The organism is Alkalibacterium sp., from assembly GCF_046484155.1.
In the GTDB taxonomy this organism is placed as follows: Bacteria; Bacillota; Bacilli; order Lactobacillales; family Carnobacteriaceae_A; genus Alkalibacterium.
On sequence record NZ_JAWOBT010000036.1, the window covers coordinates 1 to 57,671 of the forward strand.

General features: G+C 41.2%; 64 protein-coding genes, 1 tRNA gene and 1 other annotated feature (1 of these 66 running past the window's edge). Of the genes, 57 read left to right on the forward strand and 8 right to left on the reverse strand.

Annotation, left to right across the window (positions count from 1 at the left end; genetic code table 11):
* The first annotated feature begins 98 nt into the window (after nt 1–98).
* Nucleotides 99–171 (forward strand) — tRNA-Asn (locus R6U02_RS02595).
* 80 nt (nt 172–251) lie between these two features.
* Here the strand turns inward: R6U02_RS02595 and R6U02_RS02600 are convergent.
* The 3 genes from R6U02_RS02600 to R6U02_RS02610 form a co-directional block, all read right to left on the reverse strand.
* Nucleotides 252–551 (reverse strand): HesB/YadR/YfhF family protein, encoded by a 300-nt coding sequence (locus R6U02_RS02600; protein ID WP_410262079.1) that lies wholly within the window; start codon nt 549–551, stop codon nt 252–254.
* 75 nt (nt 552–626) lie between these two features.
* Nucleotides 627–1,742, reverse strand: a complete 1,116-nt coding sequence (locus R6U02_RS02605) for an NADH-dependent flavin oxidoreductase (protein ID WP_410262080.1) — start codon at nt 1,740–1,742, stop codon at nt 627–629.
* 244 nt (nt 1,743–1,986) lie between these two features.
* Nucleotides 1,987–2,727 carry an SDR family NAD(P)-dependent oxidoreductase gene (locus R6U02_RS02610; RefSeq protein WP_410262081.1) on the reverse strand — a complete coding sequence of 247 codons (741 nt, stop codon included), beginning with the start codon at nt 2,725–2,727 and terminating at the stop codon, nt 1,987–1,989.
* A gap of 344 nt (nt 2,728–3,071) precedes the next feature.
* On the opposite strand from R6U02_RS02610, the gene R6U02_RS02615 reads away from it, so the two are divergent.
* The 11 genes from R6U02_RS02615 to R6U02_RS02665 all read left to right on the forward strand — a co-directional run bounded on the left by R6U02_RS02615 (nt 3,072) and on the right by R6U02_RS02665 (nt 14,129).
* Nucleotides 3,072–4,178 (forward strand): ABC transporter ATP-binding protein, encoded by a 1,107-nt coding sequence (locus R6U02_RS02615; RefSeq protein ID WP_410262082.1) that lies wholly within the window; start codon nt 3,072–3,074, stop codon nt 4,176–4,178.
* Between the two features lie 188 nt (nt 4,179–4,366).
* Complete coding sequence (gene dut / locus R6U02_RS02620) at nt 4,367–4,864, forward strand: dUTP diphosphatase (RefSeq protein WP_410262083.1); 498 nt, start codon at nt 4,367–4,369, stop codon at nt 4,862–4,864.
* A 173-nt stretch (nt 4,865–5,037) separates the two neighbouring features.
* Entirely contained in the window at nt 5,038–6,411 is a 1,374-nt protein-coding gene (radA, locus tag R6U02_RS02625) for a DNA repair protein RadA (RefSeq protein ID WP_410262084.1), read from the forward strand.
* A 94-nt stretch (nt 6,412–6,505) separates the two neighbouring features.
* Nucleotides 6,506–7,621, forward strand: coding sequence for a PIN/TRAM domain-containing protein (locus R6U02_RS02630; RefSeq protein ID WP_410262085.1), 1,116 nt, complete (start codon nt 6,506–6,508; stop codon nt 7,619–7,621).
* Nucleotides 7,614–8,315 carry a 2-C-methyl-D-erythritol 4-phosphate cytidylyltransferase gene (locus R6U02_RS02635; RefSeq protein ID WP_410262086.1) on the forward strand — a complete coding sequence of 234 codons (702 nt, stop codon included), beginning with the start codon at nt 7,614–7,616 and terminating at the stop codon, nt 8,313–8,315. Before R6U02_RS02630 ends, R6U02_RS02635 begins: the two co-directional genes overlap by 8 nt.
* 125 nt (nt 8,316–8,440) lie before the next feature.
* Nucleotides 8,441–9,919: a glutamate--tRNA ligase gene (gene gltX / locus R6U02_RS02640; protein WP_410262087.1), complete on the forward strand. Its 1,479-nt coding sequence runs from the start codon at nt 8,441–8,443 to the stop codon at nt 9,917–9,919.
* 154 nt (nt 9,920–10,073) lie between these two features.
* Nucleotides 10,074–11,483: a cysteine--tRNA ligase gene (cysS, locus tag R6U02_RS02645; RefSeq protein ID WP_410262088.1), complete on the forward strand. Its 1,410-nt coding sequence runs from the start codon at nt 10,074–10,076 to the stop codon at nt 11,481–11,483.
* A 1-nt stretch (nt 11,484) separates the two neighbouring features.
* Nucleotides 11,485–11,883: a Mini-ribonuclease 3 gene (locus R6U02_RS02650; protein ID WP_410262089.1), complete on the forward strand. Its 399-nt coding sequence runs from the start codon at nt 11,485–11,487 to the stop codon at nt 11,881–11,883.
* A gap of 19 nt (nt 11,884–11,902) precedes the next feature.
* Nucleotides 11,903–12,709 (forward strand): 23S rRNA (guanosine(2251)-2'-O)-methyltransferase RlmB, encoded by an 807-nt coding sequence (gene rlmB, locus R6U02_RS02655; RefSeq protein WP_410262090.1) that lies wholly within the window; start codon nt 11,903–11,905, stop codon nt 12,707–12,709.
* 36 nt (nt 12,710–12,745) lie between these two features.
* Entirely contained in the window at nt 12,746–13,282 is a 537-nt protein-coding gene (locus R6U02_RS02660; RefSeq protein WP_410262091.1) for an NYN domain-containing protein, read from the forward strand.
* A 223-nt stretch (nt 13,283–13,505) separates the two neighbouring features.
* On the forward strand, nt 13,506–14,129 hold the full coding sequence (locus R6U02_RS02665) for a sigma-70 family RNA polymerase sigma factor (protein ID WP_410262092.1): 624 nt from the start codon (nt 13,506–13,508) through the stop codon (nt 14,127–14,129).
* Between the two features lie 98 nt (nt 14,130–14,227).
* Here R6U02_RS02665 and R6U02_RS02670 read toward each other — a convergent pair whose 3' ends face one another.
* Complete coding sequence (locus R6U02_RS02670; protein ID WP_410262093.1) at nt 14,228–14,779, reverse strand: Gx transporter family protein; 552 nt, start codon at nt 14,777–14,779, stop codon at nt 14,228–14,230.
* 176 nt (nt 14,780–14,955) lie between these two features.
* Between R6U02_RS02670 and R6U02_RS02675 the strand changes: the two genes are divergently transcribed.
* The 11 genes from R6U02_RS02675 (at nt 14,956) to R6U02_RS02725 (ending at nt 22,926) form a co-directional block, all read left to right on the forward strand.
* Nucleotides 14,956–16,014 carry an FAD:protein FMN transferase gene (locus R6U02_RS02675; RefSeq protein ID WP_410262094.1) on the forward strand — a complete coding sequence of 353 codons (1,059 nt, stop codon included), beginning with the start codon at nt 14,956–14,958 and terminating at the stop codon, nt 16,012–16,014.
* An 89-nt stretch (nt 16,015–16,103) separates the two neighbouring features.
* Nucleotides 16,104–16,253, forward strand: a complete 150-nt coding sequence (rpmG, locus tag R6U02_RS02680) for a 50S ribosomal protein L33 (protein ID WP_410262095.1) — start codon at nt 16,104–16,106, stop codon at nt 16,251–16,253.
* A 33-nt stretch (nt 16,254–16,286) separates the two neighbouring features.
* A complete protein-coding gene (gene secE / locus R6U02_RS02685; protein WP_410262096.1) occupies nt 16,287–16,463 on the forward strand; it encodes a preprotein translocase subunit SecE in 177 nt (58 codons plus the stop codon).
* Nucleotides 16,464–16,609: 146 nt separating this feature from the next.
* Nucleotides 16,610–17,161: a transcription termination/antitermination protein NusG gene (gene nusG, locus R6U02_RS02690; RefSeq protein ID WP_410262149.1), complete on the forward strand. Its 552-nt coding sequence runs from the start codon at nt 16,610–16,612 to the stop codon at nt 17,159–17,161.
* A gap of 149 nt (nt 17,162–17,310) precedes the next feature.
* A complete protein-coding gene (gene rplK / locus R6U02_RS02695; protein WP_410262097.1) occupies nt 17,311–17,736 on the forward strand; it encodes a 50S ribosomal protein L11 in 426 nt (141 codons plus the stop codon).
* A 150-nt stretch (nt 17,737–17,886) separates the two neighbouring features.
* Nucleotides 17,887–18,582 carry a 50S ribosomal protein L1 gene (rplA, locus tag R6U02_RS02700; RefSeq protein WP_410262098.1) on the forward strand — a complete coding sequence of 232 codons (696 nt, stop codon included), beginning with the start codon at nt 17,887–17,889 and terminating at the stop codon, nt 18,580–18,582.
* 104 nt (nt 18,583–18,686) lie between these two features.
* Nucleotides 18,687–18,818, forward strand: a sequence feature (ribosomal protein L10 leader region).
* Between the two features lie 63 nt (nt 18,819–18,881).
* Nucleotides 18,882–19,391 (forward strand): 50S ribosomal protein L10, encoded by a 510-nt coding sequence (gene rplJ / locus R6U02_RS02705; RefSeq protein WP_410262099.1) that lies wholly within the window; start codon nt 18,882–18,884, stop codon nt 19,389–19,391.
* Nucleotides 19,392–19,477: 86 nt separating this feature from the next.
* Nucleotides 19,478–19,840: a 50S ribosomal protein L7/L12 gene (rplL, locus tag R6U02_RS02710; RefSeq protein ID WP_410262100.1), complete on the forward strand. Its 363-nt coding sequence runs from the start codon at nt 19,478–19,480 to the stop codon at nt 19,838–19,840.
* A 200-nt stretch (nt 19,841–20,040) separates the two neighbouring features.
* Nucleotides 20,041–21,237: an FtsW/RodA/SpoVE family cell cycle protein gene (locus tag R6U02_RS02715; RefSeq protein WP_410262101.1), complete on the forward strand. Its 1,197-nt coding sequence runs from the start codon at nt 20,041–20,043 to the stop codon at nt 21,235–21,237.
* 24 nt (nt 21,238–21,261) lie between these two features.
* Nucleotides 21,262–22,428 (forward strand): FtsW/RodA/SpoVE family cell cycle protein, encoded by a 1,167-nt coding sequence (locus tag R6U02_RS02720; RefSeq protein ID WP_410262102.1) that lies wholly within the window; start codon nt 21,262–21,264, stop codon nt 22,426–22,428.
* A gap of 9 nt (nt 22,429–22,437) precedes the next feature.
* Nucleotides 22,438–22,926: an LURP-one-related/scramblase family protein gene (locus R6U02_RS02725; RefSeq protein WP_410262103.1), complete on the forward strand. Its 489-nt coding sequence runs from the start codon at nt 22,438–22,440 to the stop codon at nt 22,924–22,926.
* Nucleotides 22,927–23,358: 432 nt separating this feature from the next.
* Here the strand turns inward: R6U02_RS02725 and R6U02_RS02730 are convergent, their stop codons facing one another.
* Complete coding sequence (locus R6U02_RS02730) at nt 23,359–24,588, reverse strand: MFS transporter (protein ID WP_410262104.1); 1,230 nt, start codon at nt 24,586–24,588, stop codon at nt 23,359–23,361.
* A 352-nt stretch (nt 24,589–24,940) separates the two neighbouring features.
* On the opposite strand from R6U02_RS02730, the gene R6U02_RS02735 reads away from it, so the two are divergent.
* The 8 genes from R6U02_RS02735 (at nt 24,941) to tuf (ending at nt 39,569) form a co-directional block, all read left to right on the forward strand.
* Entirely contained in the window at nt 24,941–26,227 is a 1,287-nt protein-coding gene (locus R6U02_RS02735) for a uracil-xanthine permease family protein (protein WP_410262105.1), read from the forward strand.
* A gap of 102 nt (nt 26,228–26,329) precedes the next feature.
* Nucleotides 26,330–26,932 (forward strand): class I SAM-dependent methyltransferase, encoded by a 603-nt coding sequence (locus R6U02_RS02740; RefSeq protein ID WP_410262106.1) that lies wholly within the window; start codon nt 26,330–26,332, stop codon nt 26,930–26,932.
* 382 nt (nt 26,933–27,314) lie between these two features.
* Nucleotides 27,315–30,920, forward strand: a complete 3,606-nt coding sequence (gene rpoB / locus R6U02_RS02745; protein WP_410262107.1) for a DNA-directed RNA polymerase subunit beta — start codon at nt 27,315–27,317, stop codon at nt 30,918–30,920.
* Between the two features lie 124 nt (nt 30,921–31,044).
* The gene (gene rpoC / locus R6U02_RS02750) at nt 31,045–34,680 is read left to right on the forward strand and encodes a DNA-directed RNA polymerase subunit beta' (protein WP_410262108.1); all 3,636 of its coding nucleotides are present in this window, start codon (nt 31,045–31,047) and stop codon (nt 34,678–34,680) included.
* A gap of 339 nt (nt 34,681–35,019) precedes the next feature.
* Complete coding sequence (gene rpsL, locus R6U02_RS02755) at nt 35,020–35,430, forward strand: 30S ribosomal protein S12 (protein WP_410262150.1); 411 nt, start codon at nt 35,020–35,022, stop codon at nt 35,428–35,430.
* A 97-nt stretch (nt 35,431–35,527) separates the two neighbouring features.
* Nucleotides 35,528–35,998, forward strand: coding sequence for a 30S ribosomal protein S7 (rpsG, locus tag R6U02_RS02760; RefSeq protein WP_410262109.1), 471 nt, complete (start codon nt 35,528–35,530; stop codon nt 35,996–35,998).
* Nucleotides 35,999–36,115: 117 nt separating this feature from the next.
* On the forward strand, nt 36,116–38,203 hold the full coding sequence (gene fusA, locus R6U02_RS02765) for an elongation factor G (RefSeq protein WP_410262110.1): 2,088 nt from the start codon (nt 36,116–36,118) through the stop codon (nt 38,201–38,203).
* A gap of 181 nt (nt 38,204–38,384) precedes the next feature.
* Entirely contained in the window at nt 38,385–39,569 is a 1,185-nt protein-coding gene (gene tuf / locus R6U02_RS02770; RefSeq protein ID WP_410262111.1) for an elongation factor Tu, read from the forward strand.
* Between the two features lie 839 nt (nt 39,570–40,408).
* Here the strand turns inward: tuf and R6U02_RS02775 are convergent.
* The 3 genes from R6U02_RS02775 to R6U02_RS02785 are packed head-to-tail and all read right to left on the reverse strand — an operon-like array spanning nt 40,409 to nt 44,803.
* A complete protein-coding gene (locus tag R6U02_RS02775) occupies nt 40,409–42,808 on the reverse strand; it encodes a transglutaminase domain-containing protein (RefSeq protein WP_410262112.1) in 2,400 nt (799 codons plus the stop codon).
* Complete coding sequence (locus tag R6U02_RS02780) at nt 42,777–43,841, reverse strand: DUF58 domain-containing protein (RefSeq protein WP_410262113.1); 1,065 nt, start codon at nt 43,839–43,841, stop codon at nt 42,777–42,779. The genes R6U02_RS02775 and R6U02_RS02780 overlap by 32 nt, the downstream gene beginning before the upstream one ends.
* Complete coding sequence (locus R6U02_RS02785) at nt 43,838–44,803, reverse strand: AAA family ATPase (RefSeq protein WP_410262114.1); 966 nt, start codon at nt 44,801–44,803, stop codon at nt 43,838–43,840. The genes R6U02_RS02780 and R6U02_RS02785 overlap by 4 nt, the downstream gene beginning before the upstream one ends.
* A 601-nt stretch (nt 44,804–45,404) precedes the next feature.
* On the opposite strand from R6U02_RS02785, the gene rpsJ reads away from it, so the two are divergent.
* From rpsJ to rpsM, 26 genes are all read left to right on the forward strand, one after another.
* Nucleotides 45,405–45,713, forward strand: a complete 309-nt coding sequence (rpsJ, locus tag R6U02_RS02790; protein WP_071849275.1) for a 30S ribosomal protein S10 — start codon at nt 45,405–45,407, stop codon at nt 45,711–45,713.
* Nucleotides 45,714–45,746: 33 nt separating this feature from the next.
* Nucleotides 45,747–46,379: a 50S ribosomal protein L3 gene (rplC, locus tag R6U02_RS02795; RefSeq protein WP_410262115.1), complete on the forward strand. Its 633-nt coding sequence runs from the start codon at nt 45,747–45,749 to the stop codon at nt 46,377–46,379.
* 24 nt (nt 46,380–46,403) lie between these two features.
* A complete protein-coding gene (rplD, locus tag R6U02_RS02800; protein WP_410262116.1) occupies nt 46,404–47,027 on the forward strand; it encodes a 50S ribosomal protein L4 in 624 nt (207 codons plus the stop codon).
* Nucleotides 47,027–47,317 (forward strand): 50S ribosomal protein L23, encoded by a 291-nt coding sequence (gene rplW / locus R6U02_RS02805; RefSeq protein ID WP_410262117.1) that lies wholly within the window; start codon nt 47,027–47,029, stop codon nt 47,315–47,317. The genes rplD and rplW overlap by 1 nt, the downstream gene beginning before the upstream one ends.
* 63 nt (nt 47,318–47,380) lie before the next feature.
* On the forward strand, nt 47,381–48,220 hold the full coding sequence (gene rplB / locus R6U02_RS02810) for a 50S ribosomal protein L2 (RefSeq protein WP_410262118.1): 840 nt from the start codon (nt 47,381–47,383) through the stop codon (nt 48,218–48,220).
* 62 nt (nt 48,221–48,282) lie between these two features.
* A complete protein-coding gene (gene rpsS, locus R6U02_RS02815) occupies nt 48,283–48,558 on the forward strand; it encodes a 30S ribosomal protein S19 (protein ID WP_410262119.1) in 276 nt (91 codons plus the stop codon).
* Nucleotides 48,559–48,579: 21 nt separating this feature from the next.
* Nucleotides 48,580–48,936, forward strand: a complete 357-nt coding sequence (gene rplV, locus R6U02_RS02820) for a 50S ribosomal protein L22 (protein WP_410262120.1) — start codon at nt 48,580–48,582, stop codon at nt 48,934–48,936.
* Between the two features lie 3 nt (nt 48,937–48,939).
* Entirely contained in the window at nt 48,940–49,596 is a 657-nt protein-coding gene (gene rpsC, locus R6U02_RS02825; RefSeq protein WP_410262121.1) for a 30S ribosomal protein S3, read from the forward strand.
* 3 nt (nt 49,597–49,599) lie between these two features.
* Nucleotides 49,600–50,031, forward strand: a complete 432-nt coding sequence (gene rplP, locus R6U02_RS02830; RefSeq protein ID WP_410262122.1) for a 50S ribosomal protein L16 — start codon at nt 49,600–49,602, stop codon at nt 50,029–50,031.
* Nucleotides 50,021–50,212 carry a 50S ribosomal protein L29 gene (rpmC, locus tag R6U02_RS02835; protein WP_410262123.1) on the forward strand — a complete coding sequence of 64 codons (192 nt, stop codon included), beginning with the start codon at nt 50,021–50,023 and terminating at the stop codon, nt 50,210–50,212. The genes rplP and rpmC overlap by 11 nt, the downstream gene beginning before the upstream one ends.
* Before the next feature lie 41 nt (nt 50,213–50,253).
* Nucleotides 50,254–50,517 (forward strand): 30S ribosomal protein S17, encoded by a 264-nt coding sequence (gene rpsQ, locus R6U02_RS02840; RefSeq protein ID WP_410262124.1) that lies wholly within the window; start codon nt 50,254–50,256, stop codon nt 50,515–50,517.
* Nucleotides 50,518–50,594: 77 nt separating this feature from the next.
* A complete protein-coding gene (rplN, locus tag R6U02_RS02845) occupies nt 50,595–50,963 on the forward strand; it encodes a 50S ribosomal protein L14 (RefSeq protein WP_410262125.1) in 369 nt (122 codons plus the stop codon).
* 34 nt (nt 50,964–50,997) lie between these two features.
* Nucleotides 50,998–51,303 (forward strand): 50S ribosomal protein L24, encoded by a 306-nt coding sequence (rplX, locus tag R6U02_RS02850; protein WP_410262126.1) that lies wholly within the window; start codon nt 50,998–51,000, stop codon nt 51,301–51,303.
* A gap of 29 nt (nt 51,304–51,332) precedes the next feature.
* Nucleotides 51,333–51,872 (forward strand): 50S ribosomal protein L5, encoded by a 540-nt coding sequence (gene rplE / locus R6U02_RS02855; protein WP_410262127.1) that lies wholly within the window; start codon nt 51,333–51,335, stop codon nt 51,870–51,872.
* A 33-nt stretch (nt 51,873–51,905) separates the two neighbouring features.
* Nucleotides 51,906–52,091: a type Z 30S ribosomal protein S14 gene (locus R6U02_RS02860; protein WP_410262128.1), complete on the forward strand. Its 186-nt coding sequence runs from the start codon at nt 51,906–51,908 to the stop codon at nt 52,089–52,091.
* Between the two features lie 57 nt (nt 52,092–52,148).
* Complete coding sequence (gene rpsH, locus R6U02_RS02865) at nt 52,149–52,547, forward strand: 30S ribosomal protein S8 (protein WP_410262129.1); 399 nt, start codon at nt 52,149–52,151, stop codon at nt 52,545–52,547.
* 32 nt (nt 52,548–52,579) lie between these two features.
* The gene (gene rplF / locus R6U02_RS02870) at nt 52,580–53,116 is read left to right on the forward strand and encodes a 50S ribosomal protein L6 (protein WP_410262130.1); all 537 of its coding nucleotides are present in this window, start codon (nt 52,580–52,582) and stop codon (nt 53,114–53,116) included.
* Between the two features lie 102 nt (nt 53,117–53,218).
* The gene (gene rplR, locus R6U02_RS02875; protein ID WP_410262151.1) at nt 53,219–53,584 is read left to right on the forward strand and encodes a 50S ribosomal protein L18; all 366 of its coding nucleotides are present in this window, start codon (nt 53,219–53,221) and stop codon (nt 53,582–53,584) included.
* Nucleotides 53,585–53,606: 22 nt separating this feature from the next.
* A complete protein-coding gene (gene rpsE, locus R6U02_RS02880) occupies nt 53,607–54,110 on the forward strand; it encodes a 30S ribosomal protein S5 (protein ID WP_410262131.1) in 504 nt (167 codons plus the stop codon).
* Nucleotides 54,111–54,124: 14 nt separating this feature from the next.
* A complete protein-coding gene (gene rpmD, locus R6U02_RS02885; RefSeq protein ID WP_410262132.1) occupies nt 54,125–54,307 on the forward strand; it encodes a 50S ribosomal protein L30 in 183 nt (60 codons plus the stop codon).
* 34 nt (nt 54,308–54,341) lie between these two features.
* Nucleotides 54,342–54,782 (forward strand): 50S ribosomal protein L15, encoded by a 441-nt coding sequence (gene rplO, locus R6U02_RS02890; protein WP_410262133.1) that lies wholly within the window; start codon nt 54,342–54,344, stop codon nt 54,780–54,782.
* A gap of 2 nt (nt 54,783–54,784) precedes the next feature.
* Nucleotides 54,785–56,083, forward strand: a complete 1,299-nt coding sequence (gene secY, locus R6U02_RS02895) for a preprotein translocase subunit SecY (protein WP_410262134.1) — start codon at nt 54,785–54,787, stop codon at nt 56,081–56,083.
* Between the two features lie 119 nt (nt 56,084–56,202).
* Nucleotides 56,203–56,847 (forward strand): adenylate kinase, encoded by a 645-nt coding sequence (locus tag R6U02_RS02900; RefSeq protein WP_410262135.1) that lies wholly within the window; start codon nt 56,203–56,205, stop codon nt 56,845–56,847.
* Between the two features lie 174 nt (nt 56,848–57,021).
* The gene (gene infA, locus R6U02_RS02905) at nt 57,022–57,240 is read left to right on the forward strand and encodes a translation initiation factor IF-1 (protein WP_071849297.1); all 219 of its coding nucleotides are present in this window, start codon (nt 57,022–57,024) and stop codon (nt 57,238–57,240) included.
* Between the two features lie 36 nt (nt 57,241–57,276).
* Nucleotides 57,277–57,390, forward strand: a complete 114-nt coding sequence (gene rpmJ, locus R6U02_RS02910) for a 50S ribosomal protein L36 (RefSeq protein ID WP_034299928.1) — start codon at nt 57,277–57,279, stop codon at nt 57,388–57,390.
* Nucleotides 57,391–57,414: 24 nt separating this feature from the next.
* Nucleotides 57,415–57,671, forward strand: the 5' portion of a protein-coding gene (rpsM, locus tag R6U02_RS02915) for a 30S ribosomal protein S13 (RefSeq protein WP_410262136.1). It continues 109 nt past the right edge of the window; the window shows 257 of its 366 coding nt (coding positions 1–257); its start codon is at nt 57,415–57,417; its stop codon lies beyond the right edge, outside the window.

The window sequence follows — 57,671 nt, forward strand, 5'->3', positions numbered from 1 at the left end:
TAAGCTTCCCAGCGCCGAGGATAGTGAAGGGTTTCCCTTTGTGAAAGCAGGACGTTGCCGTGCAGCTCTTTTTTTTATCTAAAAAAATACCAGATTATTCCGCAATAGCTCAGTTGGTAGAGCGCATGACTGTTAATCATGATGTCGCAGGTTCGAGCCCTGCTTGCGGAGTTTTTTTGTGCTCAAAATTAAATAATCAACGAGTAAATAAAAATAGAGCGATTGGGTTTAACAACTCAATCGCTCTATTTTTATTCATTGCTATTAAAGTGATAAATGGGTTCGTCCTTTTTTTTATCGTAATCGATAACTAAATCATATCTACTGAAAAACCAATCATCCTCTGCACCAGCATAATAAGTGATACCATTTAGTACTTTTTTTCCTAAAATATCATTATCCGGTTGCTCTACGCTTATGCCCACTGAAAAGCCTTCGTGTACTTCGGTTTTTCCATACGTTTTACCAAAGAAACGAATAGCATCGCCAGATTCCAGCGTTAATTCATCTTCAAACCATTTAATGGCTCTGTCTGTAAGTGATATTTCCATTATGATAAATTCCTTTCTTCGGTCTTTCTATAGTAAGCATACCATGAATTAACATCACAGTATGTATATTGATTCTTATTCGCGTATAGGTATCCATTTAGGGATAGACACTAAAGTATTCCAAAGAGAATCTGGAATGTGGTAGGCTGACTTTTGTGATTTGATTAAAAATGTTTGAATAGTTTCCTCCGCATTATTCTCGATTTTTTGGACCCATTTTGGATCAATAATGAGTGGTTTCCCTAAAGCGATTAATTGAGAATAGCTTAATGCCTTTTCTGCATCAGCAGAGGTTTTAATCGAGCCAACACTTACAAGGGGGACCCTATTATTGATATGGTTCCCGATTTTATGAGGAATCTGATTTTTATATTCACGAAATCTAATTAAGGAAGGTTGATAGTAGTAGTTCACAGAAAGATGTAAATAGTCAATTTGTTGATCAATTAATGCATCAACTAGATACAAGGTGTCCTCTAATCTAATGCCTGGTGTTTCAATTTCCTCAGGTGAAAAACGGTATCCTAATAAAAAGGCTTCTTGTGCATATTCTTTGATTATAGATTGGCAATGTTTGACAACCTCAAGTGGAAAGGTCAATCTTTTTTCAATAGATCCTCCCCATTTATCTGTTCGCTGATTAGAGTGTGGCGAAAAAAATTGTTGAATAAGATAAGTGTTAGCGCCATGTAGTTCGACACCGTCAAAACCGGCTTCAATGGCACGTCTAACCGCTGTGCCAAATTGATGAATAAGAATATTTATTCCACCATCTGTTAATTCCTTGGGCGTATCTGCCCACTTTCTTTCCGCACGAATAGATGAAGGGGAAACAGGTTGCCTGCCTCCATTATATTGTCGCTGGCTCATTCTACCCCCATGGTAGATTTGAAGGATGGCTTTGGCACCTTGTAACTTTATTACTTTAGCAAGCTTACTCAGTCCATCTATATGATTATCTCTGGCAACACTCATTCCATTTGGAAAGGCTTGTCCCTCCGATGAAATGTAAGCACAGGCCGTGATGACAGCGCCTGGTCCGCTCGATCGCACAAGATAATAGATGAGTTCATCTTCAGTTACTTCACCCTCGGCTGTACTTGAGCTGGTTGTCATCGGAGCCATAAGCACTCTATTTCTTAAAGTTGATCCTTCTTTGATAGTATAAGGGTTTAAGAATGTATAAGTCATTTGATCCCTCCCTCTTTAACTAATGGTTATGATTCATATGAATAGTTAAGAAACAATAGTACGCTGATTTTGCTGTGTAAAAGTAAGTTATAGTCATCATTTTATAGAGAATAGCGGAGGATGTCAAAGATGTTAGGCAGTGATAATTCACAAAAAAGAGCAGTCATAATACATAGAGGAAAGATTATTCCTTTCCCCAATATGTATTTTGACTGCTCCGTAAATTTCTATTTACAGATATGAATTACTGGGAAGTATAGCCGCCATCAACAGGGATGGTGATTCCTGTTAGGAATTCATTTTCAGCAATGAAGACCACGGCATGAGCAATCTCTTCAGGTTGTCCCAGTCTGCCGACTGGATGTTTATCTACCAAATTATCGTAGTATTCACCTAAAGCTTCTCTATTTACCATTCCGGTTTCTACATAACCGGGAGCGACAGCTGCACAGCGAATATTATCTTTTGCGTACTGCAAGGCAAGTGATTTAGTCATCAAGACCACGGCACCTTTAGAGGCATTATAGGCAAAGGCAGTTGGTTCACCGACCAACCCTAATATGGAGGCACAGTTTACGACAACACCGCCGCCATTTTTACGCATTTCTCTGACAGCGTACTTGCTACCAAAGAAAACACCATCCTGATTGATCTTAATAACCTTAGAATAATCTTCATAAGTTAAATCATGTGTTTCTCCCTGCGCACCGATACCAGCATTATTAAAAATAACATCGACTGAGCCAAATTTTTCAACCGTTTGTTCGATCATTGATTTGACTTCATCTTCTTTGGAGACATCTGCTTTAATGAAAACAACTTCGCCTTTATCTTTCAAACGATCGACTTGCTTTTCACCAGATTCAACATCGTAGTCACTTAAGACAACTTTGCAGCCTTTGGCCAAGAAAGCTTCAACAGTTGCCAGCCCTATCCCTGAAGCTCCTCCAGTAATGACAGCGACTTTACCTTTTAGTTCATTCATCTTATGCACTCCTTTACCTATTTTATGTCATAATGTCATAATTTCATTATACAATGAAATCATATCTATACAAAGAAAAGCCCTTTCATTGTTTTTTTTGAATAATTTATTACCAAAAAATCAAGTTGCTTTCTCCATGAAATAGTACTGAAAAAGAAAGTTTGAAGCTAGTTAAGATAACAATTATTTGCTCTTCGGCAAACTGCACAAAACGCTGACAACTTTTTTGTGCACGTTTACATAGGAATGGAAAAACGTTTTCAATATAATAGGAATTGTCAACTAAACAATGTTTGATTCAAACTCAAATTATAAAAATTGAAATTAGAAGGGTGTTTTTACTAATGGTAGAAATTGCAATGAAAAATATTTATAAAAGTTATGACAATTCAGATGAATTTGCTGTATCCGATTTTGATATGCGTGTTAAAGATCGCGAATTCATCGTTTTTGTTGGACCATCAGGATGTGGTAAATCAACAACGCTCCGCATGATCGCTGGTCTTGAAGAAATTACTGATGGTGAATTATGGATCGGTGACACAATGATGAACGATGTAGCACCTAAAGACCGTGATATCGCAATGGTTTTCCAAAACTATGCATTGTACCCACATATGACCGTATACGACAACATGGCTTTCGGATTGAAATTACGTAAATACAAAAAAGATGAGATCAAAAAACGTGTTGAAAATGCTGCTGATATCTTAGGATTAACGCCTTTACTGGACCGTAAACCAGCTGCCTTATCTGGTGGACAACGTCAACGTGTGGCTTTAGGTCGTGCAATCGTTCGTGATGCTAAAGTTTTCTTAATGGATGAGCCTCTTTCTAACTTGGATGCTAAATTACGTGTGGCCATGCGTGCGGAAATCGCTAAATTGCACCGACGCTTAAATACAACATCTATCTATGTTACCCATGACCAAACAGAAGCGATGACAATGGCTGACCGTATCGTTATCTTGAAAGACGGATTCATCCAGCAAATCGGTACTCCAAAAGAAGTTTATGATACCCCGGTTAATATCTTCGTTGGTGGATTTATCGGTTCGCCTGCTATGAACTTTTTCGATGTGACCCTTCAAGGTAACCGTATTTCAAACAATGATGGTTTAGACATTGAAGTGCCAGAAGGTAAAATGAAATTATTACGCGATAAAGGATACGAAGATGGAGTGAAATTAGTCTTTGGTATCCGTCCTGAAGATATCAAGAGTGAGCAAATCGCTTTAGATACTTCTCCAAAATCGGTAGTAAGATCTAAAGTTACGGTTTCTGAGCTTTTAGGTGCTGAAACCATGCTTTATTCAGAATTAGGAAGCATCGAATTCATCGCACGTGTTGACGCTCGTGACTATTATAAACCAGATACAGAAATCGATTTAGCCTTTGATATGGGTAAATCACATTTCTTCGATCCAGAAACAACTAATGTTATCCGTTAATTTGAGATAATGTAAGTTGGAATACAATTGCCCCCTTTTTTCCTCTCTGAGTATACAGTGTATACTCAGAGAGGTTTTTTGTTTTATCCATTTATGTCCAGTCTGTTTTAGTGTAAAATGGGAGTATTGGATAGTGTTTTGAAAGGGGAGTTGAATTTGCACTATTTCTACTTAGTGCAGATAAAATTATGAAAAAAGTCAGAGGTTTTGAAATCGTATCGAAATATGTAAATGAAGAACTGTCGTTACCCAAGAGAGCAACGAAAGGCTCAGCTGGTTATGACTTAACAGCTGCGGTGGATATCGTTGTCCCATCAGCATTTAAAGCTCTAAAAAAAGAAAATGAAAGTGGGACGAATCCGATGAGCTCTACGCTTGTGCCTACAGGTATCAAAGTTTATATGCCTGACAATGAATACTTGCTTTTAGCTAATCGTTCAAGTAACCCAATGAAAAAACAATTAGCGGTTCCTAACGGTATCGGCGTCATAGATGCGGATTATTATGGCAACGAAGGCAACGAAGGCGAAATATTTGTTCAAGTCATTAATTACGGCTTAGAGGATGTTGAAATTTCTAAAGGCGAAAGAATTGCTCAAGGCATTTTTTCAAGATACGAAGTGGTTGATGATGAAGTACAGTCCTTCGATAAACGCACGGGCGGATTTGGATCGTCAGGAAGATAAGACAAAAAAGCAGAGCAAGCCATACTGCACAGTTGCTGCGAGATTTCTTGCTTTAGCTGATTAGTCTAATGGTATACTCTACGGTCGAATGATATGTGCCAGCTGGGTTACTAGAAAATACTGAGTACATCCAAATATTACTGCATTTATAGAAAATAAAGGGAGTCATCAATTTGGCGAAAAAGAAAGCAACTGTATTTGTTTGTCAAAACTGTGGGTATGAATTACCCAAGTATTTAGGTAAATGTCCGAGTTGTAATGCCTGGAATCAGATGGTTGAAGAAAAATTGCCGGACAAAACAGATAGTCGAAGTCGCGTGACCATGTCAGGTAAAAAATCTAAGGCAGTACCGATAACAAGCGTTACAATAGAAAATGAAGAGCGCGTTAAAACCCAAATGGTGGAGTTTAACCGTGTTTTAGGTGGCGGGGTCGTGCCTGGGTCGCTTGTTCTGATTGGTGGCGATCCCGGTATAGGGAAATCGACGCTCCTTCTCCAAGTGTCTGCTCAACTCAATCAACAAGGGGGAAAAGTCCTCTATGTTTCCGGTGAAGAAAGCACGTCTCAAATTAAAATGAGAGCTGAGCGCTTAGAGTTAAGAGGATCTGATTTTTATATCTATACTGAAACGGAAGTAAGTGCCATTGCTGAAACGATTGAAACATTAAAACCAGATTATGTCATTATTGACTCGATCCAAACGATGCATCATGTGAATATCGATAGTGCTTCTGGAAGTGTCTCTCAGGTGAGAGAATCAACATCTACATTTATGCAGATAGCGAAGATGAACGGAATAGCTATTTTCATTGTGGGTCATGTAACCAAAGAAGGTTCCATTGCCGGTCCGAAAATGCTGGAGCACATGGTTGACACGGTGCTTTACTTTGAAGGCGAGCAGCATCATACCTTTAGGATTCTTAGGGCTGTCAAAAACCGGTTTGGTTCAACCAATGAGATCGGCATCTTTGAAATGCGAAACGGTGGGCTGGAAGAGGTCTTGAATCCCTCTCAGCTCTTCTTGGAGGAACGATTAGCGGGAGCGACCGGTTCTGCTGTCGTGGCAGCGATGGAAGGGACACGACCTATTCTGGTCGAAATACAGTCACTTATTGCACCTACCGTTTTTGGAAATGCCAAACGAACCGCGAGCGGATTGGATCACTCGCGAGTGTCACTCATTTTGGCTGTATTAGAAAAAAGGACCGGTCTGCTTTTACAGAATCAAGATGCCTATCTGAAAGCGGCAGGTGGTGTCCGTCTGGATGAACCAGCCATCGATCTAGCCATTGCCATCAGCATAGCTTCCAGTTACAAGGAAAAAGAAACACGGCCAACGGACTGTTTTATCGGCGAAATTGGCTTGACTGGTGAAATACGAAGCATTTCTAAAATCGAACAGCGCGTCAAAGAAGCAGCAAAACTCGGGTTTAAACGTGTGATCATCCCTAAAAACAATATAGATGATGGTTGGGACATGCCTAAAAACATAGAAATCATCGGATGCACGACCTTGTCAGAAGCGATAAAACGCGCGTTTTCTTAACCTTAAAAAGGTCGATTTATTCGTATTTTTGAGTAGGCTTGGTATACTGATAGAATAGATAATAATGAAAAAATAAACGAAGAGGAGGGAGTAAATGGTAGCGAAATTAATACTACTCACTTTCGTATTGGTTGGTGGCAGCCTAGGGTATAACGTTTTTCCGGATTTGATCACGAACTGGAATGAAGCGCCCCTTTGGCTGATGCATCCAGTTGTCGGAATGGTATTAGGAGCAGGCATTTTTTATTTGGTGTCTTTTCAGGCCATTAAACCTATTGAAAAAGGCATTGCTAAAGTTGAACAAATGTTTAGTGAATTGAGTATAGCTTATCTCATGTTTGGAAGCATCGGTGCGATCGTCGGACTTATTATAGCTTTATTATTTAGTTTTGGTTTGAATGCGCTGAATATACTCATTATAAGTGACGTGATTCCGTTCATATTAACGGTGGCTTTAGCTTATATCGGCTTTCAACTGGGAACATCTCGGAGGGAAGAAATCAGGCGCCTGTTTTCACCAAAAACAGCTAAACAGGAAAATAGTGATATTTTAGATAGAAAAGAAGGCGAATCTTTCCGAAAGTATAAGGTGTTGGATACGAGTACAATTATTGATGGTCGGATCCTGGACGTTGTAAGAACAGGATTCTTAGAAGGCGTGTTAGTTATTTCACACTATGTACTCAAAGAATTACAGTATATCGCTGATTCGTCGGACAGCTTGAAACGGGTCAGAGGACGCCGAGGTTTAGATATATTGAACGCCTTGCAAAAGGAAAAAGGGATCACTATAGAAATGGACGACAGCGATATCCCGGAATCTGAAGATGTGGATCTGAAACTTGTCCATCTGGCTAAAAGGTTAGACGGCATGGTGATTACCAATGATTTCAATCTGAATAAAGTTGCCGAGTTTCAAAATGTTTCGGTTTTAAATATCAATGAACTGGCCAATGCGGTGAAACCAGTGGTCATCCCCGGGGAAGAAATGCGGGTCATGGTCGTTAAAAATGGAACAGAACGCAGTCAGGGCGTCGCCTATTTGGATGATGGCACCATGGTGGTTGTTGAAGAAGGCAAAAATCATATGAACGAAATGTTGGACGTCGTGGTTACAAGTTCGCTTCAGACCAATGCCGGACGCATGATTTTTGCTAAGTTGAAAACAGATCAGAAGTCACTTGATAACAGGAAAGATCGAGATGGATAACCAGTATGAAGCGATACTTTTAGCCGCTGGTTCAGCCGAGCGATTCAAGCATCCCGCTCAGTTGAATAAAATACTGATGCCGTTAAACCAACGACCCGTATTTGATTATTCTCTTAAATTATTACTCGATGATGAAAAATGTTTAAAGATATGGTTCGTCATAAATTCCGAGGATCAGGCAATGATAAAAGACTTTGTCAAAGAATTATATGAAGAAGTGCCAGCCAAGATAAACTGGGTCCCCGGAGGTAAAGAAAGACAAGACAGCGTTTCGCGGGCCTTAAAGCAAGTATCCTGCAGCGATACTAGTAAAGTGCTCATCCATGATGCCGCGCGCCCTTTTTTAACAGTGGAATTACTTGATAAATTAATCGATAAAGGAAAAGATTCAGTGGCAGTAACACTAGGGATCCCGGCTAAGGATTCAATCAAACTTGTCAAAGATAGGCTGGTCTACCAGTCACTTTATCGACCGGAAGCGTGGCATATTCAAACACCTCAACTTTTTGATTGTCAGGTTTTAACTGAAGCCGTGAAAATGGCAGAAAAAGAGGGGTTTTATGGCAATGAGGAAGCTGAACTTGTTGAGCGACTGGGGCATCCTGTCGAGATCATTGAAGGATCCGATTATAACTTTAAATTGACCACAGCGTTTGATTACCGAGTGGCGAAAATGCTTAAAGAAAACAAGTGAAAAAGGACATGACAAGCTGAGCGTTTAAGGTTTTTTGTGGAAGAATGAACCAAATAATGGTATGTTAGTAGTGCTACGACTTTGAATAAAATAACACTAATCGATAATATGGGGAGCGTTTTATTATGACAGAAAAAATCCGTGTACGTTACGCACCGAGTCCAACAGGACATCTACACATCGGAAATGCACGTACGGCATTATTCAATTATTTGTTTGCCCGTCATCATGGTGGAGATTTCATTATTCGTATTGAGGACACCGATCAAAAAAGACAGATCGAAACTGGCGAACAGAGTCAGTTGGACAATTTGAAATGGTTAGGAATCGATTGGGATGAAAGTCCAGCCGTTGGGGGACCTTATGGCCCTTACCGTCAGTCGGAACGTAAAGATATCTATGATCCACTGATCGATCAATTGATGGTGAGCAACCGTGCCTATAACTGTTACTGTACGAGTGAAGAGCTGGAAACTGAACGTGAAGCGCAACGTGCGCGTGGCGAGATGCCCCATTACAGTGGGAAATGTGCGCATCTATCTGCTGCTGAACAGAAAGCGAAAGAAGAAGAAGGCATAACGCCGGTCATTCGCTTACGCGTTCCTAAGGGAAAAACGTTCACCTTTGATGATATGGTCAAAGGGGATATTACTTTTGAATCGGATTCTGTTGGTGGCGATTGGATCATCCGTAAACGGGACGGCATGCCGACCTACAACTTTGCTGTGACCGTCGATGATCATTACATGAAAATCTCGCATGTCCTCAGAGGCGACGATCATATCGCCAATACGCCTAAACAAATGATGGTATATGATGCCTTTGAATGGAAAGCACCGCGCTTTGGGCATATGACGTTGATCATTAATGCTGAAACGGGTAAAAAATTAAGCAAACGTGATGAAACGATATTACAATTTATCGAACAGTACCGTGAACTGGGTTACATGCCCGAAGCGCTGTTCAACTTCATTACCCTGCTCGGATGGTCTCCTGTAGGTGAAGATGAATTGTTCTCTAAAGAAGAATTCGTGGAAATGTTCGATTACAAACGTTTAGGAACATCTCCAGCAGCGTTTGATGCGAACAAATTAGAATGGATCAGTAATCAGTACATGAAGGACATGGACACAGACGAATTAACGCTGAAAGCCATTCCGCATTTAGTTGAAGCCGGTTATATTGAAGCCGATCCTTCAGAAGAAAAAAGCGAATGGGTTAAAAAATTAATCAGTCTTTACCAGGAACAAATGAGCTATGCTGCTGAAATCACGAAGCTTGCCAGTATATTCTTTGAAGATTCTCTAGACTGGTCAGACGAGTCTAGAGAAGTTCTTGAAGGTGAAACCGTACCGACTGTTCTAGAAGCCTTCACTGAACAACTTAAAACGGTTGAACCTTTTGAAGCGGATGCTATCAAAAAAGCGATCAAAGCTGTTCAAAAAGAAACAGGTATCAAAGGCAAAGATCTCTTCATGCCTATTCGCGTGGCCGTTTCAGGACATCAGCATGGCCCGCAGTTAAATGACACCATCGAATTGTTGGGCAGAGAAAAAGCGATCGCCAACATCAAAAAAACACAAGATTTAATCAAATCCTTTTAAAGCATAAACTGTTAAGAAAGGCTATGAAGCCATGCAACCAGGACTTTCTTTCAACCGGTTGCGTGGCTTTTCTTTTTGACGTTTACAGGTATGCAGAAAACGTTCCATTTTTTATACTTAATACAATCACAGCAGAGGGGAGTCTCCTATTAAGATGATACACATTTACAATACACTGACACGCAAAAAAGAACCGTTTGTCCCTCTTGAAGAAGGGAAAGTAAAGATGTACGTTTGCGGACCCACGGTGTATAGTTACATCCATATCGGGAATGCCAGAAGCGCCGTAGCCTTTGATACCGTCCGCCGATATTTCACCTACAGAGGATACGACGTCAAGTATGTTTCAAACTTCACTGACGTTGACGACAAAATCATTCGGGCAGCCAAAGAATTAGGACAAACAGCGCCAGAAGTGGCAGACAAATTCATCGAAGCTTTTTATGCAGACACAGAAGCTTTAGAAGTGGAGAAACCAACACATGCTCCGCGGGTGATGGAGAATATTCCAGACATCATAGCCTTTGTCGAAGCGCTGATCGAAAATGGGTATGCCTATGAATCTGATGGGGATGTCTACTACCGCACGCGTCGGTTCAAGAAGTACGGCGAACTCAGTCGCATGTCTATAGACGATTTAGAGCTTGGTGCGAGCAACCGGGTGGGTGATGAAACAGATAAAAAAGAAGACCCGATCGACTTCGCTTTATGGAAAGCAGCCAAAGAAGGCGAAATCAGCTGGGATTCTCCTTGGGGTAAGGGCAGACCCGGCTGGCATATCGAGTGTTCTGTTATGGCCACAAAATACCTAGGTGACACGATAGATATACATGCTGGCGGTCAAGACTTGGCTTTTCCACATCACGAAAATGAAATCGCCCAGTCAGAGGCGAAAACGCATCAAACGTTCGCAAATTATTGGATGCATAATGGCTTCGTAACGATGAATGATGAAAAAATGAGCAAGTCCATTGGGAATGTGGTATTGATCAAAGACTTGCGTGAAAGACATGATCCAAAAGCCCTGCGTTTCTTTATGGCGACAGCTCATTATCGTCGTCCGATCAATTATTCCATTGATGCGATAGAAGAAGCCAAGACTAACTTGAACCGCATCGAGACCGCTTATTTCAATGCCTCTCACCGTTTGGACCAGGCGCAAGCAACACGCGATACAGACTCCGGTGACTTGCAGCAGCTCGAAGCGTATAGAGCGGATTTCATCAAACATATGGATGATGATTTCCAGGCAGAAAATGGGATCACGGTAGTTTATGACCTTATCCGTTTCATTAACCGTTATATGGAGGCAGCGGATGTCTCCAGAAAAGTTCTTGAACGCGCCTTGGAGCTTATCGAAGAGTTCATGTATGTCTTTGGCATAACCTTAAAGATCTCTGAAGAGCTGCTTGATGACGATGTTGAAAAACTGATCGAAGAAAGAGAAACAGCTCGCAAAGAACGCAACTTCCAGCGAGCAGATGAGATTCGTGATCTCCTGAAAGAACAAAATATCCTACTGGAAGACACCCCTCAAGGCATACGCTGGAAACGAGGAGGATAGGATGAGTAAATCTGTGGATCCTAAACTGTTAAACGGTTTGGCACTGGCTTACATGGGTGATGCTGTGTATGAACAAGCGGTAAGGGAGCACCTTATCTATACAGGCAAAACCAACCCCAACCGGCTGCATGTTTCTGCCACGTCCTATGTTTCAGCAAATGCTCAAGCTTACCTTGTGGGAAAGATGATGGAACAGCATGTGCTCACCGAAGAAGAACTGAATTATTATAAACGAGGTCGCAATGCAAAGAGTTATTCAAAAGCGAAAAATACAGACTCCACGACCTACAGTCGGTCGACTGGGTTTGAGGCGCTGATCGGCTTTTTATTTTTAACAGATCAGACCGAAAGACTGCGTGAGCTGATGACGTGGTGCATCAAAGAAATTGAAAAGATTTAAAGAGAAAGGAGCTTGAAACATGGCGATAAAAAAACGAGAAAACTACAACGAAAAAGAGGAAACTGATAAACAGCTGGAGACGTCTATTGCAGACGATGAAATGGTATATGGAAGAAACCCGGTGCTGGAAACCTTGAAGTCTGAACGTGATGTGAATAAATTGTTCGTTCAGGACGGTTTGACAGATAATAAAATCACTAAAGTACTCAATGAAGCGAAAAAGAGAAAAGTACAGCTGTCTTTTGTTCCCAAGTCCAAACTGGACCACTTGTCTGATGGTGGGAATCACCAGGGATTGGTACTGGCCGCAAGTCCAGTCAATTACGCCACTTTAGATGATCTGTTCGAAAAAGCCAAGGCGAAAAATGAAGAACCTTTCTTCATACTCCTGGACGGCATTGAAGATCCGCATAATCTGGGGTCTATTTTGAGGACAGCTGATGCAAGCGGGGTACATGGCGTCATCATTCCCAAGCGCAGGGCAGTCGGGTTGACCTCTACAGTAGCTAAAGCTTCAGCAGGAGCGATCGAACATGTCCTTGTCGCTCGCGTGACAAACATGGCACAAACGATAGATGAACTCAAAGACCGTGGTTTATGGATATTCGGTACAGATATGAAAGGGAAAGACTACCGGTATTGGGAAGTCTCTTCACCGATCGGACTCGTCATTGGGAGTGAAGGGAAAGGGATTTCCCGCTTAGTGAAAGAGAAGGTGGATGAAACCTTATCTATCCCAATGGTTGGCGACGTTCAAAGTTTAAATGCGGGTGTGGCATCGAGTTTGTTGATGTACGAAGTGTTTAGAAAACGAAATGCACTGTAACCCTTTTATGAAAACAACTGAGAGGAGGGGAGTTAAGTGAAAAAAGAACTGCTGTATGTGGACGGGTACAACATGATCGGCGCCTGGCCTGAATTAGTGAAATTGAAACACCAGGATAAAATGGCAGATGCCAGGGATCTGCTATTACATGAACTGAGTAACTATGCCAAGTACGAAGGCATAGAGATCCGTATCGTCTTTGATGCGCAGCTGGTTCCCGGTATTACGCAGCGTTATGACAAATTCGATGTCGCTGTGATTTTTACAAAAGAAGGTGAGACTGCCGACAGTTTTATCGAAAAAGCAGTCGGCGATGAAAATCTGCTCATCACGCAGGTACAGGTCGCGACCTCGGACCTGGCGGAGCAGTGGATCATATTTCAAAAAGGCGCCACCCGTAAATCTGCGAATGAGCTGTATAAGGACATCAAACAGGCAAAAAAGAACATCGCCATCGACAGCGCCGTGTACCGCATGCAGACGAAGACGCGCAACTCCCCTCTGAAAGAGGAAGACCGCAAGAGACTCGAAGCGTTATATTTTGATATGGTAAAAAAAACACGTAATAAATAAGTACTAATTTAATCAAGCCGACTCAATTATGACTAATTATGTCATTTTGGTCGGTTTTTTTCGTTTTTAATTAGAATTTACTCATAATGGCAAAAAAATTAATGACTTAAAGATTAAAAAGTAAGTATAATAAAATGAAACGCTTTCAAAGAATGCAAAATGACTGCCTTAAATGTGCTGTTCTGTTATTGCTAAAAAACAATAATCAGAGGGAGAAGAGAGGATGCAACTTTATACAGAAAAAGAAGAGCCACAGACAAAGAAAACATACAAAGATATCAGTGATCCAGTAGTGGATGCATTGATTCTGCAAATTCGATCAGGAAATGATTCAGTTTTTCCAGAACTTTTAGAACGGTGTGAATCCTTATTGAGAAAGTCGACATATCGACGGTTCATCAAAGGATATGAACGCGAAGACTTGTATCAGGAAGCGTGCCTGGTTCTAGTGGAGTCCATTGAAAAATATGAACTTGACAGAGGAATGAGCTTTAATCAATATGTTTGTTTGTCTCTAGACAATCATTTTAATCGATTGATCAGGTGGAGCAATGCAATAAAAAGAAAATCATTTAAAGACTCTTTATCTTTGGAGGGAGTCTTGGAAGAAAACGGCTATCAACTGGTGGGTCCTTCTAAAGCTCTCCAACCGGAAGATAAACCAATTGTTAATGAGACAATGGAAGAATACATAAAATATTTGTCTTCTTTCGAGAAAGAGGTATGTCTTAACTGCTTTTTGGGATATTCCTGTGATGAAATCGCAGAAGACTTAAATTGTTCTAGGGAAAAAGTTTTGAATGCCAAGCACCGGTGTACTGAGAAGTACCGTAAGCATTTTATATAATGGAACAAAAATAGAGCAAACGTTTATAATGATCCTGTATTCATTGAATAGTTTCTAGTCAAAATAAAAAAGCCTCTCGGGCTTTTTTTATTTTGGTGCTATCTCTGCTGATTCAGTTCTTTTTCCCCCTCATGCATTTCTCTGAAGCGCTGGATGGTCGACACATGCTCCATCAGGAAGTTAGCTGCGATCCCGATAGCTATCCCCGACAGGATGCCTACCGAAGACAGGACGGGAAGGTATAAGAGGACGGTCCACGTTTGGGCGATACTACTCGCAACGAGCAGCTGCCCCAGGTTATGCAGGATGCCGCCCGTGGCACTCACGCCGATAATGCTGACGTGTTTTCCTCCAAAGAACTTGACGAACAGCATCCCGAAATAACTAAGGAGTGCCCCGGCAGCACTGTAAAGAAAGGTTGAAAGAGTGCCTCCGAGTAACGTCGTCATTAAGAGCCGCATCCAAACCACTGTAAAACTATCTTTAAAAGGAAGCGTATAGATGGCGATGATGATTATTAGATTAGCTATTCCCAACTTTGCACCGGGTGCAAAGGCGAAAGGGAAAGGAATGCTGCGTTCGATCAAACCCAAGATAACAGCTTGGGCGGAAAGCAGCGAAATATAGATCATTTTTTGGGTGCGATTCATAAAAATCCCTTCTTTTCCACACATACTTGTAATAGCTATAGTTTGCCACAAATAGAGCCAAGTTACTACGGTCACTAAAAAAATATTAAACCAGATCCAATCTTGTGAAAACGTAGACATAATAGTGCTTTTCGGGTAATATATACAGAGAAAATGAATGGGAAGGATAATGGATAATGAAAAAGCGCAATAACATGGCTTTTGCCTTGATAGGGCTACCTCTTTTCACGTTATTTTTAAGTGCTTGTGAAGAACAGGACCCAAGAGGACTGGCTGAGAGACCCATTGAACGCACGGAATTTTTACTTGGAACAGTTGCAAGCATTAAAGTATACAATGAAGGGCAAGAAGGGGCCTTGGATCTGGCTTTTGAACGTGTCACAGAACTTGATGAGTGGTTTGCGATGCAGAAAGAAGATTCCGAAATTTCAGAAGTGAACCGTCAAGCAGGAATAGCGCCGGTAGAAGTGTCTGAAGAAGTCTTTCACGTGATGGAGCGCGCTCTTTATTATGCGGAAGAATCCGATGGGAAATTTGACCCGACCATTGGAGCAGTGACGAGTTTATGGAATATCGGACAGGAAGACGCAGCTGTCCCTGACCAGGATGAATTAGATGCCATATTAGATGTCGTTGACTACAACTTAGTTGAGTTAAACGAAGAAGACCAGACCATTTTTCTTCAAGAAGAAGGAATGAAAATTGACTTGGGCGCGATTGCCAAAGGTTATATTACCGATGAGGCTGCACGGGTGCTGAAAGCAGAAGACGTGAATACCGCGATCATCGATTTAGGCGGGGATATCGTAGTCGTGGGTAACAGTACGCGAGGTGAAGATGAACCTTGGCGTGTGGGGATTCAAGATCCTTATGGTGAACGTGGCGCCATACTCGGAATGATCGATCTTGCAGACAGCGCGATTGTAACGTCAGGCATCTATGAACGCAATATCGAAGTGGATGGAAAGTCTTATCACCACTTAATGAACCCGGCAACAGGTTTTCCTGTCGAAAACAATATATCCGGTATCAGCATCATTGCAGACAATGCGATGGATGCAGATGCGATAGCGAACATTGCTTTTTCGAAGGGAGTGGAAGAGGGACTTGTCTATATTAATGAGATGCCGGGTGTAGACGTCATCTATGTAACGAAAGATAAAGAAGTGTACGCTTCAGATAATGTCTTTGACCGAGTGGAAATTACAGATGAATCTTTTGAGAAAGTAGAATAGACTGAATTGACAGTCTTTCATATAGATGTTAAAGTGTAAAGGATACCGGATAAATTTAGATATGTAATGCGAAAAGCGAGGATAAACCAATGAAAAAAAAATTAGCATTAGCCTGTACGGAATGTGGATCACGAAACTACTCTAAAGAAGTAGGCGATAAAACTCGTACAGAGCGTTTAGAAATAAAAAAATACTGTCGTTATTGTAAAAAACACACATTGCACAGAGAAACAAAATAAAGGCGAGTGAAATGAAAGCGGAAGGAGAAATACATGAATAAAGTCAAAACGTTTTTAGGTGAAGTTAAGCATGAATTAAAAGAAACAACCTGGCCTACAAAAGGAGCCATGAAAAAAAATACATTAACTGTATTTGGTGTCATGATATTCTTTGGCATTTTCTTCTATGCTGTTGACTCTGTCATTACTTTTTCGTTGAATTTAATGTGACAAAAGCTAAAATAAGTAGAATTCATTAAGGCTTCGTGCTATACTACATTACGAGAACCGATAAAAACCTTCTCTTTCGCAGCACGCGAAGAAGGTTTTTTTAATACAAAAAAACAGGAAAAAAGGAGTCAAAAATGAATTCGAACATGGAAGAATTAGAAACTTCAAAAGCGTGGTATGTCTTACAGGCGTATTCAGGTTATGAAAATAAAGTGAAACAAAACTTGGAATCTCGGGCGCAAAGCATGAATATGGAACATAATATCCTGCAAGTGTTGATACCTGAAGAAGAAAAAACCCAAGAAAAAGATGGCAAAACAAAAACGGAAATGGAAAAAACGTTCCCTGGTTATGTATTAGTTGAAATGATCATGTCAGATGAAGCCTGGTATATCGTGAGAAATACACCGGGAGTAACAGGCTTTGTAGGGTCACACGGCGCAGGGAGCAAGCCCGCACCTTTGTTACCTGAAGAGATGGATCAAATTCTCCGTAGTATGGGTATTAATCCGCGTAAAGTGGAAATGGACCTGGAAATCGGCGAACGTATCAAAATCAATGACGGGGCCTTTGCTGGCATGGAAGGAAATGTAACAGCGCTCGAAACTGAAAAAGGTAAAATTAAAGCATCGATAGAAATGTTCGGTAGAGAAACGAATACAGAACTGGATTACAATCAAATCTCAAAAATAGATTAAGCAATATTGCTTAATCTATTAAAGTATGGTAATATTTACAAGTGCGCTTTATACACTTTTTCAGTGTAAAGGGGTAGAAACATAGTGGGAGAGGAAAATTGAAACCTCATTTAACCACTCACGGACACAAAATCAAGGAGGTATGTCTCGTGGCAAAAAAAGTAGTCAAGATCGTAAAATTACAAATACCCGCAGGGAAAGCTAATCCAGCACCCCCAGTAGGTCCGGCATTAGGACAAGCTCAAGTAAACATTATGGGATTCTGTAAGGAGTTTAACGCTCGTACAGCTGACCAGGCAGGTATGATCATTCCTGTAGTTATTTCTGTTTATGAAGATCGTTCATTCACATTTATCACTAAAACACCACCTGCAGCAGTATTACTTAAAAAAGCAGCTGGCGTTGAGTCTGGTTCTGGCGAACCAAACACTAAAAAAGTGGCATCTGTTACAAGCGATCAAGTTAGAGAAATTGCTGAAACAAAAATGGAAGACCTAAACGCAGCTAGTGTTGAAGCAGCAATGCGCATGGTTGAAGGTACAGCACGTAGCATGGGATTCACTGTCAAAGGTTAATTAGACAATCTCATTGCTTGCTGACTCCGCATCCAATCATTTAGAGATGACTTTAAATGGAACTGAAGGTATCGGCTTAGTCAATACCTTCAAGTGCGGAGATCAAGTGGGAGGTCAAACCGTTAATACCACAATAAGGAGGAAAAAATTATGGCGAAAAAAAGCAAAAAATTCTTAGCTGCTTTAGAAAAAGTAGACAGAGAAAATAAATATGATGCAACTGAAGCTTTAAAATTAGTTAAAGAACTAGACTACTCTAACTTCGACGCTAGTATTGAAGTGGCTTACAGATTAGGTGTAGATCCTAAACAAGCGGATCAACAGATTCGTGGCGCAATGGTATTACCACACGGAACAGGTAAAACTCAAACGGTTATTGTTTTCGCAAAAGGCGATGCTGCTAAAGCTGCTGAAGAAGCAGGCGCAGATTACGTTGGCGACAGCGACCTAGTAGAAAAAGTTCAAGGTGGATGGTTAGACTTTGACGTAGTTGTTGCAGCTCCAGATATGATGGCTGAAGTAGGGAAATTGGGTCGTGTGTTAGGACCTAAAGGATTAATGCCTAACCCTAAAACAGGAACAGTTACACCAGATGTAGCAAAAGCTGTTAATGACATCAAAGCTGGTCAAGTCACATACCGTGTCGACCGTCAGTCAAATGTACACGTACCGATCGGTAAAGTATCATTTGATCTTGAAAAATTACAAGAAAACTTAGCTGCATTGCATGATGTTATTGTAAAAGCTAAACCTGCAAGTTCTAAAGGTGTTTACATTAAAAACATGGCAATAGCAAGCACGTTTGGTCCTGGCGTAAAAGTAGACCCAAGTTCAGTTCTTAAATAAAAAAGTTTAATTTCTCTTGACCTGCATAAGATAGCTTGCTATACTTACTCAGGTCAAGGAAATAACTTTAATTAAATATGCATTGATAAATGAAGGTAGTGGGTTACTATTACCGGATAATACCGAAGACAGTATGTGGCTCAGGCCTTAATACCATACCGAGGACACATGTGATTACATTAATCAACTATGATCCCTCTATGTCTACGGTGACATGGGGTTTTTTTGTGCGATAAATTCTTTTTGGAATGTAAGTGAAATCAGACCCTCATATCAATCGATCAGGAGGTGAAATATCAATGAGTAAAGCAAATGTCATTGCAAAAAAAGAAGAGGTCGTCAATGATATTACGAAAAAATTTCAAGACGCTGAAGCTGTCATAGTTTTTGACTATCGTGGTTTAACAGTGGAACAAATGACTGAGTTACGTAAACAATTGCGTGAATCAGGAATTGAAATCCGTGTATTGAAAAACACTATGCTTCGTCGTGCTGCAGAAGCTGCTGAATTGTCAGAGTTAGTAGATATCTTTAAAGGACCTACAGCTGTAGCATTCAGTAACGAAGAAGTGGTTGCCCCTGCAAAGATCATCGCAGAATTTGCTAAAACAGCAGAAGCTTTAGAAATTAAAGGTGGCGTATTAGAAGGTAAAGTGGCAAGTGTTGACCAAATCAACAAAATTGCTAAACTACCAAGCAGAGACGGGTTACTTTCTATGCTATTATCTGTACTTCAAGCACCTATTCGAAACACAGCCTTGGCAATCAAAGCTGTTGCAGAGAAGAAAGAAGAAGAAGAAGCTGCATAAAGCAGTCTATTCGACTGATTTACAGCTATGCTTTTGTATAGCCGGTTAAAAAAACTAATTTAAACTACAAATGGAGGAAAACAAAAATGGCATTAGATATTGAAAAGATCATTGCTGACTTGAAAGAGTCAACTGTCGTAGAATTAAACGACTTAGTAAGTGCAATTGAAGAAGAATTCGGCGTTGAAGCAGCAGCACCAGTTGCAGCAGCAGGAGCAGCAGCTGCAGAAGAAGAACAAACAGAATTCACTGTTGAATTAACAAGTGTAGGTTCAGCAAAAATTAAAGTTATCAAAGCAGTTCGTGAAGTTACTGGCTTAGGCTTGAAAGAAGCTAAAGCATTAGTAGATGGCGCACCTGCCGCAATTAAAGAAAGTATTTCTAAAGAAGATGCAGAAGAAATGAAAGCTAAATTAGAAGAAGCTGGCGCTTCTGTAGAAGTTAAATAATTCCATTTAACCTAAACACATTGAATCCCTTTGCTATAAGGAGTACCTTTATAGCAAAGGGGTTTTTTTGTTCTACACTTTTGTGTCATTTCCGTTATAAAGTAGGAATCAGACCGAATATCTGATAGAATGTGTCATTGAATAGGGTTTTCCCTAAGGCTTACCAGAATCGATCGTTTCACTAAGAAAGGAAGAAGAAAATGAATGACAATAAATACCCGCAACGTATTGATTACGGCATAATTCTATCAGTCATGTTGTTAGCTATCATAAGTATCGTTTCCATATATTCTACGACGGTAATGATTCAAGGTGCCCCAATAAGTATGACGTTGCGTCAAATCTTGTGGTACGGATTAGGAACGATAGCCGCTCTTGTGCTCATGCAGTTTGATTCAGAACAATTATGGAAGATGACGAGTTATTTATATATCATGGGGATTGTCGCGCTGGTCTTGACACTCATACTTTATGACCGAAATATGGCGATGAGTACTGGAGGGAAATCCTGGGTGCGCATTGGCCCGTTAGGCACCCTTCAACCTTCAGAATTTGTAAAAATCCCCTACATTCTGATGCTGGCCAAAACAGTGACGAAACATAACAGTACCTATCAAGTGCGAGACTATTCCAGTGATTTTCTCTTAATGGGGAAATTGTTTTTATATTCTTCATTACCACTCATTTTGGTCTTCATGCAAAATGACTTGGGAACAGGTTTGGTATATATGGCGATCCTCGTTGGTGTCGTGCTGCTATCGGGAATAAAATGGCAAATCCTGTTACCCATTTTCCTGGTTATTTCTACAATAGGGCTAACGCTCATAGTGTTAGCCGTCTACAACCGTGACCTGTTACTTGCTACAGGTTTGTTCAAACCTTATCAATTTGCACGGATCGATACTTGGTTGAATCCGCATCAGGGCTCAACAGATGCGACCTATCAAGTGACGCAGGCATTTAAGTCTATCGGTTCGGGGGGCGTATTTGGTAAAGGGTTTGGTGTGAGTGAGGTCTATGTTCCTGTCCGAGAGTCAGATATGATTTTTACGACCATCGGTGAAAATTTCGGTTTCGCAGGTGGGTCATTCCTTATTTTCATTTACTTTGTCCTTGTGTATCATATGATTAAAGTGGTCTACGATACGAGAAATGAATTTTACGCTTACATCGCCACGGGGGTCATTATGATGATCGCTTTTCACGTGCTGGAGAATATCGGAATGAATATCGGCTTACTGCCAGTCACGGGTATTCCTTTGCCGTTTGTTTCTCAAGGAGGGTCATCTCTGCTTGGAAATATGATGGGAATAGGCTTGATCATGTCCATGCGTTATCATCATAAATCTTACTTCTTCTCGGGCGAAGGTGAAGATTTTTATCCGGGAACCTCGTAAGATACGAAGGAAAGGAGTGACTTTATGTTAAAAAATAGGATAAAATATGTTGATAAATATCTAGTGCTACCCTATCTTGCTCTGACGCTATTCAGCATTATCATGATTTATAGTGCGAGTAGCTACAGTGCATTAAACATGTATGATAATCCGCATCATTATTTACCTAGACAAGCCATCTTTGTTGGTATGTCTTATGTGCTGTTCACGATAGCATTGTTTTTTCCTCTTGAAATAATGAGAAAGAAGAAGTTTGTAATGTTTGGAACAGCCTTAACCTTTGTTTCGCTTGTTTTTCTTCTTATTTTCGGAAGAGAGATATACGGAGCAAAGCGCTGGATCGAAACCCCGTTTATCAACATTCAGCCTGCTGAATTCACGAAGTTCATGGTTATCTGGTATTTAGCCTATATTCTTTCGAAAAAGCAGAAGCTGATCAATGAAGATTTCTTTAAGGCGATTGTTGCGCCTTTGATATTAGTAGTGGGGATCGTTTTTTCCATATACATTCAGCCTGACACGGGATCTTCATTCATTATTGTTATAATTGCCGCTATCATGATTTTTGCAAGCGGTGTGTCACCTAAGCTGGGATTTGGATTCGGATTCTTTGGAGTGAGTAGTCTTTTCGGCCTCACACAACTGATCAGAACGTTCGGAACCGATCTGTTCTTTCTTGACGAGTACCGGTATAAACGCTTCTTAGGATTCTGGGATCCGTTTGAACTAGCGGAAGGGGCTGGCTTGCAGCTGGTAAACTCCTATTATGCCTTAAGTCAAGGCGGGCTGTTTGGCGTGGGATTTGGTAACAGTATCCAAAAGACTGGGTACCTACCTTTCCCTTATACAGACTTTATCGTGGCGATCATCGGAGAAGAATTTGGTTTGCTTGGTATTTTTATTCTCTTATCCCTGTTTTCGCTGATGGTTTCACGTATGATTCTGACAGCTATTCGGTCGAAGAGTGCATTTAACTCGTTATTGAGTATCGGTATCGCATCCATGTTCCTTATTCAATCGCTCATTAATCTCATGGGTGTCGTTGGTTTAATGCCGATCACCGGTGTGACTTTTCCGTTCGTCAGTTACGGAGGATCCAGTCTAATGGTACTATCTGTTTCATTAGGTCTAGTTGCCAATGTCTCAGCTCGGGTCAACTATCAACGAGCACAATCTCAACTACAACTATAGGAGGAACATATGCGTTTATATATCAAGCAAAAGGTCTGGTCGTTCAAAGATCATTTTACGATCAAAGATGACGTGGAACGTGATGTGTATTATGTTGAAGGAGAGTTTTTGACCTTCGCGAAGAAATTGAGGCTGTTTAATCAGCAGAATGAGGAACAACTGTATATCGAGCAAAAGTTATGGCATTTATTGCCGGAATTCGATCTGTATCAAGACGGAGAGAAAGTTGCTACGGTGAAAAAAGAATGGGCTCTCTTCAAAAACAACTACGCTATCCTTGGACCGGACTGGCATATTGAAGGTTCGGTGATGGCTCATGATTATGTCATCAAAGAAGGCGACAAAGTGATCGCGGATATCAATAAGAAGTGGCTGTCATGGGGAGACGCCTATGAAATAATCATTCATGACGAAAAGTCGGTCTCCGTTTTGCTTGGTGTGGTCATCGTCATCGATGCTGTCATCTCTCAAGCGAGAAACAGTCAGTCAGCTACATAACTAATTACGATTACATGAAAAAAGGCCAGGACATCATGTCCTGGCCTTTTTCTGATTAATCACTCTTCTTTAAAGCATGGATCATCTAGTTCTTACGTATGGGTATTTCAAGAGTGCTGGCATCGGCACACTCAGGAGAAAAAAGCAGTGAGTGGTGCTAAGCACGCCCAAGTTCGGCACACTCGGGAGAAAAAAACGGCGAGTGGTGCTAAGCACGCCCAAGTTCGGCACACTCGGAAGAAAAAAACGGTGAGCGGTGCTAAGCACGCCCAAGTTCGGTTTATTAATTGTAGAAGGAACAGATTAAGCTGAGTGATAGCGAAAATGAACTGTCCGGGGTGATCATCTCAATTTCTAAGGACAGGCTATATGATTAACAGACCAATTGTGTCAGGTGGATTGCTGAGCTTGACATGTTTTGCCTTGCCGTTTTCAAGCTCGTTTTAAAGAGTGTTTCTGTGCCACAAAGAGCAAGGGGATGTTCACCGCATGAAAGACAAGCGCGATAGTGAAAGCCAGAATATAGGAACCTGTAAAGTCATAAGCGTAGCCAACTAAAGTCATAGATAAAGCGACGCCTAAGCCGGCTGAAAACGAAAGGATAGGGTAGATCCTGACGTATAATTCTTTTCCAAAAAATTCTGTCGTTAAAAGCGGTAAGGCTACAGCAGGAATAGTGAAGACGGTACCGAATAAAAAGGCACTGAAGATAAGGAGGTAGACATTTGACAGAGTCAGAAGCATGACAATGCTCACCACATTCGAAATGATCATGATGATACTGGCATTGACTACGCCCAAATAATCGCTTAAGGATCCAAAAATAAGTTTAAATGTAATATTTCCGATCATGACGGCAGATAACATAACCCCGCCGACTTGTTCAGACAAAAAAATTGATTCTGCGAAACCGGGCAAGTGCTGTGAAATTCCTGCGATCGAAGCGTGTGAAAAAGCAATCAGAAAAATCAGCATAAAGGCTATGTTCGTATAAGAAAAATTGAGCCAGTTTGGTTTTTTGATTAGACGTTCACTGGCGTCTTCTGAATCGTCATGGCCATAGGGGAGAAGGCCTTCATCTTTGGGATCAAGAGAATAACGATAAAGAATGGCGGGTAATGCCAATACAATCATGGCCAGCCCCATAGCGATGAAGCCGTTCTCCCAGCCGAATGAACTGATCAGTGCAGTGAATATTGGAGAGAAAATAGCGCCCGCAATACCGCTGAAACCGAAAGAAAGACTCATGGCAAAACCTTTTTTCTTCTCAAACCAATTATTTACAATGATAGATAAGGGGACCATGGAATAAAGGCCGGCGCCTATGCCTCGAAGTGTACCGAGCAGGTAAAAGATCCACATCTGGGTCGTAAACGCCATTGCGATGGTTGATAAAGAAGCGAGAGCCATACCGGTAGCGATGATCTTTTTCCACCCGAAGCGATAAACAAGTGGGGCGAAGAATAAAGCTGTAACGGCTAGGGCAATGGATGATAAGGTGGCGTGCATGGCAAAGGTACCTCGGTAAACATCTAAATCTTGAGAAACAGGCGTATAAAAGACACCGATGACGTTCATCGTTAGTCCGATCGAACTGGCCGACATGCCGCAGCTTACAGCTAAAACCAGCCAGTGCTTCAAACTCTTTGAGGGGGTATTCATTTTAAGTAGACCTCTTCCTAGTGATGTATTATATCTAGTATACTAATACGTTCTCTTGAAAGTAAACCCCATTCAAGAAAACAATGCAGGGGGAAATGAAATTAGTCTTGCATTAACGTGAGACACTTGGTAAACTAAGTGAAAGCAAAATTCCTTTAATTTTATCCAGAGAGATAAAAAAGGATGGAAAAAATTCATAAGCTAACAGGCTTGGGAGTATGCTGCACGTGTAAATAACGTGAAGACAGTTATTCTTAATGCAGGATTAGCATCCATCTTACCTAGAGGTCCTTTTGCACAATGAAAAGGGCATTTTTTTATGCCCAAAAATAAGGAAGAGGGATGATGAATTATGGCAGTTATACAACGACCGTTAATATTAGACGTGGAGGATAAACCGAAGCTGTTTACGGGATTGTTTTTAAGTTTACAGCACGTGTTCGCAATGTTCGGGGCAACGATACTCGTCCCTGTACTGCTTAACATGCCCGTCTCCGTTGCACTTTTAGCAAGTGGGGTCGGTACGATCATTTATCAGATAGCAACAAGAGCGAAAGTCCCGGTCTATCTCGGGTCGTCATTTGCCTATATCGCCGCGATGCAGATAGCGATCGAACAAATGGGCGGGGACATCAGCGCCGCGCAGACGGGCGTCATCATGGTCGGGCTGCTTTATATCATTATCGCGGGGATCATACGATTCACTGGAACGGCTTGGGTGGATACCATTTTGCCTCCGATCGTCATTGGACCAATGATCATGGTGATCGGGTTGGGCTTGGCCAGTAATGCTGTACAAAGTGCCGGCTTCGTTATGAATTCCGACTGGCGAACGATTCTAGTTGCCGTTTCGACCTTTTTAATTACAGCGTTCGTTAATACCTCAGCCAAAGGATTTATGAAAATCATTCCTTTCTTAACAGGCATAGTCGGAGGGTACATCCTGTCGATGCTTCTGGGGATCGTCGATTTCACCGTGGTAGCACAAGCACAGTGGTTCGCTTTGCCGGAATTGTATCTCCCGTTTGAAACGGACACCTTTAACAATTATTCGTTTTACTTCGGACCAGAAGCCTGGGCGATCCTGCCGATCGTGTTAGTCACTGTGGCTGAACATGTTGGCGATCACACGGTTTTAGGGAAAATTTGTGACAGAGAATTTTTAAAAGAACCCGGTCTGAAACGCACCTTGATCGGTGATGGCGCAGCAACTGCCGTATCAGCCTTTTTCGGAGGACCTGCCAATACAACCTACGGAGAAAATACAGGCGTCATAGGTATGACACGCGTAGCCTCCGTTTCAGTCATAAGAAATGCTGCCTTCATTGCCATCACCTTAAGTTTTATGGGTAAGTTCACGGCACTCATATCAACCATCCCAGGGGCAGTGCTTGGCGGGATGTCTATCCTGTTATACGGGGTCATCGCGAGTAATGGACTAAAAGTCATGATCGAAGATAAAGTAGACTTCAATCAGTCCAGAAACCTGGTTATTGCCAGTTCAATGCTGGTAATCGGCTTGGGCGGCGCGGTGTTTGACATCGCAGGTTTTATAACCTTGTCAGGAACGGCTCTCAGTGCCATCGTAGGTATCGTCCTGAATCAGTTGTTGCCGAAACAAGAAACGGAAGAAGATTAAGTCCAAAGCATATAGAAGAAATGAAACGAGTATCCGTTGTGATAAAGCTTTTAGCATAGTATACTGGAAGAGAAAAGTTCTAACGGAAAGAGGCTCTATACAATGACGGATCATTATTTCACATCTCGGCCGAATGCAAAAGAGAATGAAAAGAATTTTGAAGTGAATTTAAAAGGCAATAAATTGAAGTTATATACAGATTCAGGCGTTTTCTCCAAAGATCGCGTCGATTTTGGGTCACAAGTGTTGATCGAGACCATCGACCCAGCTGTTTTTCCAAATGAAAAAGTACTGGACATGGGGTGTGGGTATGGACCGATAGGCTTGTCGCTGGCTAAAGCCTATCCGGGATTGACCGTTCAGATGGTGGATGTCAATGAACGAGCAATCAGTCTGGCCAAAAAGAGTGCTGCAGAAAACGGGATCGAAAATGTTGAGATTTACCTTTCTTCCATATATGAACAGGTTAAAGAGCAGACATTTGGTGCCGTGATTTCTAACCCGCCGATAAGAGCAGGCAAAAAAGTCGTGCATCAAATCATCTCGGATGCCTATCACCACTTGGCTGAACGAGGTGTCCTTATCATTGTGATTCAAAAAAAACAGGGTGCGCCTAGCGCTGAACAGAAAATGCATGATGTGTTTGGCAACGTGGAACGCATCGGTCTGGATAAAGGCTACTGGGTCTTACAATCATTTAAATAAGAATTCTGACGGAAAGAATAACCTTTGGCTCTGACAAGCAAAGGTTATTCTTTTTTTGCAGCCGTATTAACAGCGAATTCGACCTTGACTTACCAACCTCTTTACTATAGACTTAGTAGACGCTAAACAAAGTATGAAAATGAAACACGTGCGAAATATTGTCCGTACGCGATTTTTGAAGCTAAACAAAAGAATGTGTGATGATTGCGACTGTATCTTTCACTAATCTTTTGTATTTTTTTTGGTCTAAAATAGGGTGGAACCCTAATTTTTAAACGGATGGTAATATTTGTAACGCAATTGTAATGTTCATTTTACTGGAAATGTTCCGTTTCAGAACCAATGGCTTTTGAATATGACGACTAGTGATTAATAACGAGGGGTGAAGATGTTGGCAGGCCAAGATGTGAAATACGGCAAGCACCGTACACGTAGAAGTTATTCACGAATAAGTGAAGTATTAGAACTTCCAAACTTAATTGAAATTCAAACTAATTCATATAATTGGTTCCTAGAAGAAGGACTTAAGGATATGTTTAAAGATATCTCTCCTGTTGAAGACTTTTCTGGGAATCTAGCGTTAGATTTTACGGACTATAAATTCCAGGAACCAAAATATACTACAGACGAAGCAAGACAGCACGATGCAAATTATTCGGCACCTTTATATGTAAAGTTACGTTTAATGGTCAAAGATACAGGAGAAGTAAAAGAGCAGGAAGTGTTCTTTGGCGACTTCCCACTGATGACTGAAGAAGGAACGTTTATTATCAACGGTTCTGAACGTGTTATCGTTTCGCAACTTGTTCGTTCACCGGGTGTGTACTATCATCCGAAACTTGAAAAGAACGGTATGGAAGGGTTCGGTTCGACCGTCATACCTAACCGAGGCGCTTGGTTAGAATATGAAACAGATTCTAAAGGACTATCCAATGTACGGATTGACCGTACGCGTAAGATCCCGCTAAGTGTACTTGTTCGTGCACTAGGTTTCGGATCAGATGATGAGATCCTGGATATCTTTGGCGAAAACGAAAGCTTATCCGCGACTCTGGAAAAAGATATTCATAAAAACATGTCAGACTCTCGCGTAGAAGAGGCATTGAAAGATCTGTATGAGCGTCTGCGTCCGGGAGAACCCAAAACAGCGGACTCTTCACGCAGCTTACTAACCACACGTTTCTTTGATCCTAAGCGTTATGACTTGGCACGTGTCGGTCGTTATAAAATGAATAAAAAAATGGACTTGAAAATCCGTTTGATGGGACTTACTTTAGCAGAAGCTGTTGTAGATAGTGAAACAGGCGAATTACTGGCTAAAGAAGGAACCGTCATTACACGTGAACTCATGAATGACTTAGGTCCGCGTATCGATAACGGATTGAATCATGTCACACTCCATCCTTCAGCTGACGGTGTTGTGCCAGAACCGATCGAACTTCAAATGTTCAAGGTCTATTCTCCTAGTGATAATGTCCGTGTCGTTCACATCATTGGAAATGCTTATCCGGATAAAGAAACCAAATATATTATTCCGGCCGATATGATTGCGTCAATGAACTACTTCTTCAATCTACAAGAAGGTATTGGCGGAACAGATGACATTGACCACTTAGGAAACAGACGTATCCGTTCAGTTGGAGAGTTATTACAAAACCAGTTCCGTATTGGTCTATCTCGTATGGAACGTGTTGTACGCGAGCGTATGTCTATACAAGACACGTCAACGACGACACCGCAACAATTAGTAAACATCCGTCCGGTCGTTGCGTCGATCAAAGAATTCTTTGGTTCGTCTCAACTGTCTCAGTTTATGGATCAAACGAACCCACTAGGTGAGTTGACCCACAAACGACGTCTATCTGCTTTGGGACCCGGCGGATTAACACGTGACCGTGCGGGTTATGAAGTACGAGACGTCCATTATTCCCACTATGGCCGTATGTGTCCGATCGAAACGCCTGAGGGACCAAACATCGGGTTGATCAACAGTCTTTCAACCTATGCAAAAATAAATGAATTTGGCTTCATCGAAACACCTTACCGTAGAGTAGATAAGAAGACGGGTCGAGTGACTGACCAAATCGATTATTTAACTGCAGATGTAGAGGACCTATATGTGGTAGCCCAAGCGAATGCACCTTTAAATGAAGACGGGTCATTTGTTAATGATTTAGTATTAGCGCGTACAAAAGATAACAATGAAGAGATAGAAATAGCTAAAGTAGACTACATGGATGTCTCACCTAAACAGGTTGTTTCTGTAGCGACGGCAAGTATTCCGTTCTTGGAAAACGATGACTCCAACCGTGCTTTAATGGGTGCAAACATGCAGCGTCAAGCGGTTCCTTTGATTCAACCAGAAGGACCACTCGTAGGAACAGGGATCGAATACACGGCGGCACGAGATTCGGGTGCGGCAGTGATTGCTAAAAATTCAGGTAACGTAGAGTACGTGGATGCAAGAGAGATCCGTGTCAGACGTGAAGATGGTGCTTTAGATAAATATCAATTAGCTAAATTTAAACGATCAAATGCAGGAACTTCGTACAATCAACGTGCTATAGCACGCCATGGCGATGTTGTTGATAAAGGGGATATCTTAGCAGATGGGCCTTCTATGGAAAATGGCGAAATGGCTATTGGACGTAACCCGCTGATCGCCTTTACAACATTCGATGGGTACAACTTTGAAGATGCGATAATCATGAGTGAACGTTTAGTCAAAGATGATGTATATACTTCGATCCATATAGAAGAACATGAATCAGAAGCGAGAGATACAAAATTAGGACCCGAGGAAATTACTCGTGAACTACCTAATGTGGGTGACGATGCGCTTAAGAACTTAGATGATCGCGGCATCATCCGTATCGGTGCAGAAGTACACGACGGTGACATCCTGGTCGGTAAAGTAACACCTAAAGGAGTATCAGAACTTTCTGCAGAAGAAAAATTACTGCATGCTATTTTCGGTGAAAAAGCACGTGAAGTAAGAGATACGTCTCTTCGTGTTTCACACGGTAGTGGCGGTATTGTTCATGACGTTAAGATCTTTACACGTGAATCCGGGGACGAATTATCTCCTGGTGTGAACTATCTCGTGCGTGTATTCATCGTTCAAAAACGTAAAATCAACGTTGGAGACAAGCTTGCTGGACGTCATGGTAATAAAGGTGTTGTATCTTTGATTTTACCAGAGGAAGATATGCCGTTTATGCCAGATGGCACACCGGTCGACATCATGTTGAACCCGCTTGGCGTGCCTTCACGTATGAATATCGGACAAGTTCTTGAACTTCATATGGGCATGGCTGCACGTAAATTAGGTATTCATATTGCCTCGCCAGTATTTGATGGTGCATCAGAGGAAGATGTCTGGGAAACCATTAAAGAAGCAGGCATGGATGATGACGCTAAAACAGTGCTGATCGATGGCCGTACAGGCGAACCGTTTGATAACAGAATATCTGTCGGAGTCATGTACTATATCAAGTTGGCACACATGGTCGACGATAAACTGCATGCACGTTCTACTGGACCATATTCACTTGTTACGCAACAACCACTTGGTGGTAAAGCGCAATTTGGTGGACAACGTTTTGGTGAGATGGAAGTTTGGGCTCTTGAAGCATATGGAGCAGCTTATACCTTGCAAGAAATCCTGACATATAAATCAGATGACGTTGTTGGTCGTGTGAAAACATACGAAGCCATCGTCAAAGGGGAAACTATTCCTAAACCAGGTGTTCCAGAATCTTTCCGTGTGCTTGTCAAAGAGCTTCAATCATTGGGACTGGACCTGAAAGTCTTAGACATAAATAAAGAGGCAATCAATTTAGAAGATTCTGATGAAGATGATGATTTTGGAAACATTGACTCTTTAGAAAAAATGAAAAAAGAACAAGATGAAAAACGTGCAGAAGAAGCTAAGAAAAAAGCTGAAGAAGAAAACGCACGTGCCGAACTAGAACAAGAACAAGAGTGAAAATAAGGTAGCGTAAACGAGAGCGCGGTTGAATGATCGGCTCTCGATGAGTTACATGAAAATCAGTAATAGAAACGTGAAGCAATAGGGCAGCTTCATAATCTACAAAAGGGAGGTAGCCCCTTTGATCGATGTAAATAAATTTGAAAGTATCCAGATTGGATTGGCTTCACCAGACAAGATCCGTAGTTGGTCTTATGGAGAAGTTAAAAAACCAGAAACAATTAATTATCGAACATTGAAACCAGAAAGAGATGGCTTATTCTGTGAAAGAATATTTGGACCATCAAAAGATTACGAATGTGCCTGCGGTAAGTACAAACGTGTTCATTATAAAGGCATCGTTTGTGACCGTTGTGGGGTCGAAGTAACAAAGTCTAAAGTCCGAAGAGAACGTATGGGACATTTGGAATTAGCGGCACCCGTCACGCATATCTGGTACTTTAAAGGGATCCCAAGTCGTATGGGTCTGATTTTAGACATGTCACCACGCGCGCTGGAAGAAATCATTTATTTTGCTTCATATGTTGTCATCGATCCAGGTGATACACCACTCGAGAGAAAACAATTAATGACAGAAAGAGAATACCGTGAGCGTCGTGCACAATATGGGAAATCTTTCCAGGCAGATATTGGTGCCGAAGCCATTAAATCATTATTAAATAATGTAGATCTAATAGAAGAAGCCAAAGAGTTGAAAGAATTGCTTCAAACAGCTTCCGGTCAAAAACGCACACGTGCGATTCGTCGTTTAGATATCCTGGAAGCATTTAGAAATTCAGGGAACGATCCGTCATGGATGGTCATGGACGTTGTACCAATCATCCCGCCTGAAATCAGACCAATGGTTCAACTTGAAGGTGGACGTTTTGCGACAAGTGACTTGAACGATCTTTATCGTCGAGTCATCAACCGTAACAACCGTTTGAAACGTTTATTAGATTTAAGTGCACCTCATATTATTGTTCAAAACGAAAAACGTATGCTGCAGGAAGCTGTCGATGCATTAGTTGATAATGGTCGTCGTGGGCGTGCAGTAACTGGACCAGGTAACCGTCCGCTTAAATCGTTGTCTCATATGTTGAAAGGGAAACAAGGACGTTTCCGTCAAAACTTACTGGGTAAACGTGTAGACTATTCCGGCCGATCCGTTATCGTTGTTGGACCAACCTTGAAAATGTATCAGTGTGGCCTGCCGAAAGAAATGGCCATCGAATTATTCAAGCCTTTCGTTATGCGTGAGTTAGTTGTAAGAGAGATCGCAAATAACATTAAAAATGCCAAGCGCAAAGTAGAGCGTATGGACGATGATGTCTGGGCAGTTTTACAGGATGTTATTCGTGAACACCCCGTTCTTCTGAACCGCGCACCTACCTTGCACCGATTAGGCATTCAAGCTTTTGAACCTATTCTTGTAGAAGGTAAAGCGATCCGTCTGCACCCGTTAGTCTGTGAAGCCTATAACGCCGATTTCGATGGCGACCAAATGGCTGTTCACGTTCCTTTAAGTGATGAAGCGCAGGCAGAAGCGCGTATTCTGATGCTTGGTGCTCAGAACATCTTGAACCCTAAAGACGGCAAGCCCGTTGTAACACCTTCACAGGACATGGTTTTAGGAAACTATTACCTGACTATGGAAGTGGACGGGAAAATCGGAGAAGGAATGGTATTGTCAAGTGTTGCTGAAGCTGTTCAAGCTTATCAAACCGGCTATGTTCACTTGCATACACGTGTGGCGGTACATGCGTCATCATTACCTGACAAACCATTTACCGATGAACAAAAAGAGCAATTCTTGATTACAACAGTCGGGAAATTGATTTTCAACGAAATCATGCCCAAGGAATTCGCTTATTTAAATGAACCAACGATGGAAAACCTTGAGGTAAAAACACCTGATAAATATTTTGTCCCTTATGGTACAGATATCAGAAAACATATCAGCGAAATGCCTCTTGTCGAACCGTTTAAAAAGAAAAATTTAAGTAATATCATTGCTGAAGTATTTAAAAAGTTCCAAGTAACTGAAACGTCTAAAATGCTTGATAAGATGAAAAATTTAGGCTATAAATATTCGACGAAATCTGGTATCACAGTCGGTATCTCTGATATTTCTCACCTGGAAGAAAAGGAAGAAATCTTAGAGAAGGCGCATAAGCAAGTAGAACGCATCAATGCGTCACATCGCCGTGGTTTGATTACGGAAGAAGAACGTTACACTTCGATCATTGAAGTATGGACGAAAACAAAAGATACGATTCAAGCACACTTGATGACCACTTTGGATAATCACAACAATATCTTCATGATGAGTGATTCCGGAGCGCGTGGTAATATCTCTAACTTTACACAGTTAGCAGGCATGCGTGGATTGATGGCTGCTCCAAGTGGACGAATCATGGAACTGCCGATCACATCGAACTTCCGAGAAGGCTTATCCGTTTTGGAAATGTTTATCTCGACTCACGGAGCTCGTAAAGGTATGACTGATACAGCGCTTAAAACGGCTGACTCAGGTTATCTTACCCGTCGTTTGGTTGACGTGGCACAAGACGTTATTATCCGTAACGAAGATTGTGGTACGAAACGTGGTTTAGTTGTTGAAGCGATTCGTGACGGCAATGAGATCATTGAACCACTAGAAGAACGTATCAGCGGAAGACATGCACGTAAAACAGTACTACATCCTAAAACGGGTGAAGTTATGGTTTCTGAGAATGACTTGATCACTGAAGGATTGTCCAGAGCGATCGTTGAAGCAGGTATTGAACAAGTAACCATTCGTTCAGCATTTACTTGTAACGCTAAACACGGTGTATGTAAAAAATGTTATGGACGTAACCTGGCAACGGGACGCACAGTAGAAGTTGGAGAAGCAGTCGGAACCATCGCTGCCCAGTCTATCGGCGAACCAGGCACACAGTTGACCATGCGTACGTTCCATACCGGGGGAGTTGCCGGTGATGATATCACTCAGGGTCTTCCTCGTGTTCAAGAGATATTTGAAGCAAGACATCCTAAAGGACAAGCCGTCATTACGGAAGTAACGGGCGAAATTATCTCAATCGATGAAAAACAGGGTGAGAGAACGAAAGAGATCACGGTTAAAGGAGCAACAGATACACGAACGTATACCGTGCCAAGTAATGCACGTATGCGTATCAAAGAAGGAAGCTTCATTGAGCGTGGCGATGCCTTTAACGAAGGTTCGATCGATCCCAAACAACTGCTCGCAGTTAGTGATGTTCTTAAATTACAAAACTACTTGCTTAAAGAAGTTCAATACGCTTACCGTAGTCAAGGGGTAGAAATCGGCGATAAACATATCGAAGTAATGGTTCGCCAGATGCTGCAAAAAGTTCGTGTTCTCGATCCGGGGAATACAAACATCTTGCCAGGTAGCTTGATCGATATAGACGACTTTAAACAAGCAAACAAAGAGACGTTATTATCAGGCGGACTTCCTGCCACAGCACGTTCAGTATTATTAGGTATCACTAAAGCATCACTTGAAACAAACAGTTTCTTATCTGCCGCATCCTTCCAGGAAACAACACGTATCCTGACAGATGCTGCGATCAGAGGGAAAAACGATCCACTCATTGGCTTGAAAGAAAATGTTATTATAGGTAAATCTATTCCGGCTGGAACAGGTATGAAAGTCTATAACGATATGAAGCCTAAAGAAGTGGGCGTCGTCAGCGAAAACGTTTATAGTATCAATGACGAAAAAACGCAAACAGAAAATACAAAAAAATAAAACGTAATTAGGAGATAGAGCAGTCAGCGCTGCTCTGTCACTCCTTTTTTTGAAATAATAATAGAAGCTATTGACACTCTGATTTACACGTGATATTATGTTATATGTGCTTTTGTGTAGAGATTCCTGCTCTAGATTCGTCTAGCTCGTAAGAGTTAACAGCCGTTCTGACTGGGGCGCAAGAGCAACATATAACCATATATTATGGTAGTGTTTATGAAAGTTAATTGAACCGCATATGATGCGATTATTCTTTTTTGCTTTTAAATGAACCGCCTGGTAGTGTGGGTCTAGAAACAAAAATTGAAAGTCAGTACTAATGAAGGGAGGAAACATGAAATGCCTACAATGAATCAATTGATCCGTAAACCTCGTAAAGCAAAAGCAAAAAAATCCGAAGCACCAGCTATGAATAGAGGGTATAACACCCAAAAACGTAAACAAACAATGGTATATTCTCCACAAAAACGTGGTGTTTGTACACGTGTTGGAACAATGACTCCTAAAAAACCTAACTCAGCGTTACGTAAATATGCACGTGTTCGTTTATCTAACATGATGGAAGTTACTGCATATATCCCGGGTGAAGGACACAACTTACAAGAACACAGCGTGGTACTTATCCGTGGAGGTAAAGTAAAAGACCTACCGGGTGTACGTTATCACGTCATTCGTGGTGCTCTTGACACTGCTGGAGTATCCGACCGTAAACAAAGCCGTTCTAAATACGGTACAAAACGAGCAAAATAATAATAGTGAAGCACAGTTGATCATTAAGCTGACATTCACTGGTACAAAAATTAATTAAAAATTATAAAAATATAATCTCTCGAAAGGAGGAATTTGAATGCCTCGTAAAGGTCCTGTTGCAAAACGTGATGTATTGCCAGATCCAATGTACAATAGTAAATTGGTATCTCGTTTAATCAACCGCTTGATGGTTGATGGTAAACGTGGGAAAGCATCCACGATTTTGTATGAAGCATTTGATCAAATTAAAGAAACAACCGGTAATGATCCAATTGAAGTGTATGAACAAGCACTAAAAAATATCATGCCCGTATTAGAAGTTAAAGCACGTCGTGTAGGAGGTTCTAACTACCAAGTGCCCGTAGAAGTACGTCCAGATCGTCGTACAACTTTAGCATTACGTTGGTTAGTTAACTATGCACGTCTCCGTGGTGAAAAAACGATGGTCGAGCGCTTAGCTAAAGAAATCATGGATGCAGCAAACAACACTGGTGCTGCTGTCCGTAAGCGTGAAGAAATCCACCGTATGGCAGAAGCGAACAAAGCGTTTGCTCACTACCGTTGGTAAGATAATCATTTCTGGATTTCTATTTGATAGAAATCCAGTTAAAGATTATTATTCTGACACTATTTCCGGCTTCATTAAGCATGAAGCAAATTTTATTTAAGAGAGGTGTAATGATTAGTGGCCAATAGAAAATTTCCTCTACAACAAACACGTAATATTGGAATCATGGCGCATATCGATGCTGGTAAAACAACAACGACTGAGCGTATCCTTTATTACACTGGCCGAATCCACAAAATTGGTGAAACTCACGAAGGTGCGTCACAAATGGACTGGATGGCACAAGAGCAAGAACGTGGTATTACAATCACATCGGCTGCTACAACAGCTCAATGGCATAACCACCGTGTAAACATTATCGATACTCCGGGACACGTAGACTTCACAGTTGAAGTTGAACGTTCACTCCGTGTATTAGATGGAGCGGTAGCTGTACTAGATGCACAGTCTGGTGTTGAACCACAAACAGAAACAGTATGGCGTCAAGCAACAACTTATGGCGTACCCCGTATTGTTTTCGTAAACAAAATGGATAAAATCGGTGCGAACTTCTTGTATTCAAACGAAACACTGCATGATCGTTTACAAGCCAATGCTCATCCGATCCAATTACCAATTGGTGCTGAAGATGATTTCAAAGGTATTATCGACTTAGTTGAAATGAAAGCTTTCATGTATTCAAACGATTTGGGAACTGAAATTGAAGAAATTGAAATTCCTGAAGATCACAAAGAATTAGCTGATGAATGGCACACTAAATTAATTGAAGGCGTTGCTGAAATGGACGAAGAGTTCATGATGCGATATCTTGAAGGAGAAGAAATCTCTGTTAAACAATTAAAAGAAGGAATCCGAAAAGCAACGTTGACGGTAGAATTTTACCCTGTACTTGTCGGTTCTGCTTTTAAAAACAAAGGTGTTCAATTACTTCTTGATGCAGTCGTCGATTACTTGCCATCACCATTAGATGTTCGTGCCATTGTTGGGCATAAACAAAGAGATCCAGAAGCTGAAGTTAAAATTCAAGCGGGCGATGATCAACCATTCGCTGCTTTAGCCTTTAAAGTTATGACAGACCCTTATGTCGGTCGTTTAACTTTCTTCCGTGTTTACTCAGGTAAATTGGAATCAGGTTCATATATCTTGAATGCAACTAAAGATTCTCGTGAACGTGTTGGACGTATTTTACAAATGCACGCGAACTCTCGTCAAGAGATTCCAGAAGTATTTTCTGGTGACATCGCTGCTGCAGTTGGATTAAAAGATACTTCAACTGGTGATACTTTATGTGATTTAGAACATCCAGTTATTTTAGAATCTATGGTATTCCCTGAGCCCGTTATTCAAGTGGCTATCGAACCTAAATCTAAAGCTGACCAGGATAAAATGGGAATGGCTCTCCAAAAACTAGCTGAAGAAGATCCTACTTTCCGTGCTGAAACAGATCAGGAAACAGGTGAAGTAATCATCGCTGGTATGGGTGAGTTACACTTAGACATTATCGTTGACCGCATGAAACGTGAATTCAAAGTAGAAGCTAACGTGGGTGCACCACAAGTTTCTTACCGTGAAACATTCACTAAACAAGTTGAGTCCGAAGGTAAATTCGTTCGTCAATCTGGTGGTAAAGGTCAATACGGTCACGTATGGATCGAATTCACTCCAGGTGAAGAAGGTTCAGGCTTTGAATTTGAAGATGCTGTTGTTGGTGGGGTTGTTCCTCGTGAATATATCCCAGCAGTTAAAGCTGGTTTAGAAGCGTCACTTGCCAATGGTGTCTTAGCGGGCTATCCATTAGTTGACTTTAAAGCTAAGCTTTATGACGGTTCTTACCACGATGTCGACTCAAATGAGACTGCATTTAAAGTAGCTGCGTCATTAGCACTTAAAAATGCTGCTAAAAAGGCTGGCGCTGTTATCCTTGAACCTGTCATGGCTGTTGAAGTTACAGTTCCAGAAGATTACATGGGTGACATCATGGGTCATATCTCAGCACGTCGAGGAAACATCGAAGGTTCCACTCAACGTGGAAACGCCGTAATCGTTAAAGGATTCATTCCTTTATCTGAAATGTTTGGTTATGCAACCTCATTACGTTCTGCAACACAAGGTCGTGGAACATTCACAATGCGATTTGACCACTATGCACAAGTGCCTAAGAGTATTGCTGAAGAAATTATCAAGAAAAATGGTGGAGAAGCTTAATTCAGGGTCAAACCTGAAGCTACACTCAAACACCCCTTATGGGATAAAGAATTTGAGTGTGTGCTCTCTCTAATTATTGATAATATAATGTGTAATCGGTATAATATATTAGAAAAATAGGAACAGAAAAATCTTTTTCTGTTTTAAAAAAGAACAGAACCCTAAGGAGGAAATGTTTAAAATGGCAAAACAAAAATTTGACCGCACAAAAGAACACATGAACATTGGAACTATCGGACACGTCGACCATGGTAAAACAACATTAACAGCTGCTATCACTACTGTATTGGCTAAGAAAGGTTATGCAGAAGCAACAGCATACGACAGCATTGACGGAGCTAAAGAAGAAAAAGAACGTGGAATTACAATTAACACTTCCCACGTTGAGTATGAAACAGATACTCGTCACTATGCCCACGTTGACTGCCCAGGTCACGCGGATTACGTTAAAAACATGATCACTGGTGCTGCACAAATGGACGGAGCTATCTTAGTAGTTTCTGCTGCTGATGGTCCTATGCCACAAACACGTGAGCACATCTTATTATCTCGTCAAGTTGGCGTACCTTACATCGTTGTTTTCTTAAACAAAGTTGACATGGTAGACGACGACGAATTACTAGAATTAGTTGAAATGGAAGTTCGTGACTTATTAACAGAATACGATTTCCCAGGCGACGACATTCCTGTAATCGCTGGATCAGCTTTAAAAGCTTTAGAAGGCGACGAAGCATACCAAGAAAAAATTACAGAACTTATGGAAGCAATCGACACTTATATCCCTGCTCCTGAACGTCATTCTGATCGACCATTCATGATGCCAGTTGAGGACGTATTCTCAATTACTGGTCGTGGAACGGTTGCTACAGGCCGTGTTGAGTCTGGTAAAGTTTCTGTTGGTGACGAAGTTGAAGTTATCGGTATCAAAGATACTGCTAAAACAACTGTTACTGGTGTAGAAATGTTCCGTAAATTATTAGACTACGCTGAAGCTGGCGACAACATCGGCGCATTATTACGTGGTATGTCTCGTGATGATGTTGAACGTGGACAAGTATTAGCTAAACCAGGTTCAATTACTCCACATACAAAATTTGACGCTGAAGTTTATGTTCTTTCTAAAGAAGAGGGTGGACGTCACACTCCATTCTTCTCAAACTATCGTCCACAATTCTTTTTCCGTACAACTGATGTAACTGGTGTTATTGATTTACCAGAAGGTACAGAAATGGTTATGCCTGGCGATAACACAAACATGATCGTTTCATTGATCGCTCCAATCGCTGTTGAAAACGGTACTAAATTCACTATTCGTGAAGGCGGACGTACAGTTGGCGCTGGAGTTGTAACAAACATCATCGAATAATTTCGATTTTGCTTGAACAATTCAAACTCGAAGCACTTGGAAGTTTTCTTCCAAGTGCTTTTTTTTGTCTTTGAAAAGAGGAAACTGACCGCACGCGGTCAGTTTCCTTAATCTTTGAAAGTTGAGTAACGGTCATGCTCGCCGTTGGGGTGATTACTGCCGTTACATAGAGCGAGGTTGAAGCTGATGATTAATGTAGCGCCCACTCAGTCCCTGGAATACCCGAGTAGTCAGTATGGTGTTTTTAAGTGTCCACTCACTGAACAACACCATATGACTGGATAGTAAGGTCACCCACTAGTGAATACTCATCCCTAAGCGTTGCTTGAGTTGGAGCTATCGAACCTCATTAGCACCCAGTCAACGAGCAGATTTTTTTAAGTAGTAAGTATAAGCGGCCTCGAGCGCCCACTCAGTGAACAGCATCCTGTGAGTGGTTAGTAAAGAGCACTTCCAGTGACCGCTCAAAATTCAGTGCCCTACGAGCGATCACTTAAAGGTAACCGAAGTTCCAACTCATTAATTTGAATTCGACCGGTATTCACTTAATATTTTCAAAGTGACAGCTCAAACAATGAGGGATTACCAGCGGTCACTTACTTCTTTTAAACGTAATCAGGAATGAAAAGCTTTCGATTTCCAAATCGAAAGCCACGATATTTATAAATTTTCCACTAAATCAATTATAAATATCTTTAAAAACAAGTCATTTCCCTCTTGTCTACAGGTATTGAAGTTGAAGGGATCAGAAAAACCGAGAAGCCCTGTCATTTCTTGCAGGTCTTCTCGGTTTTTCTAGTCGATATCAAGTCTGTTTATATCTGTTTTTCGACCGAGTGCTATCTTGTTTTATAGTAAGAGCGAGAAGACTTGCCCTGGATACGCGGGAGATCAGGATACAATTCCAACATAGCTATCAGCACTTGCTGTTGTTTTTCTGTCAGCTGGTGCGTTGTTTCTTTCGGTTTATAATAGGCGGCGTCAGCTAGTTCAGTAAACCGATCGAGTGTTTCCGTATGATTGGGTACATAAGGTTTCCAGTTATTAAAATACATCGGTATTGTTTGTCCGGGAGTGGGCTTTTGTTTTAAATAATAGAGTTTAAGGACAAGGGTAGATGCCTGCCTTGAGGAGAGGATAGTGTTCCTTATCAGGAGTTTGAACAACCACAATATTGCATGCCAGCGGAAGACCGCAATAAAGCTGCCGGTTATTAGGATGGAAAGGCCAAGACGATAGCTGAAATCACGCCATTTCAGACGCTTTGCCTGACGTACTTCTTCGGCTGCGGCTTCTTCGGTGGCACTCATAGACTCTTCCCCCGAATCGGACAGCTCCTCAGTATCCTCTTCTCTGGTGGCTTCATCCGCAGGCGTATCAGCGTCGTTGACTTCTCCTATCTCAATCACATCTTCACCACTAAATGAATAGGTCTCACCTCTAATACTAGTAACGGGTTCGGGATTAGTGACAGGGTTGGCAAAAGAGGGGCTCGGCTCAAAGGGGATCCATCCATAACTCGGGAAAAAGACTTCCGGCCATGAATGCGCATTTGAATTATCCACGAGGAAATAGTCTTCCTCCTGCTCGTCGATCATGAGACTTCCTGGTGTGAACCCTTTGGCCCAGCGAGCCGGGATACCTACTGCCCGCAACAACACCGTCATAGCGGTCGAAAAATTATCGCAGTATCCCACTTCTGATTCGAACAAAAAATGGTCTACGTAATCCCCATTTCCGGGTGTCTGCTCCACATCAAGCAAACTGTAACGATAGCCACTGTCCGCTTTAAGGTAAGTCTCTATTGCTCGAACCATATCGTATTCTGTTTCCAGTCCTTGTGTAATGTCTTCTGCCAATTCGATCACACGCTCCGGCAGAGAGGAGGGCAGCTGTAATTCTTCTTTAAATAACAGGTTGAAAAATTCATCATCATCCAATTCACTAAAAGAATCATCTTTATTTAATTCTCTGTATCTCTCAACTATGGTTTCACGCCAGCCATCATCTTTACGCAAGGTTTCCTCATCGAAACGGTCAGGAAAACCTTTATCATAGGCAACGGTGTAGTGAGATAAAGCGTCAGATCCACTTTGGATGGCGAAGTAACCGCTCAAGGTATTTAATCTGAAAGAGTAATCCGCGTCACTCTCCGCTAATTCGATATCAAACCAGCCATATGGATAAGCAAGGTAGGTTAATTCTTTGGACCAATCCAATCTTGCTAGAGACGCTCCTTCTGATTCAAGGAGCTCTTCACGTTGATCAGATGCTGCAGGCTCATCTATCCGGATATTGTAAGGTGAATCGACCGATTCAAAATAATCGTCATGGTCACTTTTCCAGCCTGATCCGGTATACTCTGTCCGGTGCAGCACTTTCCAGTATTGCGGGCGCGCAGTGTAGGCTCTGAAGACAAGTGAAAAATCCTGATGTAGCCGACCGCCTAATTCAGTGTCATCCGTACCCATGCCTGTCCGTCGAAAACCGGCCCCGATCGCATTATCATTGATCCAATCAAACAAGCCATTATTATCCAGATTTTTTTGATAAGCGTTGGACTTTGTTTCCACCCACTCTTGGGTCGGTCGCAGGTAATTCAAGCTGAAGTAGGCGAGTAGAATTAAAAGCAAAGTGAATGGGATGGTCAAGAGCGCACTCGTTGCAAAAAGAAGCCAATTAGACTGAGTATTGATCTGGTTGAAAGCAATCAATACAAAGCCAGAACCGATGAGTGGAATTAAATAAGTTAAAATACCTTGAGAAGTAAAAGTATGCAGCGTCAATAAATAAACGACGCCCGCAAATAAAGAAGGAAGAGCCAGCTGAAAATGAAAAAGCAAGAAAGTTAGGATTGTAATAAGCGAAAACAAAGTGCTTATCGTCAGTAAAACGGGCAATTCGGTCAAACGGGTCGCCAGCAGATCGTTCCATTGGGTGACGCCGAGAGACCAGATCTCTCGAAGCCACTTCCCGAAATAAAGTGGACCAGCTGCTGAAGGAAAGAGAATATACAGAAAAAAGGAAATCAGGAATGTTTGGAAGAGGAAATAGAGCCATCCTTTTTTGAAAATGAAAGCAGATAGTTGCGTAACAATGAAAAAAGCAAACAGATGCCACTTACCCGGGATCTGGTTAATATCCATGAGTAAATTCAGTATAGGCAGAAGCAAGAAACCATGTAGGGTTCCAATCAACACGTTGCGACTAAGCGTTTGTTTGTTTTTTATGGTCAGCACTGTTTATATGTCCTCCTTTCACTTGAAGAAGGGTACCTTCATCGATAAAGTGATGATTCATGGGGGAGTTTAATGGTAAAGAAGCCGTGATCTCACGAGATTTGATGATTATTTTACTTGAGGGTTTGTGAAACACAGACCGACTCAATTCGATAAGCTCCTGGGGGTTCTCTACTGGCTCGATCGTTAAGAAACTGTCTTCTGTCTGCTTGACGGTCACTTCATGATCGAATCGTCCCAGAAGAAAGAGGTTAACTTTTCGAGTCGCCTTCAAGTCTTGCAGTAAACTGTATCCGACGCTAAGTAAATCTTCGAAGGATTCCGTATCAAATCCTAAAAAGTAAAGATCGACAGGCGCTTCCTCTTCAGCCTGATACTCTTTGACCATCCATTGTCCGCGTTTCAGACTAGCTTTCCAGTCTATCCCGGCCAAGGAATCACGATTTTGATAAGATCGAATCTCATTCATATAATAATCATGATTAAACGAATGAGACGTCTGTGTGAGGTGTGGAGTCATAGTATGCATCAGCTGATCGCGTTCGGATTTTTTCAGAACATGGGGGAAGACATCTACATTGATCGGCACGGTCAATTCCGAATGCTTTTTCCAAACCCCGAATAAGCCGATACCCGTAATCTCAAGTCTAAGAGTATCGTGATGACCTCTTGGAAGAACGACCGCCTGAAATTCACTGTCTATCTGTCTTGAAAAAAGGGTAGATGTATAAAAAGTTTGATGATGATCATTGATGAGCAACGTGATCTTTACTGCCGACAGAAAGAACGGATGCCTTCTCTTATTTTGAAGAGTGAAAGCGAAGGAAAAGCTGTTGTCGTCTCTTCTGATTCGTTCTGTATGAGTGAGATGATAAGACTGACGTGTGGAAAGGAATGAAGAGATGATCCAGAGCGTCAAAGCGTAGAAAAGAAACCAGGAAGCAGTCGTTGGGAAAATAAGCGTGTAAATCACAACCGTTAGATAGAATAAAAAAAACCAGACAAGTCTAAGTATGTTCGGTAATTTACTCATCTTCTGAACCTGACTTGAGTCGGGATGATTAATTCTTTCGATAATCGATCTATAAAAACATCGATTTCGTCCTTGCTTAAATTGTTTTCGAATAATAAACGGTGGCGGTACAGAGGTTTGAGGATGGTTAAAATATCTTGAGGAATAACATAATCACGTCCCGACAGTAAGGCGTTTGCGCGAGCAGCGGCTAAAGCGAATTGATTCCCTCGAGGACTGATGCCCAGTCTCACGGCAGGATGGTTACGGGTCAACGTTGCCAGAGATACGATATACTTAAGCAGGCTTGTTTCTACGTGAACCTGTTCAACGGTGTCTTTTAGAGTTAAAAATTCATCCAGGGACATGACAGGTGCCAGCCGTTCAACTTCTTTTTGCTGATCGGGAGCTGCCAGCATCTGAATCTCCTGATCGGTTCCCGGATAGCCTATAGATAGTTGAAACAGAAAACGATCCAATTGCGCTTCAGGGAGAGGATAGGTTCCTTTATATTCGATCGGATTCTGAGTGGCTAAAACGAAAAAAGGATTCGGCAAGGCATGGGTCTCACCATCTAAGGTTACCTGCCTTTCGGACATAGCCTCGAGCATAGCGGCTTGGGTGCGCGGAGATGTGCGGTTGATTTCATCGGCGAGCAGGAGCTGATTGAAAATAGGACCTTTACGAAAACTGAATAACGTGCCGTCCGCGTTAGGAACAGAGAAACCTATAATATCAGAAGGGATGAGGTCAGGAGTGAACTGGATACGGGCGAAATCTGCATCAAGACATTTGGCGATCGTGCGTATCAAAAGCGTTTTACCTACGCCGGGGATGTCTTCGAACAAAACGTGACCGCCGGCTAACATTGCGACTATGGTTAATCGGGTGACATCTTTTTTCCCAATGATAATGCTGTCCACGGTATCGATCAACGTATGCAGCTTTTCGATAGACAAATGGGTCTGCTGAAAAAACGCCATATCCTTCCCTCCTTTTATGATAGTAGTTTAAATCGGACTATCTAACTCAAGACAAGCGACAAGTAATTTTTGTTTGTTAATATTATTGTATAGAGAATAGCCGGATAATACAACGATTTAGCAAGCCGAGTACGTTCAAAGCGACCGTTAAGATGGCCCTAGTGAAAATTTATTGGGGAAGAGAACATGTTCAGAAAATAAAAGTTATTATATAAAGTTATCATATATGGAAGAAAGGCAGAACAAGTCACGATAACAGTGAGACTTTTCAAGCTTTCTTAACACTGAAACAGAACGGATAATGACTGAAAAAGTTGGGCACGATAAAAACATTTGCTTTATTAGAAAAAAAGCAGGAAAAAGACTTGATTATATTTTTTATTGTCTGTATACTTGTAAAGGTGTCTGTGAGTGACGCTTCTTTTCTGAAAAAAGAGCATACCATTAAGGTTTTGCCCTGGATTCAGTGGGTAGGTCTAATCACAGAACAAAGGCTAGGAAGCGAGAGGTTGCGACACACCCGGGTGCATTGCCATGGAGGGTCGTTGGAAATTTTCGTGGAGCTAGGTTTATTTTTTAAATAAGCGAAGGAGGGAAAATCATGGCAAAACAAAAAATTCGTATTCGTTTGAAAGCTTACGAACATCGCGTACTCGATCAATCAGCAGACAAAATTGTGGAAACAGCAATAAGAACTGGGGCTACCGTATCTGGTCCAATTCCATTGCCGACTGAACGTCAATTATTTACTGTAATCCGTTCGCCGCACGTATACAAAGACTCACGCGAACAATTCGAAATGCGCACACACAAACGTCTAGTAGACATTATCAACCCAACAGCAAAAACTGTTGATGCGTTAACTAAACTTGACTTACCGTCAGGCGTAGACATTGAAATCAAACTATAATAAATAAAAAATTAAAATAACGGAGGTGTACTCATGACCAAAGGAATCTTGGGAAGAAAAGTCGGAATGACTCAAATGTTCAGCAAGTCAGGTGAACTATTACCTGTAACAGTAATCGAAGTTCGATCAAACGTTGTCTTGCAAGTTAAAACAACTGAAACAGACGGTTACAATGCTGTTCAATTAGGGTATGAAGATAAACGTGAAGTTTTATCTAACAAACCGGCACAAGGTCATGTTAAAAAAGCTAACACGGCTCCTAAGCGCTTCATTAAAGAAATACGAGATGCTGAGCTAGGGGACGTAGAAGTTGGAAGCGAAATAAAAGTAGACACATTTGCAGAAGGCGACATCGTTGATGTCACAGGAACGTCTAAAGGTAAAGGATTCCAAGGAGTTATTAAACGTCACGGCCAAAGTCGTGGACCTGAAACTCACGGATCTCGTCACCATCGTCGTCCTGGTTCTATGGGTATGGCTACTCATCCTGGTAAAGTATTTAAAGGCAAGAAATTAGCCGGCCGTATGGGTGGAGAAGTAGTAACTGTGCAAAATCTTGAAGTTGTAGGCGTCGATACAGAACGTAACGTCTTATTAATTAAAGGGAATGTACCAGGTTCTAAAAAAGCACTTATAGAAATTAAATCTGCATTAAAAAGCAAGTAATAGTAGGAAGGGAGGACTAGCAGAATGCCAACTGTAAAGTTATTTAAACAAGACGGAACGCAAAATGGTGAAGTAACTTTAAACGATGCTATCTTTGGAATTGAACCAAACGAAAATGTCGTTTTTGATGCAATCACTATGCAACGTGCGTCACTAAGACAAGGAACACACGCAGTGAAAAACCGCAGCGCAGTACGTGGCGGTGGACGCAAACCGTGGCGTCAAAAAGGAACTGGACGTGCGCGTCAAGGTTCGATCCGTGCACCACAATGGCGTGGAGGTGGCGTTGTCTTCGGACCAACACCACGTTCATACGGGTATAAATTACCGAAAAAAGTTCGTCGATTAGCTATTAAATCTGTTTTATCTGCTAAAGCAGCAAGCGATGATATTATCGTATTAGAGGGTTTAAACTTCGACGCACCAAAAACAAAAGAATTCAGAGTTGTGCTTAACAATATAGATGCAAGTAAAAAAGCGTTAGTTGTCGTAGAAGATGATAATGAATTTGCAAAACTATCTGCACGTAATATTCCCGGAGTTAAAGTAGTAGCTCCTAACAATGTGTCAGTGCTGGATGTTGTTGCGAATAACAAGCTCATCTTGACGAAGGCTGCTCTGGAAAAATTAGAGGAGGCTCTTAAATAATGGATGCACGCGACATAATATTACGCCCGATCATTACCGAAGCTTCTATGTCTGCTATGGAAAACAAAAAGTACACATTCGAAGTTAATGTTCGCGCTAAAAAAACAAACATCAAAAAAGCTGTCGAAGAATTATTCGATGTAAAAGTTGACAAAGTCAACGTTATCAATACAGCTCCTAAACCTAAACGCATGGGACGTCACGAAGGTCACACTAAAAAACGTCGTAAAGCAATTGTAACTTTAAAAGCTGATTCTAAAGATATTGCATTGTTCGGAAGCGAAGAATAAAACTTGATTTTAATAATTTTAATATAGGTTTCAATAAACTAGCTTAACAAGGAGGGGAATCACGTGGCAATTAAGACATACAAAGCTACCACAAACGGACGTCGTAACATGACAGGGTCTGATTTCGCTGAAATCACAACTAATAAGCCTGAGAAAAGCTTACTAAGACCAAGCCCAAAACGTGCCGGACGTAACAACGCTGGTAAAATCACTGTCCGTCATCAAGGCGGAGGCCACAAACATAAATACCGTGTGATTGACTTCAAACGTCAAAAAGATGGCGTTCGCGGTATTGTTAAAACGATTGAATACGATCCAAACCGTTCCGCAAATATCTCATTGCTTCAATATGAAGATGGAACGAAAACTTACATCTTATCACCTAAAGGAATCGTAGTAGGCCAAAACGTCTATTCAGGTCCTGATTCTGATATCAAAGTAGGAAATACCTTGCCATTAGTTAATATCCCTGCTGGTACAGTTGTACACAACATTGAAATGAAGCCAGGTAAAGGTGGACAATTAGTTCGTTCAGCCGGAACTTCAGCTCAAGTGTTAGGTAAAGAAGATAAATACGCGCTTATTCGTTTAGGTTCAGGTGAAACTCGCTTGATCTTATCTAGCTGTCGCGCAACAATCGGTGCAGTTGGTAACGAACAACACGAATTAATCAACATTGGTAAAGCAGGACGTAACCGTTGGTTAGGTAAACGTCCGTCAGTTCGTGGTTCAGTAATGAACCCTAACGATCACCCACACGGTGGTGGTGAAGGTAAAGCGCCTATTGGTCGCCCAAGCCCAATGTCACCATGGGGTAAACCAACTCTTGGTAAGAAAACACGTTCAACTAAGAATCGTTCAGATAAACTTATCATACGTCGTCGTAAAACTAAGAAAAAATAACCAAGACAACTAACAATATAATGAGAAATATTATGGGGTAAACCCGAAGAGGAGGGCAATACATGAGCCGTAGTTTGAAAAAGGGACCTTTCGTCGATGATCATTTGATGAAAAAAGTTCGCGAAATGGATGATGACAAGAAACGTGTAATTAAAACATGGTCACGTCGTTCAACTATCTTTCCGAACTTTGTAGGTTATACCATTGCCGTATATGATGGAAGAAAGCATGTACCAGTTTATGTCCAAGAAGACATGGTTGGACACAAGTTAGGCGAATTTGCACCAACAAGAACGTTCCGCGGACACGGAAAAGACGACCGCACAACGAAACGTTAAGAGCGAAGGGAGGATACATTCATGGCAGAAACAGTAACCGCAGCTAAAGCAACTGCTCGTACGATTCGCATCGCACCACGTAAAGTACGTATGGTGATCGATACTATCAGAGGGAAAAGTGCTGCAGAAGCTATTTCTATCCTTCGCTTCACTAACAGAGGCGCAGCGGTAGCGGTAGAGAAAGTTTTAATGTCAGCAATTGCAAATGCTGAACACAATTACGATATGGATATTGCAGAATTAGTCGTAAGCGAAGCCTACGTAAATGAAGGAGCTACTTTAAAAAGGTTCCGTCCACGTGCTAAAGGTGCAGCTTCACGAATCAACAAACGTACCAGCCACATTAGCATTGTGGTAACAGAGAAAAAGGAGGGGTAATCAGTGGGACAAAAAGTAAATCCTCATGGTATGCGTGTCGGCGTCATTCAAGACTGGGACGCTAAATGGTACGCAGAAAAAGATTTTGCAGACAAACTACATGAAGACCTTGCTGTTCGTGAGTACATTGCTAAAAAATTAAGTGATGCCTCCGTTTCTCGTGTAGAAATCGAACGTGCAGCAAACAGGGTTAATGTGTCAATTCACACTGCTAAACCAGGAATGGTTATTGGTAAAGGCGGAACAGAAGTTGATTCATTAAGAAATGGTTTAAACAAGTTAACTGGTAAAAGAGTTCACGTTAACATCGTGGAAATTAAAAGACCAGATATGGACGCTATGTTAGTAGCTAAAAGTATTGCTGAGCAATTAGAAAACCGTATTTCATTCCGTCGTGCACAAAAACAAGCTCTCCAACGCACAATGCGTTCAGGTGCTAAAGGTGTTCGTACAATGGTAGCCGGTCGACTAAACGGAGCAGATATTGCCCGTAGCGAAAGCTTTGCTGAAGGAAGTGTTCCTTTGCATACTATTCGTGCAGACATCGATTACGCTAACGAAGAAGCCGATACTACTTATGGTAAAATCGGAGTCAAAGTATGGATCTATAAAGGAGAAATTCTTCCTGAAGTTAAGGAAGATAAGAAAGGAGGGAAATAATCAATGTTAGTACCAAAACGTGTAAAACACCGTCGCGAATTCCGTGGTAAAATGCGTGGAGAAGCTAAAGGCGGCAAAGAGATCGCTTATGGTCAATATGGTTTACAAGCAATTGACTCCGTATGGATCACAAGCAGACAAATTGAAGCAGCTCGTATAGCAATGACTCGTTATATGAAACGTGGTGGGAAAGTGTGGATTAAAATTTTCCCTCACAAACCAGTGTCAGCTAAGGCAATTGGTGTTCGTATGGGTTCTGGTAAAGGAGCCCCTGAGAGCTGGGTATCGCCTGTCAAACGTGGTAAGATCATGTTTGAAATCGGTGGAGTATCTGAAGAAGTAGCTCGCGAAGCATTGCGCTTAGCTTCACACAAACTACCGGTTAGAACTAGAGTAGTAACTCGTGAAGAAAGTGGTGACTCAAATGAAGGCTAATGAATTAAAAAGCTTATCCACTACTGAATTAATTGAAAAAGAAGCAGAATACAAAGAAGAGCTATTTAACTTACGCTTTCAATTAGCTACTGGACAACTAGAAAACACCGCTCGTATAAATGCAGTACGCAAAAATATCGCGCGTGTTAAAACTGTTTTGCGCCAAGCTGAAACAGCGTAATAAGAAGATAGTGTAATAGTTTATTCAAAGGAGGCTGGAAAATGGCTGAACGTAACAATCGTAAAGTATATCAAGGAAAAGTGACTTCTGACAAAATGGATAAGACCATCGTTGTTGAAATCGCTACTCAAAAACAACATCCTAAATACAAAAAACGTATTAAATACTCTACTAAATTTAAAGCACATGACGAAACTAATACCGCTAAAACTGGCGACGTTGTTAAAATAATGGAAACACGTCCGTTATCTAAAGATAAACGATTCCGTTTATTAGAAGTGGTTGAAGAATCAGTAAATCTATAATGTAAAATCTCCGGGTAACCGGGAGCTACACAACGATGAAGTAATCTTTATCGTGAGTTTGAAAGGGGGATCCTAACGTGATTCAAACAGAAAGTCGTATGAAAGTCGCTGACAACTCTGGAGCACGTGAAGTGCTTGTCATTAAAGTTTTAGGTGGATCAGGTGCCAAAACTGCTAACATTGGTGACGAAGTAGTTGTTACTGTGAAACAGGCTACACCAGGCGGCGTTGTTAAAAAAGGTGACGTTGTTCGTGCAGTAATCGTTCGTACTAAAAGTGGCGCTAGACGTCCAGATGGTTCTTATATTAAATTTGATGAAAATGCATGTGTAATAATTCGTGAAGACAAAGCACCACGTGGGACACGTATCTTCGGACCAGTTGCTCGTGAATTACGTGAGAATGACTTTATGAGAATTGTTTCGTTAGCTCCGGAAGTTTTATAATTCCGATAAACGTCATAAGGAGGTGCGCTAGAGAATGTTTGTAAAAACAGGAGATAAAGTCAAAATAATAACAGGTAAAGATAAAGGCAAAGAAGGCACTATATTAGCTGCTATGCCTAAAAAGAATAAAGTTCTTGTTGAAGGACTTAATATCATGAAAAAACATACCCGTCCTACTGGTATGGGACAAGAAGGCGGAATTGTTGAGAAAGAAGCACCAATTCACGTTTCTAATGTTCAGTTAATTGATCCAAAAACGAATGAATCTACTCGTGTAGGTTATAAAGTTGAAAATGGTAAAAAAGTTCGCTACGCTAAAAAATCTGGCGAAGCACTTTAATCTAAAGTATGAAAGGAGGGCATTCATTTATGACACGCCTTAAAGAAAAGTATAACAATGATGTACGCAAATCATTAGTTGAAAAATTTGACTACACTTCTATTATGGAAGCACCAAGAGTTGATAAAATCGTTATCAACATGGGTGTTGGTGAAGCTGTATCAAACACAAAAAACTTAGACAAAGCAGTAGAAGAATTAAGATTGATTTCTGGACAAAAACCACTTATTACTCATGCCAAAAAATCTATTGCTGCATTCCGTTTACGTGAAGGTATGCCAATCGGTACCAAAGTAACTTTACGTGGCGATCGCATGTACGATTTCTTAGATAAATTAGTTACTGTTTCATTACCTCGTGTACGTGACTTCCGTGGAGTAGGTAAAAACTCATTCGACGGACGTGGAAACTACACGTTAGGAATCAAAGAGCAACTTATTTTCCCTGAAATCAATTATGATGATGTGGACAAAGTTCGCGGTATGGACATTGTTATTGTAACAACAGCTAACTCCGATGAAGAAGCTCGTGAATTACTTGGACAATTGGGAATGCCGTTCCAGAAATAACCTAAACAACCTATTAGGAGGGTAATTGTAAAAATGGCTAAAAAATCAATGATTGCAAAACAAAAAAGACCAGCCAAATTTTCGACTCAAGAGTATACCCGCTGTGAACGTTGTGGACGCCCACATGCTGTATACAAAAAATTTAAATTATGCCGTATTTGCTTGCGTGAGCTAGCTTATAAAGGTCAAATTCCTGGCTTGAAAAAAGCAAGCTGGTAAACAAAACGTTAAACGAAAACGTTAAACGAAAACTTGCCGTAAAGGAGGCTACAACGAATGGTCATGACAGATCCAATTGCAGATTTCTTAACTCGTATTCGTAACGCTAATAACGCTCGTCATACGAAATTGGAAATTCCTGCTTCAAAAGTAAAAAAAGGTATGGCCGATATCCTGAAATCGGAAGGTTTCATCAAGGGTGTTGAATTCGTGGAAGATGACAAACAAGGCATCATCCGCGTGTTCTTGAAATATGGTCAAAACAACGAACGTGTTATTACTGGTTTGAAACGTATCTCTAAACCAGGCTTACGTGTTTATGTCAAAGCAGAAGAAATGCCTAAAGTGTTGAACGGACTAGGAATAGCTCTTGTTTCTACACCAGAAGGTATTGTAACAGACAAAACTGCTCGTGCTAAAAATATCGGCGGAGAAGTCCTCGCATATATTTGGTAATGAGTTAAGAAAGATGAAGGAGGTGCCGAACTTTGAGCCGTATTGGAAAACTACCAATCACAATTCCTGAAGGTGTTGAAGTAAACATCGACGGAAACGTGATCACAGTTAAAGGGAAAAACGGAGAATTGACCCGTGAAATAAGCCCTATTATTGATGTTAAAGTTGAAGATAACCAAATAATATTTGTGCGACCTGATGAATCAAAAACGAGTCGTTCGATCCACGGAACAACTCGTGCCAATGTGAATAACATGGTCGAAGGTGTTGCTGTTGGTTTTGAAAAGATTCTTGAATTCAATGGTGTTGGTTACCGTGCACAAAAACAGGGAAACAAGTTAGTGCTGAACGTTGGCCTATCACACCCAGTTGAATTTGAAGAAATAGAAGGACTGACAGTCGAAGTACCATCTAACACTGTTGTTTCTGTTAAAGGCGCAAACAAAGAAAAAGTTGGCGCATTAGCTGCCAACATCCGTTCCGTACGCCCACCAGAACCTTATAAAGGGAAAGGTATTCGCTATCGTGGCGAAAACGTACGTCGCAAAGAAGGTAAAACGGGTAAATAATAAGTTGAAAGAGGACACTATAACAATTTGTTATAACGTTCTACTTCTCTTTTTACCGAGGAACCTGACGATCTCATATCAATGAGAATTTTGAATAAAGAGGTGACAATTGTGATTACAAAACCAGATAAAAATAAATTACGTCTAAAAAGACATAAACGCATTCGCAGAAACCTTTCTGGTACTGCTGTGCGCCCACGTTTAAGTGTGTTCCGTTCGAACACAAACATCTACGCTCAATTAATTGATGATGTAGAGGGTGTAACGCTCGCAAGCGCATCTTCCTTAGATACTGACGTTTCAGGAGATTCGAAAGTTGAAGAAGCTACTGCAGTAGGAGCTTTACTTGCTAAACAAGCTAAAGACAAAGATATTTCTGTCGTTGTTTTCGACCGTGGAGGATATCAATATCACGGACGTGTGAAAGCTTTAGCAGACGCAGCTCGTGAAAACGGACTATCATTCTAAAGAAAAGGAGGAATAACAGTATATGACAACTCATATAGATGCATCTAAATTAGATCTTGAAGATCGCGTAGTTGCAATCAACCGCGTAACTAAAGTAGTTAAAGGTGGACGTCGTTTACGTTTCGCTGCTTTAGTAGTAGTCGGAGATAAAAATGGACATGTTGGTTTTGGTACCGGTAAAGCTCAAGAAGTACCAGAAGCAATCCGTAAGGCGATTGAAGCTGCTAAAACTAACATAGTAGAAGTACCTATGGTAGGGACAACATTGCCTCATAAAGTCATCGGACGTCATGGTGGCGGTAATATCATCTTGAAACCAGCTGCTGCAGGTTCTGGAGTTTCTGCTGGTGGTCCAGTACGTGCTATATTAGAATTAGCTGGCGTACAAGACGTTTCTTCTAAGTCTGTTGGATCTAGTTCACCAATCAACATGATTCGTGCAACGATCGATGGAATTAAACAATTGAAACGTGCGGAAGACGTAGCAAAACTTCGTGGGAAATCTGTCGAAGAATTACTTGGATAAGGAGAGATGACACAATGGCAAACTTAGAAATCACATTAAAACGTAGTTTAATTGGTCGTCCTCAAAGACAACACCAAGTAGTAAAATCTTTAGGTCTGAAAAAAATCAACTCTTCAGTTGTACGACCTGATAACGATGCAGTGCGAGGCGCAATTAAACATATCGCTCATTTAGTAGACGTTAAAGAAGTCAAATGAGCACAGAGTCTATTTAAAGGAGGTGCCAAGATTTATGAAACTTCATGAATTAAAACCTGCCGAAGGATCTCGTAAAATACGTAAACGTGTTGGTCGTGGATCATCTTCTGGCAACGGAAATACATCTGGTCGTGGAGAAAACGGTCAAAACTCACGTTCGGGTGGTGGAACACGTTTAGGATTTGAAGGTGGACAAACTCCATTATTCCAAACTTTACCAAAACGTGGATTTACAAACTATAACCGTAAAGAATTCGCAATTGTCAATTTAGACACATTAAACCGATTTGAAGAAAATACAGAAGTTACTCCAGAATTGCTAGTCAAATCAGGAGTAATCAAAAACAAAAAATCCGGTGTGAAAGTTTTGGCGAAAGGAAACGTCGATCACAAACTTACTGTGAAAGCACACAAGTTTTCTGCTGCAGCTAAAGAAGCGATCGAAACAGCCGGTGGATCAGTAGAGGTGATCTAAAGATGATCGAGCTGATTAAAGGTGTTATCAAAGAAAAAGATGTTCGTAGTCGTGTGATGTTTACCCTTGGGATTTTGATTGTTTTTCGTTTAGGTACGAACCTTACTGTACCTGGCGTAAATGCTGATTCCTTAGGTGATTTATCAAGCACCGGTTTATTTAACTTATTAGACACTTTTGGTGGCGGAGCCCTTAGCAGTTATTCAATATTTGCTTTAGGTGTTTCCCCCTACATCACGTCTTCTATCGTCATTCAACTTTTACAGATGGATGTCATTCCCAAATTCAAGGAATGGGCTGATCAAGGTGAAGTTGGACGTAGAAAGTTAAACCAGGCAACACGCTATTTAACGATTTTCTTAGCATTTTTCCAAGCTATCGGTATTTCTTATGGATTCAATGCATTAACGGATTTAGGATTAGTACGTAATCCCGGACCGACGACCTATGTTACTATTGCGATTATATTAACTGCAGGAACGATGCTAGTCATGTGGCTAGGTGAGATGATCACTGTTCATGGTTTCGGGAACGGTGTATCGTTCATTATCTTTTCTGGTATTATTGCACGTTTTCCGCAGGACATTGGTCAATTCTATAACACACAGATCAGAAATGCAGGCGATGAAATTGTCGGTGCCTGGGTACTGGCGATCACTATCGTTATCGCATTTATCTTGCTGGTGTTATTGATCACATATGTAGAAAATGCTAAACGTAATATCCCGATTCGTTACTCTAAACGTGCAAGCACTTCGAAAGACAGTGCTGTATTGCCGTTGAAAGTAAACTCAGCTGGTGTTATTCCAGTTATTTTCGCTAGTTCGTTTCTCATGACACCTCAGATTATTCTTGGCTATTTTGCTCAAGGTAATCAGGATGCGGGATGGTTCCAAGTGTTGAATAGTGTATTCAACCTTCAAGAACCGATGGGTGCTGTTCTTTACACGGTACTTATTGTCTTGTTTACGTATTTCTATGCATTTATTCAGGTCAATCCTGAAAAAGCTGCTGAGAATTTACAAAAACAAAACGGCTATATTCCTAGTATTCGTCCGGGACGAGCAACCGAAGAGTATATCGGTTATATGCTTATTCGCTTAAGTACAGCGGGAGCCATTTATTTAGGGACTATTTCATTGCTTCCAATTATTGCTTCTGCTTTATTCAATCTGCCTGGTTCGCTTGCATTAGGAGGAACAAGTTTACTCATCGTAGTCGGTGTGGCACTTGATTCTATGCGACAATTGGAAGGATTATTAAGTAAGAAGAATTACCAGGGTTTCATTCAGCAAACTTAAACTGTTACCGACAATTGAATTAAGACGGTTTACCCAGATGTCATTGAGGCATTGGTGGGTGAATCGATCTTTTTCCAATTATGCTGATGAAATATCTGAACTAAAAAGGAGGAAGCGTGATGAATTTAATCCTATTAGGACTTCCTGGAGCTGGCAAAGGTACGCAAGCATCGCTGATATCGGATAAATATAATATTCCGCATATTTCAACCGGAGATATGTTCCGTGCTGCTATGAAGAATAAAACAGCTCTCGGCTTAAAAGCAAAACAATATATGGACGAAGGCGAACTTGTTCCTGATGATGTAACAAATGGAATAGTTAAAGAGCGTCTACAATTAGATGATGCAAAAAGAGGGTTTTTACTCGATGGATATCCTCGCACATTGAATCAAGCTCAAGCGTTGCAGCAGGCCCTGTCTTCTTCAAACAGAAGATTGGATCATGTGATATACATCAAAGTGCCGAAAGAAATTTTGATGGAGCGTTTAACTGGCAGATTCATGTGTTCGAATTGTGGAGCGACTTATCATAAAGTAGCAAATCCACCTAAAGTGGAAGGTACCTGTGATAAATGTGGTTCACATGATTTTTATCAAAGAGAAGACGATAAACCGGAAACGGTCGAAAAACGTATCAACGTGAATGAAGAACAAACGGAAAAACTTGCTAAACACTATAGCGACTCTAACCTCGTTAGAGAAATCGACGGCGAACAAAGTCCGAAAAAAGTTTTCCAAGACATTGTGGACCAATTAAACTAAGAAGTTCGATGTTTTATGATGAATCCTTGCAATGATCATGTATGCATGTTATAATAGTACGAGCGTCAAAATGTAAAGTTGTAGACTACTATTAGAGCGTAAAATTTAGTGAGACGTAACAGTTTCACTCTATTCATGCGTACAAAAGTGAGATATCAAAGGAGGAAACCAGGCGTGGTAAAAGACGATGTTATAGAGATTGAAGGAAAGGTCCTGGAAACATTACCTAATGCAATGTTCAAAGTAGAACTTGAAAATGGTCATGAAATTCTAGCACACGTTTCTGGCAAAATTCGTATGAACTACATTCGGATACTGCCTGGGGATAAAGTAACAGTTGAAATGTCTCCGTATGATTTAACACGTGGACGCATTACGTATCGATTTAAATAAGCTTAGGACTCCGAAGAAATCAAGGAGGGACAGTTCATGAAGGTAAGACCATCAGTAAAAAAAATGTGTGATAAGTGTAAAGTGATCCGTCGTAATGGCCGAGTAATGGTTATATGCGAAAATCCTAAACACAAACAACGTCAAGGATAATTTCTAAACAGGAGGTGCATAGACATGGCTCGTATAGCAGGTGTAGATATTCCACGCGACAAACATATCGTCATTTCATTAACTTATATTTATGGAATCGGTAAAACTACAGCGAAAGAAATTTTAGTAGCTGCAGGAGTTCCAGAAGAAACTCGTGTCCGTGAGTTAACAAACGATCAATTAGATGCAGTCCGTGCTGAAGTAGATAAACTTAAAATCGAAGGCGATCTTCGTCGTGAAGTAAGCCAGAACATTAAACGTTTAATCGAAATTGGATCATA

What these genes read in the sequence shown, in the direction of transcription:
- rpsQ (WP_410262124.1), top strand. Translation starts at nt 50,254, where the DNA reads ATGGCTGAACGTAACAATCGTAAAGTATATCAAGGAAAAGTGACTTCT.
- R6U02_RS02615 (WP_410262082.1), top strand. Translation starts at nt 3,072, where the DNA reads ATGGTAGAAATTGCAATGAAAAATATTTATAAAAGTTATGACAATTCA.
- dut (WP_410262083.1), top strand. Translation starts at nt 4,367, where the DNA reads ATGAAAAAAGTCAGAGGTTTTGAAATCGTATCGAAATATGTAAATGAA.
- R6U02_RS02785 (WP_410262114.1), bottom strand. Translation starts at nt 44,803, where the DNA reads ATGGCGTTTTTTCAGCAGACCCATTTGTCTATCGAAAAGCTGCATACG.
- R6U02_RS02715 (WP_410262101.1), top strand. Translation starts at nt 20,041, where the DNA reads ATGAATGACAATAAATACCCGCAACGTATTGATTACGGCATAATTCTA.
- rplE (WP_410262127.1), top strand. Translation starts at nt 51,333, where the DNA reads ATGACACGCCTTAAAGAAAAGTATAACAATGATGTACGCAAATCATTA.
- rpsH (WP_410262129.1), top strand. Translation starts at nt 52,149, where the DNA reads ATGGTCATGACAGATCCAATTGCAGATTTCTTAACTCGTATTCGTAAC.
- rpmJ (WP_034299928.1), top strand. Translation starts at nt 57,277, where the DNA reads ATGAAGGTAAGACCATCAGTAAAAAAAATGTGTGATAAGTGTAAAGTG.
- R6U02_RS02720 (WP_410262102.1), top strand. Translation starts at nt 21,262, where the DNA reads ATGTTAAAAAATAGGATAAAATATGTTGATAAATATCTAGTGCTACCC.
- R6U02_RS02665 (WP_410262092.1), top strand. Translation starts at nt 13,506, where the DNA reads ATGCAACTTTATACAGAAAAAGAAGAGCCACAGACAAAGAAAACATAC.
- rlmB (WP_410262090.1), top strand. Translation starts at nt 11,903, where the DNA reads ATGGCGATAAAAAAACGAGAAAACTACAACGAAAAAGAGGAAACTGAT.
- rplW (WP_410262117.1), top strand. Translation starts at nt 47,027, where the DNA reads ATGGATGCACGCGACATAATATTACGCCCGATCATTACCGAAGCTTCT.
- R6U02_RS02860 (WP_410262128.1), top strand. Translation starts at nt 51,906, where the DNA reads ATGGCTAAAAAATCAATGATTGCAAAACAAAAAAGACCAGCCAAATTT.
- rplC (WP_410262115.1), top strand. Translation starts at nt 45,747, where the DNA reads ATGACCAAAGGAATCTTGGGAAGAAAAGTCGGAATGACTCAAATGTTC.
- rplV (WP_410262120.1), top strand. Translation starts at nt 48,580, where the DNA reads ATGGCAGAAACAGTAACCGCAGCTAAAGCAACTGCTCGTACGATTCGC.
- R6U02_RS02635 (WP_410262086.1), top strand. Translation starts at nt 7,614, where the DNA reads ATGGATAACCAGTATGAAGCGATACTTTTAGCCGCTGGTTCAGCCGAG.
- rplJ (WP_410262099.1), top strand. Translation starts at nt 18,882, where the DNA reads ATGAGTAAAGCAAATGTCATTGCAAAAAAAGAAGAGGTCGTCAATGAT.
- R6U02_RS02675 (WP_410262094.1), top strand. Translation starts at nt 14,956, where the DNA reads ATGAAAAAGCGCAATAACATGGCTTTTGCCTTGATAGGGCTACCTCTT.
- rplP (WP_410262122.1), top strand. Translation starts at nt 49,600, where the DNA reads ATGTTAGTACCAAAACGTGTAAAACACCGTCGCGAATTCCGTGGTAAA.
- R6U02_RS02780 (WP_410262113.1), bottom strand. Translation starts at nt 43,841, where the DNA reads ATGAGTAAATTACCGAACATACTTAGACTTGTCTGGTTTTTTTTATTC.
- R6U02_RS02630 (WP_410262085.1), top strand. Translation starts at nt 6,506, where the DNA reads ATGGTAGCGAAATTAATACTACTCACTTTCGTATTGGTTGGTGGCAGC.
- R6U02_RS02600 (WP_410262079.1), bottom strand. Translation starts at nt 551, where the DNA reads ATGGAAATATCACTTACAGACAGAGCCATTAAATGGTTTGAAGATGAA.
- rpsJ (WP_071849275.1), top strand. Translation starts at nt 45,405, where the DNA reads ATGGCAAAACAAAAAATTCGTATTCGTTTGAAAGCTTACGAACATCGC.
- rplA (WP_410262098.1), top strand. Translation starts at nt 17,887, where the DNA reads ATGGCGAAAAAAAGCAAAAAATTCTTAGCTGCTTTAGAAAAAGTAGAC.
- R6U02_RS02605 (WP_410262080.1), bottom strand. Translation starts at nt 1,742, where the DNA reads ATGACTTATACATTCTTAAACCCTTATACTATCAAAGAAGGATCAACT.
- rpsS (WP_410262119.1), top strand. Translation starts at nt 48,283, where the DNA reads ATGAGCCGTAGTTTGAAAAAGGGACCTTTCGTCGATGATCATTTGATG.
- rplX (WP_410262126.1), top strand. Translation starts at nt 50,998, where the DNA reads ATGTTTGTAAAAACAGGAGATAAAGTCAAAATAATAACAGGTAAAGAT.
- R6U02_RS02740 (WP_410262106.1), top strand. Translation starts at nt 26,330, where the DNA reads ATGACGGATCATTATTTCACATCTCGGCCGAATGCAAAAGAGAATGAA.
- secY (WP_410262134.1), top strand. Translation starts at nt 54,785, where the DNA reads ATGATCGAGCTGATTAAAGGTGTTATCAAAGAAAAAGATGTTCGTAGT.
- rplO (WP_410262133.1), top strand. Translation starts at nt 54,342, where the DNA reads ATGAAACTTCATGAATTAAAACCTGCCGAAGGATCTCGTAAAATACGT.
- gltX (WP_410262087.1), top strand. Translation starts at nt 8,441, where the DNA reads ATGACAGAAAAAATCCGTGTACGTTACGCACCGAGTCCAACAGGACAT.
- nusG (WP_410262149.1), top strand. Translation starts at nt 16,610, where the DNA reads ATGGAAGAATTAGAAACTTCAAAAGCGTGGTATGTCTTACAGGCGTAT.
- R6U02_RS02650 (WP_410262089.1), top strand. Translation starts at nt 11,485, where the DNA reads ATGAGTAAATCTGTGGATCCTAAACTGTTAAACGGTTTGGCACTGGCT.
- R6U02_RS02735 (WP_410262105.1), top strand. Translation starts at nt 24,941, where the DNA reads ATGGCAGTTATACAACGACCGTTAATATTAGACGTGGAGGATAAACCG.
- secE (WP_410262096.1), top strand. Translation starts at nt 16,287, where the DNA reads ATGAATAAAGTCAAAACGTTTTTAGGTGAAGTTAAGCATGAATTAAAA.
- R6U02_RS02610 (WP_410262081.1), bottom strand. Translation starts at nt 2,727, where the DNA reads ATGAATGAACTAAAAGGTAAAGTCGCTGTCATTACTGGAGGAGCTTCA.
- rpmC (WP_410262123.1), top strand. Translation starts at nt 50,021, where the DNA reads ATGAAGGCTAATGAATTAAAAAGCTTATCCACTACTGAATTAATTGAA.
- rpsL (WP_410262150.1), top strand. Translation starts at nt 35,020, where the DNA reads ATGCCTACAATGAATCAATTGATCCGTAAACCTCGTAAAGCAAAAGCA.
- rpmD (WP_410262132.1), top strand. Translation starts at nt 54,125, where the DNA reads ATGGCAAACTTAGAAATCACATTAAAACGTAGTTTAATTGGTCGTCCT.
- R6U02_RS02725 (WP_410262103.1), top strand. Translation starts at nt 22,438, where the DNA reads ATGCGTTTATATATCAAGCAAAAGGTCTGGTCGTTCAAAGATCATTTT.
- rpsG (WP_410262109.1), top strand. Translation starts at nt 35,528, where the DNA reads ATGCCTCGTAAAGGTCCTGTTGCAAAACGTGATGTATTGCCAGATCCA.
- R6U02_RS02670 (WP_410262093.1), bottom strand. Translation starts at nt 14,779, where the DNA reads ATGAATCGCACCCAAAAAATGATCTATATTTCGCTGCTTTCCGCCCAA.
- rplL (WP_410262100.1), top strand. Translation starts at nt 19,478, where the DNA reads ATGGCATTAGATATTGAAAAGATCATTGCTGACTTGAAAGAGTCAACT.
- rpmG (WP_410262095.1), top strand. Translation starts at nt 16,104, where the DNA reads ATGAAAAAAAAATTAGCATTAGCCTGTACGGAATGTGGATCACGAAAC.
- rpsE (WP_410262131.1), top strand. Translation starts at nt 53,607, where the DNA reads ATGACAACTCATATAGATGCATCTAAATTAGATCTTGAAGATCGCGTA.
- cysS (WP_410262088.1), top strand. Translation starts at nt 10,074, where the DNA reads ATGATACACATTTACAATACACTGACACGCAAAAAAGAACCGTTTGTC.
- rplD (WP_410262116.1), top strand. Translation starts at nt 46,404, where the DNA reads ATGCCAACTGTAAAGTTATTTAAACAAGACGGAACGCAAAATGGTGAA.
- tuf (WP_410262111.1), top strand. Translation starts at nt 38,385, where the DNA reads ATGGCAAAACAAAAATTTGACCGCACAAAAGAACACATGAACATTGGA.
- R6U02_RS02900 (WP_410262135.1), top strand. Translation starts at nt 56,203, where the DNA reads ATGAATTTAATCCTATTAGGACTTCCTGGAGCTGGCAAAGGTACGCAA.
- R6U02_RS02730 (WP_410262104.1), bottom strand. Translation starts at nt 24,588, where the DNA reads ATGAATACCCCCTCAAAGAGTTTGAAGCACTGGCTGGTTTTAGCTGTA.